Genomic DNA, 57,671 nt, shown 5'->3' with positions numbered 1-57,671 from the left:
GCCTCTGGAGCGTCCCCCGGAGAGGGTAGCTGGAGAAGGAGAATGAGTCACCGACGGTTGCTCTGCCTCTCCGCGTCTCATTCCTGCTTCTGTGGGGAGTGCTTCTCCTCTCTCATTCCTGAGCGGAGTACTTCTCCTCGGTGGCGGCCTTCGCGGGGCGCCACCAGTCCTCGTTGGCGCGGTACCAGTCGATGGTGGCGGCGAGTCCGGCGTCGAAGTCGGTGTAGCGGGGGCGCCAGTCGAGTTCGGTGCGCAGGCGGGTGGAGTCGATGGCGTAGCGGAGGTCGTGTCCGGCGCGGTCGGTGACGTGGTCGAAGGCGTCCTCGGGTTGTCCGAAGGCGGTGAGGATGCGGGTGACGACGTCGAGGTTGCTCTTCTCGCCGTCGGCGCCGATGAGGTAGGTCTCGCCGATCTCGCCGCGGTCGATGATGGCCCAGACGCCGGTGTTGTGGTCGTCGACGTGGATCCAGTCGCGGACGTTGGCGCCAGTGCCGTAGAGCTTGGGGCGGATGCCGTCGATGGCGTTGGTGATCTGGCGGGGGATGAACTTCTCGACGTGCTGGTAGGGGCCGTAGTTGTTGGAGCAGTTGGAGATCGTGGCGCGCACGCCGAAGGAGCGCACCCAGGCGCGCACGAGGAGGTCGCTGGCGGCTTTGGTCGAGGAGTAGGGGCTGGAGGGGTTGTAGGGGGTGTGCTCGGTGAAGCGCGCGGGGTCCTCGAGCTCGAGGTCGCCGTACACCTCGTCCGTCGAGATGTGGTGGTACCGCACGTCGTGCGCGCGCACCGCCTGCAGGAGCGCGAAGGTGCCGATGACGTTCGTCGCGAGGAAGGGCGTCGGGTCGTGCAGGGAGTTGTCGTTGTGCGACTCCGCGGCGAAATGAACCACCAGATCCGCGTCGGCGACCAGCCGGTCCACCAGCTCGGCGTCGGCGACGTCGCCCTCGACCAGCCGCACTCGGTCGGCGACGGGGGCGAGGGAGTCGCGGCTGCCCGCGTAGGTGAGCTTGTCGAGCACGGTGATCCGCGCGTCGGGACGCTCGCGCAGGGTGAGGTGGACGAAGTTGCTGCCGATGAAGCCGGCACCGCCGGTGACGAGGATCCGCACGGGTTCTCCTGGAGGTCGGGAAGGTCGGGGGAGGCCGGGCTCAGCGGCCCGCGTTCACGCCTTCGAGGCTGAGCAGGCGGTGGAGGTAGGCGCCGTATCCGCTCTTGACCAGCGGTGCGGCGAGCTCGGCGAGGCGGGTGTCGTCGATCCAGGAGTTGCGCCAGGCGATCTCCTCGATGCAGCCGATCTTGAACCCCTGCCTCTGCTCGATCACGCGCACGAACTCGGTCGCCTCGATCATGGAATCGAAGGTCCCGGTGTCGAGCCAGGCCGTTCCCCGGTCGAGGACCTGGACGTTCAGCCGCCCCGCCTCGAGGTAGCGCTCGTTGATCGTCGAGATCTCGAGCTCGCCGCGGGCCGAGGGCGTGATCGTCTTCGCGATCGCCACGACGTCGTTGTCGTAGAAGTAGAGGCCGGGAACGGCGTAGTTGCTCCGCGGCTGCTCGGGCTTCTCCTCGATGGAGACGGCTCGGAAGTGCTCGTCGAACTCGACGACTCCGTAGGCGCGCGGGTCGGCGACCTGGTAGGCGAAGATGACGGCGCCCTCGATCGTGGTGTTTGCCGCGAGGGCGGTGCCCAGGGCGGTGCCGTGGAAGATGTTGTCGCCCAGGACCAGGGCGACGGACTCGTCGCCGATGAACTCCTCGCCGATCAGGAACGCCTGCGCGAGCCCGTCGGGGGAGGGCTGCACGGCGTACTCGATCCGCATGCCCAGGCTCGACCCGTCGCCCAGCAGGGCGCGGAACTGGTCGTTGTACTCGGGGGTCGTGATCACGAGGACCTCGTCGATCCCGGCCATCATCAGCGTCGACAGCGGGTAGTAGATCATCGGCTTGTCGTAGATCGGCATCAGCTGCTTCGAGATGCCCTTGGTGATCGGCCACAACCGCGACCCCGAACCACCCGCGAGGACGATGCCCCTCATCGGAGCAGCCCCGGGTGAGGAGCGGCGGCGGGGGTCCGCTGCACCGCCGAGGGGAGCGTGAAGATCTGCGGGGAGAGGGTCACGGAGCCGACTCTATCGGCGGCGCCTCGGTGCCTCCGCATGCCGGTGCAGCGGGCGCGGAACCCGTGGCGGGGACTGACGGTCGAGCGACCGCTGCCGACGCGATCCGACTCCGTGAGCGGCGCGCACGCCGCCTCCGCGTCCGTATCGCGCCTCCCACTCGGAGGCCGCCGGGCACGGGGATAACTTCTCCGACGTCCGCGGCTCCGCCTGCCGCGACGGAGAGAGGTACCGCCCTGTGCACGAGGTCATCGACCAGCGGGACTCCGCGCTCCTTACGTCTCCCGGTCCCTGCCGCCGATTCCCCCTGACGGGGGGAGTCCGCCCGTGCTGACCATCGGGATCGTCGCCCTTGATGCCTGGCACGCGGCTCCGCTCGAGCGCGCCTGGCGCCGCCAGGGACACCGCGTGGTCGTGGTGACCGGTGACCCGGAGGGGTTCAGCGGGGCGGAGCTCCGCACCAGCGTGCTCGCCCGCTTCCTCGAGCCCGCCGGCCGGAGGGGCGCCGGGTCCGTCGGGCTCGCCGTCGTCACGCGCAGGGCCCGCCGACTGCTCGCCGCGGAGCGGCCCGACCTCGTGGTGGCTCTCCCGGGGACGGCCGTGGAGCTCGCCGGGCTCGCTCCGACGACCGTCCTCCTGGCCGACGACCTCCCGGCGCTCCCGCGCCTCCGGTTCGAGGAGGAGCGCCGCGGTGCTGTCGTCGTCACCCCGACGGAGCGGCTCGCGTCCGCCCTCGCGGGAACGGTCGTGCCCCTGGGCCTGCCGGACGCGTCGTTCCCGACACCGTCCGCCCCCGACGGGCCCCTCCGCTTCGCCGCCGTGGGAGCCTCCGGTCTCGACCGGGGCGCCGAGCGGCTCGATCTCCTCGCCCGGCTGGACGGCACCGAGTACGTCACCGTGATCGACGACGGCGGCGGCATCGCCGACGACCTCGCGTCGGGGCTGCGCTCCGTCGGCGAGCAGGACCGCGACGGCGTCGTCGAGGTGCTCCGCCACTCCCACGTGTACGCCCACCTGACGCCGTCGACGACCGGCGCGGCCGCCGGACTCGACGCGCTGGCGAGCGGGCTGCCGGTCCTCGCGATCGAGTCGAGCGTCCTGGCCGATCTCTGCGCGGCGGGGGCGGGCGTGGTCCTCTCCGACGACGCGACGCGCGAGGAGTACGAGGACGCCCTCCATCGGCTCCGGCGCGAGTGGACGGCTCTCTCCCGGGGAGCCGCCGAGCTCGCGCGGGAGCGCCCGTGGTCCGTCGCGGCCGAGGAGATCCTCGCCCTCGCGGAGGGACGCGTCCGTGTCGCCTGAACCGGTCCCGGCTGTCGGCGCCTCCGCCGACGCGATGCTGCCGAACGCCGTCGCCCTGCGCCTGGCCGCCGTGCTGGTGCAGTACACCCTGCGGACGCACGGCGTCCGCAGCCTCGTGGTGAAGGGCGAGGGTCTGCACCGCCAGGGGATCCGCGCGCCGATGACGTCGGCCGACGTCGACCTCTGGGTCGACCCCGAGCGCTTCGACGAGGCTCTCGGGCTGCTCGCCTCGATGGGCTGGCGCCGCCGCGCCGAGGCTCTCAGCTGGACGCTCTTCGTCGACCACTCGATCACGCTCGTCCACCCCTCGTGGCCGTGCGACGTCGACGTCCACCGCTCCTTCCCGGGTGCCTTCGAGGAGGAGCGGATCGTCTTCGACCGCCTCTGGGCGGCCGCCGAGGATCTGCCGCTGAGCGACGAGACCCTGCGGATCCCCGGACGCGCGCACCACCTCGTGCTGCACGCCCTGCACCAGCTGCGCAGCGCGCGCTCCGCTTCGGCGACCACGGCGCTGGCGGTTCTGAAGGCGCACGGCGCCGGCCTTCCGAGCGAGGAGCGCGAGGCGATCCGCGACGCGGCCGTCGAGCTCGGCGCGCAGACGCCGATGACGGAGCTCCTCACCTCCTGGGGAGTCCCCTCCGCGCCCGAGGAGCGCTACCGGCACGCCCAGACTCTCTGGGACGTGCGCCGCAGCTCCGACCGGCACACCTTCAACTGGCTGCACGCCGTGGCGTCCGCTCCCTGGCGCCTGAAGGGAGGCCTGCTGCTGAGAGCCGCCTTCCCCACCCGCGCGGATCTCGAGGCGAGCCATCCCGAGGCGACGACGGTCCGGCGTCGGCTCCGGCTCCGGGGGGAGCGGACCCTGCGGGCGCTCCGAGGCCTCCCCTCCGCCCTCACCGGTTTCGCCCGGGTGGCGCTGAGCGGCCGCAGCGAGGAGCAGGGCCCGGCGTCCTCGTTCGAGGCGATCGCGGTGGCCACGGCGCCGGTGAGCGACCTCCCGGCCTCGTCCGACCCCGCGGCGAGCGCCGTGCATCCGGTGGAGGCCTCCGCCGAGGCGCAGGGTGGCAGCGCGCCGCCGGCGCAGCGCTTCGCCGTCGAGCGCACGGACCGTCAGGTCTACGTGCTCGACCTGTCCCGCCCGTCGGTGCCCCCGATCGTGCTCTCGCTGAGCGCCGCCTCGGTCTTCGAGGCCGCGATCCGGCAGCGCCGGCCCCGGGACGAGGTCGTCGACCTCCTCGCCGATCACTACGACGTCGACCCCGGGACGATGGGCCGCGACGTCGACGCCGTCCTGGCCGAACTCGACGTCCGCTTCCCGGGCGCGGTTCCCGACGGGGCACTCTCATGAGGGCCGCCCGTTCCCGATCCCTGCGGATCCTGCACGTCCTCGACTCCTTCGAGGACGGGGGCGCGCAGCGTGTGGCCCTCTCCCTGGGTGCGTGGAGCCGCGAGCACGGCTGCGAGACCGCCTACTGGGGGCGTCCCGGGCCGCTCAGCGACCGCGCCGCGCAGGAGTCGCCCGTCTTCGTGGTGCCGAGACCCGGACAGGGCTTCGCGGCCGATCTGCGCGAGATCGCACTCGCCGTCCGCCGGTTCCGCCCGCACGTCCTGCACGCCCACCAGCGCCGCGAGGCTCTGCTGGCCCTCCTCGTCGGCGCCGCGCTCGGTGTCCCCGTGGTCGAGCACGCGCACACCGAGCTGCCCGGGATCGACCGTCGAGCGCTCTCCTTCCGCTCCCGGCGGGTGTTCGCCGTCTCCGCCTCCGTGGGGCGGATGGTCGTCGAGGGCTACGGCCGCCCGCAGGAGCGCGTCGTGGTCACCGGCAACGCCCCGGCGAACGTCACCGCGGAGCCCGCGCTCGCGCCGGAACTCGCCGAGCCGGTCGTCCGCGTCCTCGGCATCGGGCGGCTCGCGGAGCAGAAGGACCCGATCCGCTTCCTCGCGGCAGTCGAGGCCCTCGCCCGGGTCCGGCCCGTCACCGGCACCTGGCTCGGCGACGGTCCGATGCTGCCGGTGCTGCGCGAGCGAGCCCGGGGGGCCGGAGTGGTCGACTTCGCCGGTCCGTCGGCGGACGTGACCGGAGCGCTGGACGCGGCGCACCTCCTCCTGTCGACCTCGCGGTGGGAGGGGACTCCGCTCGTGATGCTGGAGGCGATGGCCCGCCGTCGCCCGGTCGTGGCGACCGACGTCGGCGGTGTGGGCGAGTTGCTCGCCGACGGTCGGGGCCTCCTGCTCCCCGCCGACGCCGACGGGGAGCGGATCGCCGAGCTCGTCGCCGCCGCTCTGGAGCGACCCGAGGGGCTCCTGATGCAGGCCGACCGCGCGAAGGCGTGGGTGGACGAGGCCGCCTCGCCCGACGCCGTCTTCGGACCCGTCGTCGCCGCCTACCGCGAGCTCGGGGGCCGACGGTGAGCGGGGGCGTGCACTCGGTGACCGTCGTGGCTCCCTGCTACAACGCGATCGCCCGGCTCGACGGCTTCCTCGCGCGGCTCGCACTCACTCTCGGACCGGGGATGCGGGTCGTCCTCGTCGACGACGCGTCCTCGGACGGCACGGCGGAGGTGCTCGAGAAGTGGGCCGAGGGACGCGAGGACGCCCGGGTCCTGCTCCTCGAGCAGAACGGCGGCGTCGCTGCCGCCCGGAACCGCGCCCTCGACGGCATCGACTCCGAGTTCGTCTGGTTCGTGGACGTCGACGACGAATGGGACACGGAGATCCTCCGGACCCTCACCGCCGAGGCCGAGCGGACGGCAGCCGACGTCGTCGCCTGCCGGGCGCTCTACCGCACCCGGCAGTCGACCTCCGGACGCGTGATCGACGGGCTCGACCGGCGCGAACTGGTCTCGTCCGAACTCGCTCTCGAGCGGATGGCGTCCGGGCGCCTGCACGGCTTCCTCTGGAACAAGCTCTTCCGCCGCACCGTCCTGCAGGAGGAGCTCTTCCCGCGCTTGAGCTCCCAGTCCGACTTCGTCGGTGTGCTGCGGGCGGTCCAGGCGTCGGAACGGGTGCTCTTCGTGCCGGAGATCCTCTATTCCTACGTCCACACGGCGTCCTCGATCACCCGTCGGCGCGACCCGGACCTCCGGAACCTCCTGGTCTGCGCCGAGGAGATGCGCTCGGCGCTCGCCCGTACGTTCGAGGAGGTGCCGCGCCCGCTGTCGGACTGGTTCACGACCTGGTTCTACGCCGTCCCCGTCGCGCTCACCCCGATCCGCCAGAACTCCGACCCAGTGCTCGTCGAGACCGGAGTCCGACTCGGATCGGAGGCGTTGCGGCACGTCCGTGTGCTCCGCTCCGCGCGGACGCCGCGGCTGCTCGTCCTGGGGCTGGTGCTCAAGCACGTCCCCGCCGCCTTCACGGCGCTCAGCCGGATCCTCTACGCCGTGCACGACACCCGCCGCCGGCTCTCCGATCGGAGGAGCACCCGATGGACGACGTGACCGTCCCCGTGCACGCCGCCGCGACCGGCCCCTTCCGCACCTCCGCTCCGTTCCCTCCCTCCCGCACCGACCCCCGAGGAGCACCGGCATGACCTCCTACATCACCGGCCGCATCGAGCGGATGCCGGCCAGCATCACCACGCTCGACGAGGCGGCGGAGGCCGTGCTCGAGCTGTCCCGGAGCGGCCGCGACGAGCTGGTTGTCACGCCGAACACCGACCACTTCGTGCGCTGGAAGCACTCCGGCGAGTTCCGGCGGTACTACGGCCGGGCGTCCCTCGTGGTGCTCGACGGGGCGCCTCTGGTCTGGCTGGCCCGCTCGTACGGCCACCGCACGGCGAGCCGCGTGACGGGCATCGACCTCTTCACCGAGGTCTGCCGCCGCGCGGCGCTCGAGGGTGCGCCGGTCGCTCTCATCGGCGGACGCCCCGGAGTCGGCGATCGCGCAGCCGCCGAGCTGCAGCAGCGCTTCGCCGGGCTCCAGGTTCCGGTCGTCGTCTCGCCGGAGCCGGCCGAGCTCGCGGACGACGCCTACCTCGCCCGCCTCTCCTCGACTCTGCGCACGGCCGACGTCCGCATCGTCGCGCTCTGCCTCGGCTCCCCCAAGCAGGAGGAGGTCCGCGAGCGCCTGCTCGCCGTCGGTGGCACGGGAGCGGTGTGCCTCGGCGTCGGCGCCGCCGTGGACTTCCTCGCCGGCGAGATCCCGCGGGCGCCGCTCGTGGTGCAGCGCCTCGGCCTCGAGTGGGCGCACCGGCTCAGCCGGGAGCCCGGCAGGCTCTGGCGGCGCTATCTGGGCGACGCCGTGCGGGTGCTGCCGAGCGTGGTCGCGGCCCTCCGCTACCGGGTGCGCCGTGCCGTCCGCTGAGCACGCGGGCGGCGTCGCCGGCGAGAGGCCGCTGGTCCTGGTCTGGAAGCGCGCGTGGCTGCAGGACTCCGAGACGTTCGTCCGCAATCAGATGCACGGACTCGAGCGCTGGCGCGCCCTCGGAGTGGGCCTCGAGCGCACCGGCTCGGGCGTCCTCCACGACCGCACGGACATCGTCCTGCACGATCCGATCACCCCTCGCGGGCGGCGGTCCCTCCTCCTGCGGTGGTTCGGAGTATCACGACGGCTCGACGCGATCGTCGATGAGCACCGGCCCGCCCTCATCCATGCGCACTTCCTCATCGACGCCGTCTCCATCGCCCGGTACGCACGGAGGAGGCGCCTCCCGCTCGTCGTGACGGGGCACGGCTACGACGTGACCAGCTGGCCGCTCGCGACCGGGGCTCCGCGCCTGCTCCGACCTCTCGCCCGCGCTCACCGCGCCCTCGAGGCCCGCGCCGTCTTCCGCACCGCGCACGCGGTGATCGGGGTCTCCCACTTCATCACCGACGGGCTCCTGCGCCTGGGGGCGGACCCGCGGCGCACCGGAGTGGGCTACATCGGCGTCCCGACCTCCCGCCCCGAGGCCGCACCGGCTGCGGAGCGCGCGGGAATCGTCTTCGTCGGACGCCTCACCGACAAGAAGGGCGTCCCGGATCTGCTCGAGGCGGTCGCCGCCCTCCCCGGACCGATCCGCGACGTCCTCCTGACCGTCGTCGGCGACGGCCACCTGCGGGAGGCGCTCGTCGAGCAGGCGGCGAGGCTGAGCCTGCGGGTGACCTTCACCGGCTCCCTGCCCCCCGCCGAGGTCGCCCGCATCCTCGCCGGCGCCGCGGTCTTCTGCGCACCGTCTCGCACCGCGGCGACGGGCGACTCCGAGGGCTTCGGCATGGTCTTCCTCGAGGCCGCGCTCGCAGGCGTCCCTGTCGTCTCGTACCGCCACGGCGGCGTCCCGGAGGCGGTCCAGGACGGCGTCACCGGGCTGCTCGTCCCGGAGGGGGACGTGCCCGGCCTCACCGGGGCGCTCGCCGCCCTGCTCCGGGACCCGGACCGCGCGGAGCGGATGGGCGCGGAGGGGCGGGAGCGCGTGCTCGCCTCGTTCGACCTCGCCGAGCGGATCCGCGACCTCGAGGACCTCTACGACCGGGCGGCCGGCCGATCGATGCCGACGACGACGGACGGAGATCGCGGATGAGCCGCGCCGAGCACCGCGCCGACGATCCGCGACCGGGCCTCCGTCCGGCCTCCGCCGGGCGGGAGAGGTGAGCCTGCGCCGGAGCACCGTCGACGCGACCGCCTGGACGGCGGTCTCGTTCGCCGTCGCGCTCGTCGTGCAGCTCGGGCAGTTCGCGCTCCTGGCGAGACTGCTGGACCCCTCCGAGATGGGGATCATCGCGATCGTCGCCCTGCTCAACGCGTTCGTCGACATCTTCCTCGGCATGGGGGTCGCCCAGGCGATCATCCAGCGCCGGCGGGCGACCAGCTTCGAGCTCTCGTCGGTCTTCTGGCTCAACCTCTCCGTCGGGCTCCTGGTCACCGTCGCCGTCCTCCTGGGTGCCGCACCGATCGCCTCCCTGCTCGGGTCCGCCGCCGCGGCGCCGGTCCTCACCGTCGCCTCGCTCGTGTTCGTGGGCAGCGCAGCCGGGCAGGTGCCGAGAGCGGTGCTCGAGAAGGGGATCCGGTTCCGAGCGGTCGCCGTGTCCGAGACGATCGCTCTCGTCGGCGGCTTCGCCTTGACGGTCTGCCTCGCGGTCTCGGGAGCAGGGGCGCTCTCCTACGCGTGGGGGCTCGTCGCGACCGCGGCTCTGCGGTCCGTGCTCGCCCTCGTGCAGGCTCGGCGCTGGTTCCGACTGCGATTCCGGTTCCGGATCCGCGAGACCGCCCGCTTCCTCTCCTTCGGCGTGTTCCAGACCCTCGACGGCATCGTCAACTACCTGGGCTCGAACGCCGGCTCGCTCGCGATCGGCCGCCTGCTCGGACCGGCCCAGCTGGGCGGATACACCCTGGGATACAACCTCGCCGTGAACCTCCCCGCGAGGGTCAACCCGATCGTGACGCGGGTGATGTTCCCGGTGTTCTCCTCGATCCAGCACGACCGCGAGCGCGTCGCGCGGAACCACCTCCGCGTCACCGCGGTGCTCAGCATGGCGAGCATCCCGCCGCTGATGCTGGTGGCGCTGCGCTCCGAGGAGATCGTGCGACTGTTCTACGGATCCGGCTGGGGCTGGATCGCGGGCATGACGAGCGCACTGACGGTGGTGGGCGCGGTGCGGGCGATCGGCAATCCGGTCGGCTTCATCCTGATGGCGATGGACCGGGTGCGGTTCGGGCTGGTCGTGAACATCGTGAAGACCGCGATCACGGTCCCGATGATCGTCGGCGGGGGAGTGCTGTTCGGACTCGACGGCTTGATCGGCGGGCTGCTGCTCTCGAGCGCTCTCGGCTTCGCCGTCACCTGCGCCGTGCTGCGGGTGGTGCTCGGAGTGCGCCTCGGCGCGTTCCTGCGCGCGTGCGCCGCGGGGCCGCTGCTCGCCGCACCGATGGCGATCGTGCTGCTCCTGCTCCGCCTGATCCCCGAGGGCGCGCCCCTGCGGCTGCTCCCGGTGGAGCTGGCGCTCGCGGGCCTCGTGCTGGGAGCGACCGCCCTCCTGGCGCCGGGGCGCGACATCGCCGAGGCGCGATCGCTCGTCCTGTCGCGACTGCCCGCCCGGCTCCGGCCCGGCTCCGCCGCCCCGGTCGAGGTCGCCGTGGTGCTGGCCGCCGAGGAGCGCTTCGATGGCAGCGGGGGAGCCGTGGCGACCTGGGTCCGCGAGACGGTGTCCCGGTCCTCGCTCCGGATCGCCGTGCACGCGCCGTGGTCGTCGGCGTCACCGGGCGTGGACGTCAGGCCCCATCGTCTGTACCGGCGGATCTACGCGGTCCAGCGGCGCGCGGCACTCCTCCTGGCGCATCGGCGCGACAGCGACCCGGGCGCCGAGCTGCGCCGGCTGTCCTTCGGCGGGCGCTTCTGGCTGCTGGTGCTCGCTCCGTCGCTGCGCCGTGTCCCGACGGTCTGGATCCACAACCGCCCCCGCTACGCCGTGCGCCTGCGCCACCTGGGCTACCGGGGGCGGATCGTCGCGCACCTGCACAACGACCTGCTCGATCACCTGCCGCCCGATCCCGCCGCGGCCCGGCGCTACCTCGACGCGGTCGACGAGTGGATCTTCTGCAGCGAGTTCCTGCGCGCCCGAGCGGTCGACCGGTACGGCCTGATCACCACAGCCGTCCTGTACAACGGGGTCGTCCCTCCGCCCGAGGTCCCGCCGGCGCCGCTCGGCGGGACTGCGGAGGCGGTCTTCGCCGGGCGACTGGTGGCCGAGAAGGGAGCCCGCGAGGCCGTCGAGATCGTGAGGCGGATGCGGACCGAGCACGGCGCCGATCTGCGACTGGTCATCGCCGGCGCATCGGGCCTCGGGGACGATGCGACGCCCACCCCGTACGTCCGAGCGCTCGACGAGGCGGTCGCCACCCTGCCCGGCGCCGTGCGCCGGCTCCCGTTCCTCCGGCACGAGGACCTGCTGGAGCTGTTCGGCTCCTCGGCGCTCCTGCTCTACCCCTGCCGCTGGGACGAGCCGTTCGGGATGGTGGTGGTGGAGGCGCTCTCGCGGGGGATCCCCGTCGTGACGGTCGAGCGCGGAGGCCTCCCCGAGATCCTGCGCACCTCCGACGGAGTGGTCGACGGATCCGTCCTCGTCCCGCCGGGCACGGAGGAGGAGGTCGCGGACGCCGTCCTCGCGGAGCTCCCCGCCCTCATCGCCTCGCTGCGCGATCCCCGGCGACGCGCGGAGGTCGCTGCGGCGTCGCGGCGCCGAGCGGCGGACTTCGGCTGGCCGGGCATCGCCCGCCGCGCGGACGAGTTGCTGGCAGACCCCCGTGGCTGAGGCGCGGGGCCGCCGCGCGCACGCGGATCGACGTTCCGCGCCAAGCCCGTCGAGGCTCGTGCCGCGCGATTAGTGTCGGCGCGACATGCCACCTGCATCCCCTCTCCCGCCCGCGTCCGCCGACGCCACCGCCTCTCCCGTGCTGCTCGATCCGCCTCCCGCTCCGGACCGGCGCCCGCGGACGACCCTCCCGCCGCGAGAGGTCGGCCCGTCGTCCCGGAATCGGCGCGCCGCTCCTCCGCTCCGCCAGACGGAGGCCGCCACCGGCACCTCCGCGGAACGGCTCTGACATGGGCCGCCACGCCGACGACGCCCTCCTCCGCCGCCCGACCGCCTCTCGTCCCTCCGTCATCGCCGCGACCCGCGTCACCGACGCTCCGGAGACCCGCGGGCGGCCGTCGCGCGTGCCGGCGGATCCCGCTCAGCGGCGGCACGAGCGGATCGTCCTCGTCTTCCTCGCGGTGCTCCTGGCGCTGAGCGTCGTGCAGCTCTACACCCTGGGCCCCGTCACCGCTCCGGTCGCCTGGAGCCTGCTCTTCCTCCCGTACTCCGTGGCGCGGCTGCGCGGCGGGCGGATCGACCGGTTCGTGGTCGTGGTCCTCCTCGTGATCGCCGGCACCCTCTTCGCGCTCACCTACTCCGGAGCACGCGCGGCCGCGCTGCGCGACGTGGTCTCCGTCGTCTCCTTCCTCACTCCGTACCTGGCCGTCCGCGGGCTCGGCGACGGCGCCTGGCGTGTCGTCGGCCGCGCCCTCAACTGGGCGGCGCCCGTGTTCCTCCTCCAGGTGACGCTCACGATCCTCTTCCAGCTCGATCCCGTGCAGGAGACCGCCTACCTCCGGTGGCCGGACGCGGTGCTGTTCTCCGACATCTACGTGCGGGACATCTTCACGACGTCCTTCAACAACGTCCTGCAGGAGAAGTCGGGAGGGTTCTTCCTCAACGGCAACATCGCCTCGATGTACATGGCCACGACCGGCGCGCTGGCCTTCGCCGTCTGGAGACGGCAGCGGGGGAGGCTCCTCCTGCTCGTCGCCGTCGCCGGGCTGGTCGGCGCCCTCTTCACGCTGTCCAAGACCGCGATCGTCCTCGCGATCGTCCTGCCCCTGCTGGTCGCCGCGATCCGCGGACTCAAGGGACGCAGCCTGGGTCCGGTCGCTTGGATGATCACCATCCCCTCCGGGATCACGGCCGTGTACGCCGTCGCTGTGTCCTTCCCTCAGCTGGCGGAGGCGGGCCTGCTCACGCTCGGGGCCCGCGGCGACTTCCTGCGCCTGGCTGCGAGTGCGTTCCCCGACAACTGGCTGCTGGGGCTGGGGTACGGCGGATGGCAGGAGCTGTGGCTGGCGCGCGGGTCGCAGTTCACCCAGCACAGCGAGCCGCGCCCGCCTCACAACCTCCTCGTCACCGCGTGGACCAACGGCGGGCTCCTGATCGCGCTCCCCGTCCTCGCGTTCCTCCTCCTCGCCACCGTCGCCGTCGTGCGCCTGCTCCTCCGGGTCGCCCGGAACGAGGCCGTCGCCGTCGGGGCGCTCGCCGTCGCCGTCCTCTGGACGTTCCTGCACGGGATGGCCGACAACACCGCCTGGTTCGGCGATCAGCACTCGCTCGCGACGCTCGCCGTCTCCGTGGCGCTCTTGGGCGTCCTGTCGGCGGAGGCGCCCGCCACGCCAGGCCGAGTGCCTCACGGAAGCGCTCCGGCGGCCTCGGCCGGCGCGGGTCGGGCGCCGCTGCGACGGCCGCCGAGCCCCGGCCTCGGGCGGCGCTGACGCGACCGCCGCGCCGCAGCCGGTCCGGACACGGACCGCGCCGGTATCATCGACCCGTTATGGCACGCATCTACGACTGCTCCGTCGACACGGACCTCCTGACCGGCACCCGTCTCGCGCGGACGGCCATCGGCCGCGGCGAGCTCGTGGTGATCCCCACCGACACCGTCTACGGCGTCGCGGCCAACGCGTTCGACGCCGCCGCGGTCCAGCGCCTGCTCGACGCGAAGGGACGGACGAGGCAGTCGCCGCCGCCCGTCCTGATCGGGGACGTGGCCGCCCTCGACGCCCTCGCCGAGAACGTGCCGGAGGCGGTGCGCGACCTCGCGCGCGAGTTCTGGCCCGGCGGGCTCACCATCGTCCTGCACGCCCAGCCCTCACTGGTCTGGGACCTGGGCGAGACGCGCGGGACCGTGGCGCTGCGCATGCCGGACAACCCGGTGACGATCGAGCTCCTCGCCGAGACCGGCCCGCTGGCGGTCTCCTCCGCCAATCGCACGGGGCGGCCCTCGGCCACGACCGCACAGGAGGCGTTCGACCAGCTCGGCGACTCCGTCGACGTCTATCTCGACGCCGGCGCCGCCGGATCGCGCTACAGCGACCGCCCCGCGGGCGCCAGCGAGTCCTCGACGATCGTCGACGCCACAGCGCTGAGCTTCGAGGGCGGCACCCTGCGCATCCTGCGCCAGGGCGTCGTGTCGGCCGAGCGGATCCGCGAGGTCGTCGGCGACCTGCTGCCGGATCCGGACGCGCCCCGTGCCGAGACGTCGGAGCGCGACGCCTCGACGGCCGGCGCGGCGCAGGCCGAGGACCAGCAGGAGCCCGACGGGACCGCGACCGGCAGCGATCCGTACGCCTTCGAGCGGACCCCGACAGCGCGCCCCGACTGGGCCTCCGGCGCCCGCCTGCAGGACGACTCCGCTCCCGGCGATTCTGCGCCCGTCGATTCCGCCGATGCGACGGACCCTGGCTCGTCGAGCACGAACGCGCCGACGACCGGCACCGGCGCCGCCCGCACCGACTCCGCTCCGGGTGAGTAACCGGTGATCACCTTCGCCCTCGTCTCGCTCGCGGTCGCGCTCGTGACCGGAGCGCTGTCGTGGGTCATCTGGAAGCTGAGCCTGAAGTACCGGCTCTACCCGAAGATCCGCGTCAGGGACATGCACACGCGGCCGACCCCCCGCCTGGGCGGCATCGCGATGTTCCTCGGGATCCTCGTCGGCTTCGGCATCGCCTCCCAGCTGCCCTACTTCCGGCTGGTGTTCGCCAATCCCGAGCCGATCCTCGCGATCCTCGGCGCGAGCCTGCTCATCGTCCTCATCGGCGTCGCCGACGACATCTGGGACCTGGACTGGACCACGAAGCTGGCCGGTCAGCTGATCGCCGCCGGCCTGATCGCCTGGAAGGGCGTGCAGATCGTCTCCCTGCCGATCGGCGGCCTGACCGTCGGCTCGCCGTGGATGTCGCTGATCATCACCGTGCTCGCGATCGTCCTGGTCACCAACGCTCTCAACTTCATCGACGGCCTCGACGGCCTCGTGGCGGGCGTCGCCCTGATCGCCAACGGGGTCTTCTTCCTCTACAGCTACCTGCTGGTGCAGCAGACCTCGCCCACCGACTACTTCAACCTGGCCTCGCTCATCGCGGTCCTGCTCGTCGGCGCCTGCGCCGGATTCCTCCCCATCAACTGGCGTCCGGCGCGGATGTTCATGGGCGACAGCGGCGCACTGCTGATCGGGATGCTGATGGCCACCTCCGCGATCGCGGTCACCGGCCAGATCGACCCGGCCCAGCTCGCGGCGAAGGAGCTCCTGCCCGCGTTCATCCCGATCATCCTGCCGTTCGCGATCCTCGTGGTGCCGCTGATGGACTTCGGCCTCGCTGTGATCAGGCGCCTGCGCGCGGGAAAGTCGCCGTTCAGCGCCGACCGGAAGCACCTGCACCACCGCCTGCTCGACATGGGGCACTCCCACCTGCACGCCGTGCTGATCTTCTACGCGTGGACCGCCGTCGTCGCCGTCAGCTGCCTGCTGATGTTCGTGGTCGACGTGCTGTGGGTCCCGCTCGTCTTCCTCGGAGTCGGTCTGCTGGTCTGCACCGTCGTCACGCTCGCCCCGCTCAGCCGCCGCAAGCGGCTCGAGGCGGCGGCGCAGTCCGCGGAGGCCTCACCCGTCCTCGACCCCCTCGACCGCGCGTCCTCGACGGAGCTGCTCCGTCCGCCGGCCGGACTCCCGATCGACCGGGACACGACAGCGCCGACCACGGCGCGGAAGGAAGCATCATGACCGGAGCCTCCCCGGCCACCCCCCGTCCGCAGCCCGCGTCCGTCCCAGTCCTGCGCCGCGCGCTGGTCGTGGGCGGCCTCTTCGTGCTCGCCCTGGCCGTTCTCGGCACCGTCGTCGGCGGGATCGCCGCCGGGGGAGAGGGCGCGATCGGAGCCCTCCTCGGCGCGATCGTCGGCGGCGTGATGGTGCTCCTCACCGCCGCGAGCATCCTCGTCGCCAACCGCCTCGACATCGGCGGGTTCTTCGCCGTCGTCCTCGGCACGTGGCTCGCCAAGTTCGTGCTGTTCGTGATCGCCGCCCTGGTCCTGCGCGATCAGCCGTGGCTGAACAGCACCGCGATGTTCGTCACGATCATCGTCGCCGTCCTGGGGTCCCTGGTGATCGACGTCCTCGTCGTCTCGCGCTCGCGCATGCCGAACGTCAGCGACATCGCTCGATGAGGACGAGCCGAACGGTTCCTGAGAGGACCACGATTCGGCTCTCAGGCCGTTCTGTTGCTACAGTAGGGACGAATCCCGCAGGCGAACGTGTCCTCAGATCGTCTCATCGTTGATGGCGGTCGTCGAGCACGATCGCCGTCCGAGCGGAAAACCCCACCTTTCGTCGTCGCGAGAGCGTTGCGTCCGAATGATTCGATTCGGTCGGCTGCAACGTGCCACGCCCCGAATTCCAGGAGCTAGCGCTGTTTGCTAACGCTGTGACCCTGTTGGTCTCGTCCTCGACCGGTGAGAGTGACTTCCACACCCCGTCGATCTCCGAGTTCTTCCCGCCCGGTTTCCTTTTCGAGGGAACCCCTTTCGAGATCAACCGCGTCATGCTGGTCCGCTTCATCGCGGTCATCGCACTGATGCTGTTCTTCTGGCTCGGGACGCGCAAGCTGCGCCTCGTCCCCGGCCGCTTCCAGAACGTCGTCGAGCTCGCGTTCGACTTCGTCCGCGTCACCATCGCCAAGGACATCCTCGGCGAGAAGGACGCGCGCCGGTTCCTCCCGATCCTCGTGACGATCTTCTTCGCGATCATCTCGATGAACCTGACCGGCATCGTCCCGTTCCTGAACATCGCGGGGACCTCCGTGGTGGGCATGCCGCTCTTCCTCGGCCTGGTCGCCTACGTGACGTTCATCTACGCGGGCATCAAGGACCGGGGGATGGGCTTCTTCAAGAACGCCCTGTTCCCGCCCGGAGCGCCGTTCCTGATCTACTTCATCCTCACGCCGATCGAGCTGCTGCAGACGTTCATCATCCGTCCGCTCTCGCTCGCACTGCGGCTCGTGATGAACATGATCGTCGGCCACCTCCTGCTGGTGCTGTGCTTCTCGGCCACGCAGTTCTTCCTCTTCAGCTCCCAGATCGACCCGGGCTTCAAGCTCTTCGGCGTCGTGACCTTCGCCTTCGGCGGTGCGTTCACGCTCTTCGAGCTCCTCGTCGCCGTGCTGCAGGCCTACATCTTCACCCTCCTCGCTGCGGTCTACATCCAGTTGGCCGTCGCCGAGGAGCACTGACCCCACTACTCACGGGCTCCCGCCCGTTCTCACGATCACCCCACTGAAAGGACCCACTCGTGGACTCAGTCACCGTTCTCGCCGAACTCACCGGCAACATCGCGACGGTCGGTTACGGCCTCGCAGCGATCGGCCCCGGCATCGGTGTCGGCATCGTCGCGGGCAAGACCGTCGAGGCCATGGCGCGCCAGCCCGAGATGGCCGGCCGCCTCCAGACCACGATGTTCCTCGGCATCGCGTTCACCGAGGTGCTCGCGCTCATCGGCCTCGCCACCTACTTCATCTTCGCGGCGTAGTCGTGTTCAGCACCGCTGTGAACATCGCTGCGGAAGAAGGTGACGTCCCCGCGGTCATTCTGATCCCGGAGTTCTACGACTTCTTCTGGTCGGGGGTGATCTTCCTCATCCTGCTGTTCTTCTTCTGGAGGCTGGTCCTGCCGCGCCTGCAGAAGATGCTCGACGCGCGCTCCGCCGCGATCGAGGGGAACATCGCGAAGGCCGACGAGGCCCAGCGACAGGCCGAGGCCGCCCTCGAGAAGTACACCGCCCAGCTGGCCGAGGCCCGCGCCGAGGCCGGAGTGATCCGCGAGAAGGCGAACGCCGACGGCAACGCGATCGTGGCGGCGAAGAAGGAGCAGGCGCAGGTCGAGGCCGAGCGCATCCTCCACAACGCGCACGCCCAGATCGAGGCGGACCGTCAGGCCGCCGTGGTCTCGCTCCGCTCCGAAGTCGGAACCCTCGCCATCGACCTCGCCTCCGGCGTGATCGGCGAGAGCCTCAACGACGACGCGAAGGCGTCCGCGATCGTGGACCGCTTCCTCGCCGACCTCGAGGCCTCGGAGAAGGCGAACAACTGATGGGCAGCGCGTCCAGGCAGGCACTCGCATCGGCGAAGGCGGAGCTCTCCGCCCTCGCCGGTCAGGCGTCCCTCGACACGGCCCAGCAGCTCTTCGAGGCCGCACGGGTCATCGACGGCCAGGCGCAGCTGCGCGCGGCCCTCGCCGACCCGAGCGCCGACTCGAGCAGCAAGCAGGCTCTCGTCGCCCGCGTGTTCGGTCCCTTCGGCGAGCCGGCCAAGCGCCTGCTCACCGTGATCGTCGGCCACCGCTGGTCGAGCCCGAGCGACATGGTCGCCGGGGTCGAGGAGGTCGGGGTCCGCGCGATCGCGTCCTCCGCTCCGGAGGGCGTCAACCTCGAGAAGGAGCTCCACTCCTTCGGCGAGGTCGTCGCCTCCGACGCCCAGCTCGAGCTCGCGCTCGGCAGCAAGCTCGCCGCCGCCGACTCGAAGGTCGCGCTCGTGCAGCGCCTCCTCGAGGGCAAGGCCGCGGCCGAGACGCTGGCGATCCTCCGACAGCTGATCGCGTACCCGCGCGGTCGACGCATCCCGGAGCTCGTCCGCTTCGCAGCCGGCGTGGTCGCCGACCAGGGCGGGTTCATCCTCGCCACGGTCTCGGTCGCCGCACCGATCGCTCCCGAGCAGCTCGACCGGCTCCGCTCGGCGCTCACGCGCCAGTACAGCCGACCGGTCTCCGTCAACGTCGTGGTCGATCCCTCCCTCCTGGGCGGGATGCGCCTGCACGTCGGCGACGAGGTCATCGACGGAACCGTCTCCGCACGGCTGTCCGACCTGAAGCTCCAGCTCGCGTCCTGACGGGCGCACGTATCCTCAGAGGGCACTGCCCTCGACCCCCGCACCATCCAGGTCAGGCCCCGACGACCTCTTCGGCTCGCACGGACCCAACGAATAGGAATTCCCATGGCAGATATCACCATCAGCCCGGATGAGATCCGCGACGCGCTGAAGGACTTCGTCTCGTCGTACGAGCCGGGCAAGGCCTCCACCACCGAGGTCGGCTACGTCATCGACGCCGCCGACGGCATCGCCCACGTCGAGGGCCTCCCCGGCGTCATGGCCAACGAGCTCATCCGCTTCTCCAACGGCGTCCTGGGCCTGGCCCAGAACCTCGACGAGAACGAGATCGGCGTCGTCGTCCTCGGCGAGTTCTCCGGCATCGAGGAGGGCATGGAGGTCACCCGCACCGGCGAGGTCCTCTCGGTCCCCGTCGGCGACGGCTACCTCGGCCGCGTCGTCGACCCGCTCGGCAACCCGATCGACGGACTCGGCGAGATCGCCTCCGAGGGCCGCCGCGCCCTCGAGCTCCAGGCTCCCGGCGTCATGTCGCGCAAGTCGGTCCACGAGCCGCTGCAGACCGGCATCAAGGCCATCGACGCGATGATCCCGGTCGGCCGTGGCCAGCGCCAGCTCATCATCGGGGACCGCCAGACCGGCAAGACGGCCATCGCGATCGACACGATCATCAACCAGAAGGCCAACTGGGAGTCGGGCGACACGAACAAGCAGGTCCGTTGCATCTACGTCGCCATCGGCCAGAAGGGCTCGACCATCGCCTCGGTGAAGGGCGCGCTCGAGGACGCCGGAGCGATGGAGTACACGACCATCGTCGCGTCCCCCGCCTCCGACCCCGCCGGCTTCAAGTACCTCGCCCCCTACACCGGCTCGGCCATCGGCCAGCACTGGATGTACGGCGGCAAGCACGTCCTGATCATCTTCGACGACCTGTCGAAGCAGGCCGAGGCCTACCGCGCCGTGTCGCTGCTCCTGCGCCGCCCGCCGGGACGCGAGGCGTACCCGGGTGACGTCTTCTACCTGCACTCCCGTCTGCTGGAGCGCTGCGCGAAGCTGTCCGACGAGCTCGGCGCCGGCTCGATGACCGGTCTCCCGATCATCGAGACCAAGGCGAACGACGTCTCGGCCTACATCCCGACCAACGTGATCTCGATCACCGACGGCCAGATCTTCCTCCAGTCCGACCTCTTCAACGCCAACCAGCGTCCCGCGGTCGACGTGGGCATCTCGGTCTCGCGGGTCGGCGGCGACGCGCAGGTCAAGTCGATCAAGAAGGTCTCCGGCACGCTGAAGCTCGAGCTGGCGCAGTACCGCTCGCTCGAGGCCTTCGCGATGTTCGCCTCCGACCTCGACGCCGCCTCGCGCCGTCAGCTCGCCCGCGGCGCCCGCCTGACCGAGCTGCTCAAGCAGCCGCAGTACTCGCCGTACCCCGTCGAGGAGCAGGTCGTCTCGATCTGGGCCGGAACGAACGGCAAGCTCGACGAGGTCCCGGTCTCCGACGTGCTGCGCTTCGAGCGCGAGCTCCTGGACTACCTGGGCCGCAACACCCAGGTGCTGAACACCCTCCGCGACACCAACGTGCTCTCCGACGACACCGTCGCCGAGCTCAACCGTGCCGTCGACGGCTTCAAGCTGGAGTTCCAGACCGGTGAGGGCAAGCCGCTCGCCTCGGTCGGGCGCGAGGAGCACCAGGCCATCGCGGCCGACGAGGTCGGCCAGGAGAAGATCGTCAAGGGCCGTCGCTGACCAGCGGCACCCCGACGATTCGCCACTTTTAGAACAACAGGAGACACATGGGAGCGCAACTCCGGGTCTACCGGTCGAAGATCCGCTCGGCCCAGACGACCAAGAAGATCACTCGGGCCATGGAGCTGATCTCGGCCTCGCGCATCCAGAAGGCGCAGAACCGCGTCGCTGCCGCGGCGCCGTACTCGAACGCGATCACGCGCGCCGTGTCCGCTGTCGCGACCTACTCGAACGTGGAGCACCCGCTCACGACCGAGCGCGAGAAGCTGGACACGGCCGCGATCGTGATCTTCACCTCCGACCGCGGCCTCGCCGGCGCGTTCTCCTCGAGCGTGCTCAAGGAGGCCGAGGAGCTGGCCGCGCTGCTGCGCAGCGAGGGCAAGGAGGTCGTCTTCTACCTGGTCGGCCGCAAGGCGAACGCGTACTTCTCGTTCCGGAAGCGGGCCAGCGTCCGCGTCTGGACGGGCGGCACCGACCAGCCCGTGTTCGAGACGGCGAAGGAGATCGCGGACGCGGTCGTCGAGTCGTACAACCTCGATGACGAGGAGGGCGGCGTGGACGAGATCCACCTCGTCTACAACCGCTTCGTCAGCATGGTCACCCAGCAGCCGACCGTCGTCCGGCTGCTGCCGCTCGAGGTCGTCGAGGGCGCCGAGGAGCAGAACAGCGAGCTGTACCCGCTCTACGAGTTCGAGCCCGACCCCGAGACGGTCCTCGACCGCCTCCTGCCCGTGTACGTCGAGAGCCGCATCTTCAACGCGATGCTGCAGTCGGCGGCCTCGGAGCACGCGGCACGCCAGAAGGCCATGAAGTCGGCGAGCGACAACGCGGACACGCTGATCAAGACCTACACGCGTCTCGCCAACAACGCCCGCCAGACCGAGATCACGCAGCAGATCGCCGAGATCGTCGGCGGCGCCGACGCCCTGTCCTCCTCCAAGTAAGAGGGCTCCGCTCCACACAGTTTCGACTCCGCCCTCCGGGAGCGGTGAGACCACAGAAGGAAGTAGCAATGACACTGACCGCACCTGAGGCGGCGACCGGGACGTCGGGCGGGGCCATCGGCCGCATCGCCCGCGTCACCGGCCCCGTCGTTGACATCGAGTTCCCCCACGACGCGATCCCCGAGGTCTACAACGCGCTCTACACGCACGTCGAGGTCGAGGGCGTCTCGAGCAAGCTGACCTTCGAGGTCGCGCAGCACCTGGGCGACGACCTCGTCCGGGCCATCTCCCTGAACCCCACCGACGGACTCGTCCGCGGCCAGGAGGTCCACGACACCGGCCTGCCGATCTCGGTCCCGGTCGGCGACGTGACCAAGGGCAAGGTCTTCAACGTGATTGGCGAGGTGCTCAACGCCGACGCCGACGGGAAGATCAACGGCGAGTCGTTCGAGATCACCGAGCGCTGGCCCATCCACCGCAAGCCCCCGCAGTTCGACCAGCTCGAGTCCAAGACCGAGCTGTTCGAGACCGGCATCAAGGTCATCGACCTGCTCACTCCGTACGTGCAGGGCGGCAAGATCGGCCTGTTCGGCGGCGCGGGCGTGGGCAAGACCGTCCTCATCCAGGAGATGATCCAGCGCGTCGCGCAGGACCACGGTGGAGTGTCGGTGTTCGCCGGCGTCGGCGAGCGCACCCGTGAGGGCAACGACCTCATCGCCGAGATGGAGGAGGCGGGCGTCTTCGACAAGACCGCGCTCGTCTTCGGCCAGATGGACGAGCCGCCGGGAACGCGTCTGCGCGTCGCCCTGTCGGCACTGACCATGGCGGAGTACTTCCGCGATGTGCAGAAGCAGGACGTGCTGCTCTTCATCGACAACATCTTCCGCTTCACGCAGGCCGGCTCGGAGGTGTCGACCCTCCTGGGCCGCATGCCCTCCGCGGTGGGCTACCAGCCGAACCTCGCCGACGAGATGGGTGTGCTCCAGGAGCGCATCACCTCGACGCGCGGACACTCGATCACCTCGCTGCAGGCGATCTACGTCCCCGCCGACGACTACACGGATCCGGCGCCGGCGACCACCTTCGCCCACCTCGACGCGACCACCGAGCTCTCCCGCGAGATCGCGTCGAAGGGCCTCTACCCGGCAGTCGACCCGCTCACGTCCACCTCGCGCATCCTCGACCCCCGGTACCTGGGCGCCGACCACTACCGCGTGGCGACGAACGTGAAGCAGATCCTGCAGAAGAACAAGGAGCTGCAGGAGATCATCGCGATCCTCGGTGTCGACGAGCTGTCGGAGGAGGACAAGATCACGGTGTCGCGTGCGCGCCGGATCCAGCAGTTCCTGTCGCAGAACACCTACATGGCGAAGAAGTTCACGGGTGTCGAGGGCTCGACCGTCCCGCTGAAGGACACGATCGAGTCGTTCGACGCGATCACCAAGGGCGAGTTCGACCACGTGGCCGAGCAGGCGTTCTTCAACGTCGGCTCGATCTCGGACGTCGAGGAGAAGTGGACCCAGATCCAGAAGGAGAACGGCTGATCATGGCCGGGACCCTGAAGGTCAGCGTCGTGTCCGCGAACGCCGAGGTGTGGTCCGGAGAGGCGAAGCAGCTCACGGCTCGCACCGTCGAGGGCGAGATCGGCATCCTCGCCGGCCACGAGCCGATGCTCGCGATCCTCGCCACCGGCGAGGTGCGCGTCACGGCCCTGGACGGAACGCGTCTCACCGCGCAGGCCGACGACGGCTTCCTGTCCGTCGAGAACGACGTGGTGACCGTGGTCGCCCGTCAGGCATCGCTGGTCTAGTACACCGCCGCTCACCGCGGCACGGAGGGGCCGGACGATCATCGCGATCGTCCGGCCCCTTCGTCGTGCCGCCCGTCCCTCTTCTCCGAAGGAGTCCTGTGCACGTCCTGCTGCCACCGTCCGAGACGAAGCGCGACGGCGGCGACGAGCCGTTCGTGCTCGAGTCGCTCGCCTTCCCCGAGCTCCACCCGAAGCGGCGCGAGCTGGCGGAGGCGCTGATCGCGCTGGCCGGGGACCGCGAGCTCTCGGCCCGGGCGCTGAAGCTCGGTCCGCGTCAGCTCGGCGAGATCGATCGCAACGCGGCGCTCGCGACCGCGGCAGGCCTCCCCGCGGTCGACCGCTTCGACGGGGTGCTCTTCGATGCGCTCGACGCGCGCAGCCTCGATCCCGGTGCACGGGAGGTGCTCGGTCGGACGGCGATCGTGCAGTCCGCGCTCTGGGGGCCGATCCGCGCCCTCGACCTGATCCCTGCCTACCGTCTGTCCCACGACTCCCGCGTCCCGGGGAGGCCGCTCAAGCGCTGGTGGGCAGCGGAGGCCGGGCGGGTGCTGAGCGCGCTCGACGGGCTCGTCCTCGATCTGCGGAGCGAGGCGTACGCGGCGCTCGGACCGGTTCCCGCGGGCGAGGGGCGGTTCTTCGTCCGCGTCCGCTCGCGCGGGGCCGACGGCGCCCTCCGGTCGCTGAACCACTTCAACAAGCAGGGCAAGGGGCGCTTCGTCAGGGCGCTGGCGGAGGACCGGGTGGCGACGGAGTCACTCGGCGAGCTCTCGGCGTGGGCGGCCGGGCGCGGGTTCCTGCTCGCCGAGAACCGGCACACGGGAGAGCTCGATCTCGTCGTGCCGGAGTCGTAGGCGTCAGCGTCGGCGCCAGCAGCCGGTGAGGTGATCGTCGACGACTCCGGCCGACTGCATCAGCGCGTACGCGGTGGTCGGTCCGACGAAGCGGAGCCCCGCGGCCTTCAGCGCTCGCGCGAGCGCCGTCGACCCGGGCGTCGTCGCAGGGACGTCGGCGGCTCGGACCACCCGGTCCTCGACGTCCGGATCGTGGAAGGACCACACGAGCTCGTCGAGCGCGCCCTCGCCTCTCTGCTCGAGGAGCGCGAGCACGGCCCGGGCGTTGTCGCGGGTGGCGATGATCTTCGCGCGGTTCCGGATGATGCCGCTGTCCTCCATCAGCCGCTCGACATCGGTGTCGTCGTAGCGGGCGACCCGGGCCGGATCGAAGCCGTCGAAGGCCTCGCGGAACCTCGGCCGCTTGCGGAGGATCGTGATCCAGGAGAGGCCGGACTGGAACGCCTCGAGGGAGATCTTCTCGAACAGCAGGCGATCTCCGTGCAGCGGGGTGCCCCATTCCTCGTCGTGGTAGCGGCGGTACTCCGGATCCGCGCCGCTCCAGGCGCAGCGGATCAGGCCGTCCTCTCCCTCGACGAGTCCGTCGGCCGTGCTCATCGGTGGGGGATCCCCTCGTGATCGAGAAGCCAGGCTTTCGTGGCGACGCCCTCGCCCGCGCTGAAGCCGGTGATCCGTCCGTCGCTCGCGAGGACGCGGTGGCAGCCCACGATGATCGGCACCGGGTTCGCACCGACCGCTCCGCCGATGGGCCGGCCCGCCCGGGGGCGACCGGCGGCCGTGCCCAGTGCGCCGTAGGAGGTGATCTCCCCGAAGCCCAGAGCCTGGAGCCGCTGCCAGATCTCGAGCTGGAAGGGCGTGCCGCGCAGAGCGACCGGCAGATCGAAAGAGCGGCGGGTCCCGTCGAAGTACTCGTCCAGCTGCTCGACGGCCCGCAGGAGCACCGGGAGGTCCGACTCCGGGAGGTGCTCGTGCGGGAGCAGACCGGCCTGCTCGATGGCGAGCGAGACGATCGCATCGCCGTCGCTGCCCACCTCGATGCGGCCGAGGGGGCTCGTCGTCCGTCGGACGTGAAGGGGAGTCGTTCTCATGCGTCGAGAGTATCCGCGGGACTCCCCACCGACCGGCGGGAATCGGACACCGGTGCAGAACTCGGCCGATCGGTCCCTGTGGAGGGATTCCTGGGGGCCGGAGGGCGCCATCCGTGCGCCGGCGATTCGGTGTCGATGGGACCTCTCCCTCCACAGGCGGCGATCTCGAGATCCTTCCGATGATCCCGAGGGCCGTCGCTCCCGGCGGGTGCGAGGGTCGGCAGGATCGCAGCATGACCTCCTCAGCGATCTTCCTCCACCCCGCTCCCGCCTCGCGTGTCCCGGCCTCACCCGACGACGCCGCCCTGTTCCACGCCGCTCACGGATCCCAGCGGGGTGCGGCCGAGGCGAGCCTCGTGCTCGTCCCGTTCCGGGCCGGAGCGCCGAGCGGCTCGCTCCGCTTCGAGCTGTCGGGGGCGGATCCGTCCCTGATCGCGCGGGCCAGCCTCGGTGCGCTCGGCCGGTTCGGGCGGGTGCAGCGAGCACTCGCGCTGGTGCATCCCGGCGAGGCGGGTCCGGAGTCGTGCGAGGGACTCGTCGCCGCCCTCGAGGAGCGTGCGCGCCGGCTCCCCGGCCTCGCCCTCCGCGTCGCCGTGCTCCCGTCGTCCGGCCGCGACGACGGGCTCGAGGCCGGCGACCGGGACGACCCGCGAGCGGCGGCCGCCGCGGTCGACCGTCTCCTCGACCGCCACCCGCGGGCCGAACTGCCCGACGTGCTGTTGCACGGTGTCGACGACCTCGTCCGGCGAGCTCTCGCCGGTCCCGATCCCGAGGTCCGGCCGGCGGGCCTGGCTGCGCTCGTCGTGGCCGTGCAGCGCAGCCGCGGTGCGGACCGCGTGCTGCGGTCGGCGCGGAGCGGTGACCCCGGCGCGTCGGGAGCGCTCGCCCCGCTGCTCCGCCGTGCCGCCGTCGTCGCACCCGCGAGTGAGCGAGCCGGAGTGCTCGTCCTCCTCGCCCGGATCCTGGCCGGTGAGGGCCGTGCCGACGAGGCCGGACGGCTCGCCGACGAGGCCGTCGCTCTCGATCCGCACCACGCAGGTGCGCGCCGAGTCGCGGCCGCACTCGCCGCCGATCGTCGGGAGCGCGCCGCGTGAGGGCGCTAGAGCCGCGACCAGGCCTCGGTGAGCACGCTCCGGAGGATCTGCTCGATCTCGTCGAACTCGCGCTGGCCGATGGTGAGCGGCGGCGCGAGCTGGACGACGGGATCGCCGCGGTCGTCCGCCCGGCAGTACAGCCCCGCGTCGAAGAGCCCCTTCGAGAGGAATCCGCGCAGCAGCCGCTCCGACTCGTCCTCGTCGAACGTCTCCTTCGTCGCCTTGTCCTTCACCAGCTCGATGCCGAAGAAGTAGCCGTCGCCCCGGACGTCGCCGACGATCGGCAGGTCGAGCAGCTTCTCGAGCGTGGACCGGAAGACGGGCGAGTTCTCTCGCACGCGCTCGTTCAAGCCCTCCTCCTCGAAGATGTCGAGGTTCTCGAGCGCGACCGCGGCCGAGACGGGGTGGCCGCCGAAGGTGTAGCCGTGCGGGAAGACGACCTGACCGTGGCGGAAGGGCTCGTAGATCCGATCGCTGACGATCGTCGCGCCGATGGGGGAGTAGCCGCTGGTCATCCCCTTCGCGCAGGTGATCATGTCCGGCACGTAGCCGTACTCGTCGCAGGCGAACATGTGCCCGATGCGGCCGAACGCGCAGATCACCTCATCGGACACCAGCAGCACGTCGTGCTTGTCGCAGATCTCGCGGACCCTCTGGAAGTACCCGGGAGGGGGCGGGAAGCAGCCGCCCGAGTTCTGCACGGGCTCCAGGAACACGGCGGCCACCGTGTCCGGCCCCTCGAACTCGATCATCTCCTCGATGCGGTTCGCCGCCCACAGGCCGAACGCCTCCAGGTCGTCGCCGTGCTCGGGAGCCCGGTAGAAGTTGGTGTTGGGGACACGGAAGCCGCCCGGCACCAGCGGTTCGAACATCGACTTCATCCCGGGGATGCCCGTGATCGCGAGCGCTCCCTGGGGAGTGCCGTGATACGCGACCGAGCGCGAGACGACCTTGTGCTTGCCCGGCTTGCCCTGCAGCTTCCAGTAGTGCTTGGCGAGCTTGAAAGCCGTCTCCACAGCCTCGCCGCCGCCGGTCGAGAAGAAGACCCGGTTCAGGTCGCCCGGCGCGTGGTCGGCGAGCCGGTCGGCCAGCTCGATCGCCGAGGGGGTCGCGTAGGACCAGAGCGGGAAGAAGGAGAGCTCGGACGCCTGCTTCGCCGCGGCCTCCGCCAGTCGGCGCCGCCCGTGTCCCGCATTGACGACGAAGAGGCCGGACAGGCCGTCGAAGTACTTGCGCCCGGTGCTGTCCCAGATGTGGTGTCCCTCGCCGCGAGTGATGATCGGCACGCCCGCGCCCGAGTCCATCGTCGACTGACGGGTGAAGTGCATCCAGAGGTGGTCCTTCGCCTTCTTCTGCAGGGAGGCGTCGTCGATCCCCCCTGGCGCGTCGGTCCCGCGGACGGGATCGCCCGACTCGAGGCCGGAGGTCGAGAAGGCTGTCTCGGTGGTCATCTTTTACCGCGTTCCCCAGTTGTAGAACTGCTTGTGGAGCTTCAGATAGACGAAGGTCTCGGTCGAGAGCACGCCGGGAAGCGACCGGATCTCCTGGTTGAGCAGGGCGATCAGATCGTCGTCGTTCTCGCACACGACCTCGGCGAGGATGTCGAAGGAGCCGGCTGTCAGCACGACGTAGTCGACGGCGGGGATGGAGGCGAGCCGGTCCGCGACGTCGCGGGTGTCGCCGGTGACGCGCACACCGATCATCGCCTGGCGGTAGAAGCCGAGCTGCATCGGATCCGTCACCGCGACGATCTGCATGACGCCCGACTCCGTGAGCTTCTGCACCCGCTGCCGGACGGCCGCCTCGCTCAGGCCCACGGCCTTGCCGATCTCGGCGTACGAGCGCCGACCGTCCGCCTGCAGCTGCTCGATGATCGCCTTCGACACCTCGTCGAGCTGGACAGGACGCTGAGAGGGTGGGCGAGACGGGGCCATGCGGCGATTCTGGCAGTCCACGGGGGCCCGGGCAAGTGGATCCGCACGTCGGAGCTCGCTCCGGCATCGGATCCGGTGGTCTAAGCGTGGTCCCGTCTGCGCGACGGACATCGGGCGACAGCGATGGCGGCCGGCTCGGCGGAGGGCCGTCAGCGACTACCATCGGGAGGCGGCCGGGCACCCCTGGAGCCGGCGGTCACGGGCCGTCGGACCGGACGGGCGCGGGCCACGGGGATGCGAGGAGCAGCGATGACGCAGATCGGCCGCAGCCGCGCGTCCGTCACCGTCCCCGTCTCCGCCTGGAGCTCCGACGCGCCCTCGGCCGAAGTGACCCTCGGCTGGGCCGCGCGCACCGAGACCGGCCACGTGCGCAGCGCGAACGAGGACAGCTACCTCGCCAAGAGCCCGCTCTTCGCTGTCGCCGACGGGATGGGCGGGCACGCGGCAGGAGAGGTCGCCAGCGACGCGGTCGTGTCGCGCCTGTCCACCGCGGCGCTCGGCGCGACCGTCGGAGCGGAGGAGATCGACCGGGCGCTTCGGGAGGCGGTCGGGGACATCGCCCGGCAGTCGCACACGGCCGACGTCGGCACCGGGACCACGGTCACCGGGATCGCGCTCACGGTGGTCGGGGGAGAGCCCTACTGGTCCGTCTTCAACATCGGCGACTCGCGCGTGTACCTGAGCGTCGCCGGGACCCTCGTGCAGCTCACCGTGGACCACTCCATCGTCCAGGAGCTGGTCGACGCGGGCCTGATCTCCCGCGACGAGGCCGACGTGCATCCGCACAGCAACGTGATCACCCGCGCGGTCGGCTTCCACGAGGCGCCCGTCCCCGACTACCGGCTCGTGCCCGTCCTCGCCGGATCGCGTCTGCTGATCTGCTCGGACGGACTCACGAAGGAGCTGACCGATGCCGGCGTCGGCCACCTGCTCAGCGGCACCGGCTCCGCTCAGGAGGCGGCCGACGCCCTGGTCGACGCCGCGCTGGACAACGGCGGGCGCGACAACGTCACCGTGATCGTCGTCGACGTCCTCGCGGTCACCGGCGACGAGGAGGCCGGCGCACCGGTCTGACGAGCAGCGCTCCGGCATGGGACGGCCGCGGTGGCGGTGCCGCCGGACCGCCCGCACGCGCCGAACGGCCGTACGACGGTCCTGCGCCTGCCGGTTCGCGTCGGGTTCGGCCGGCTCGGGGCTCCCCGCGCCGGCGCTGGGTACGATGGTGAGCGGAAGGGCGTTCTCGGTGATCTGCAGCACGTGTGGCTCCAACCTCGCTCCCGGGGCGATCCTCTGCGGCGAGTGCGGTTCGTCGGTGGCGGCGCATGCCACGACGGGTGCGTCCCGCCCCTCGTCCTCCGGCGACACGACGGTCCTCGATCCGTCCCGCCGTGCCTGGCTGCCGGGCCTGGCCCCTGGCCGGCACCGGCGTCCCGCCCCCGGCGCTCCGATGGCGCCGCCCTCGCAGGGGCTCGTGCGCCTCAGCTTCGCGACCGGGCAGCACGCGATCGTGACCGGCAACGGCCTGATCGGACGCCAGCCGCTCCCGGACCCCAACGAGACGTTCCGGCACATCCTCGCGATCCCGGATCCGTCGCGATCCCTCTCCAAGACCCACCTCGAGTTCGGCTTCGACGAGGGCGGGCTCTGGGTCAGGGACCGCTGGTCGGCCAACGGGTCCGTGCTGGTCGCACCGACCCAGGCGCCGCTCCCGCTCGAGGCCGGCCGCCGCTACCGCGCGAAGCTCGGCAGCCGGATCCTGCTCTCCTCGGTCGAGATGGCGGTCGAGCGCGTCGACGGGTCCGCCGGCGGCTCGGGACGCCCGCCCCTCACCCGCTGACGGCACGGCCTCCGGGGACCGAATCGGCGGTCGACACGGCCTCCGGGTGCGGAATTCGTGACGATCATGTTTCCGGATGAGCGTTCTCCTCCGTTCGCCGTGACAGGCGGATGAGCGCTGTGCCAGTATTTCCCCACGTTCGGCCCCCGAGGCACGAGCCCCGACGCAGTCAGGAGCCCCCGCCATGACCCGTCCCCTCCCGAGGGATCCCGTCCTCCGCCGGGCCGTCGCCGCGGCACGCTCCCACGAGCGCGAGCGCCGGGCGGTCCTCTCGCGTCGGGCGGTCCTCGGCGGGATCGGCCTCGGAGCGGGTGCCCTCGCCCTGGCCGCCTGCGCCCCGCAGACCCGTGCCGCTCCGACCGCCGCCGCCGACGGATCGGCCGGCGACCCGCGCCTGGTGTGGGACAACTGGCCCGCCTACATGGACGAGGACGACGACGGGAACCACCCCACGCTCCAGGGCTTCGAGGAGCAGACGGGCATCGCGGTGACCTACAACGTCGCCGTCGACGACAACAACTCCTACTACGGCAAGGTGAAGGACCAGCTCGCGCTCGGGCAGTACATCGGCGCCGACACGGTCTGCCTGACGGAGTGGATGGTCTCGCGCCTGGTCCGCCGCGGCTACGTGCAGGAGCTCGACCACGCGAACATCCCGAACATCGCCAACCTCACGCCCTCGCTGGCGAACCCCGACTTCGATCCGGGCCGCCGGCTCTCCCTCCCGTACCAGGCGGGGTTCTCGGGCATCTGCTGGAACAGGGAGAAGCTGCCGAAGGGCCTCTCGAGCATCGAGGAGCTGTGGGATCCGTCGCTCCGCGGCCGCGTCGGCGTGCTGAGCGAGATGCGCGACACGATCGGGCTCATCATGCTCGCTCAGGGGACGGACATCGCCGGCTCCTGGGGCGACGACGAGTACATGAACGCGATCGACGTCTTCCGCGAGCAGGTCGACGCCGGACAGATCCGCAACATCAAGGGGAACGCGTACCTCAACGACCTGCAGAACGAGGACACCCTCGCGGCGATCTGCTGGTCCGGCGACATCACCCTGATCAACGCCGAGGCCGGCGACAAGTGGGAGTTCGCCTTCCCCGACTCGGGCGGCGCGCTCTGGAACGACACCTTCGTGGTCCCGATGGGCTCCGAGCGCAAGGCCAACGCCGAGGCCCTGATGAACTACTACTACGAGCCCGAGGTCGCCGCCGAGGTGGCCGCCTGGGTCAACTACATCACCCCCGTGGATGGAGCGAAGGACGTCATGGAGAGCATCGATCCGGAGCTGGCCGAGAACCAGCTGATCTTCCCCGACGAGGACACGCTCGCGCAGGCGCACGTGTTCCGGACCCTGACCGCCGCGGAGGAGAAGGAGTACCAGGCCGAGTTCCAGAAGGTGCTCCTGGGCATCTGATGGCGATCGGGACCTTCGCCGAGAGCGGCGCCGACCTCCAGCTGGTCGGGATCAGCAAGCAGTACCCGGGCTTCACGGCCATCGACTCCCTGGACCTCACCATCCCCGCGGGCTCCTTCTTCGCCCTGCTGGGCCCCTCGGGCTGCGGCAAGACGACGACGTTGCGCCTGGTCGCCGGGCTCGAGGAGCCCTCCGCCGGCCGGATCCTCATCGGCGGGCGGGACGTCACCGAGACGAAGACGTACCAGCGGCCCGTCAACACCGTGTTCCAGTCGTACGCGCTGTTCCCGCACATGTCGATCCTCGAGAACGTCGCCTTCGGCCTGAAGCGGCGGAGGATCGCCGACCCCGTCGGCAAGGCGCACGAGGCGCTCCGTCTGGTCGAGCTCGACCACCTCGCCCAGCGCCGCCCCGCGCAGCTCTCCGGTGGTCAGCAGCAGCGGGTCGCCCTCGCGCGCGCCCTCGTCAACCGGCCCGCCCTGCTCCTGCTCGACGAGCCGCTCGGCGCCCTCGACCTCAAGCTCCGCCGGCAGATGCAGCTGGAGCTCAAGTCGATCCAGGAGGAGGTGGGCCTCACCTTCCTCCACGTCACGCACGACCAGGAGGAGGCCATGACGATGGCCGACACCGTCGCGGTGATGAACAAGGGCAGGATCGAGCAGATGGGCGCGCCGGAGGAGCTCTACGAGCTCCCGCGCACCGCGTTCGTCGCGAACTTCCTCGGCCAGTCCAACCTCTTCACGGGTGAGGTGGTCGGCAGCACCGACCGCGCACTCACCGTCGACGCGGGCGGGCACCGGATCGTCGTGCCCGTCGCCCGCTGCGCCCGCACGAGCGGGGAGATCACGGTCGGCGTCCGCCCCGAGAAGCTCCTGCTGCTGACGCAGGAGCCGCCGGCGGACTCCGGCCGGAACGTGCTCGGGCCCGGTCGCGTGGTCGACGTCTCCTTCAGCGGGGTCAGCACCCAGTACACGATCCGGATGCCGGGCCTGGGCCCGGTGGTCGTCTTCGCGCAGAACATGGTCTTCGGGCCGGTCGTCGGCGAGGGAGCGGAGGTGTGGGTCGGCTTCAGCACCGAGCACGGCTTCGGACTCGCGGACGAACCGGGCTCGGTCCCGCGCTTCGAGGCGGACGACTCCACCAGCGCCATCGCCGTGCAGCGCCGGGGGCTCCTGGCCGGTCGCAGCGGGGGAGCGTAGGCATGGCCTTCGCCGCCTTCGCCACGGGGCAGGCGGATCCTCAGGACGCTCCGGTCCGCCGGCGGTCGACGATCGCGCTCGTCCTGCTGCTGCCGGGCATCGCCTACATGCTGCTGTTCTTCCTGGCGCCGCTCATCTCGCTCGTGCTCACGTCCTTCCAGGCCGAGGTGCCGGACGGGGACATCGGCGAGTACGCCCCCGGGTTCGCCTGGCAGAACTACCTCGTGGTGATGGGCGACTACTGGCCGCACGTGCTCCGCTCCTTCGGCTACGCGCTGATCGCGACGGTGCTCGCGCTGGTGATCAGCTACCCGCTGGCCTACTTCATCGGAGTGAAGGCGCGGCCCTGGCCGCTGCTGCAGAACCTGCTCCTCACGCTGGTGATCGCGCCCTTCTTCATCAGCTTCCTGCTCCGGACGCTGGCGTGGAAGCAGATCCTCGCGGACGAGAGCCCGCTCGTGCAGGCGCTCAAGGCCGTGGCGGTCCTGCCGAGCGACGGCCACCTCACGGGGACGCCGATCGCCGTGATCTTCGGCATCACCTACAACTTCATCCCGTTCATGACGCTGCCGCTGTACACGACGCTCGAGCGCCTCGACGTGCGCTTCCTGGAGGCAGGGTCGGATCTCTACGCGCACCCCGCCTCCGTGTTCTGGAGCGTGACCGTCCCCCTGTCGATGCCGGGCATCGTCTCGGGCACGCTGCTGACGTTCATCCCCGCGGCTGGCGACTACATCAACGCGAGCCGGGACTTCCTCGGCTCGTCGCAGACCTCGATGGTGGGCAACGCGATCGAGGCGAACTTCCTCACGCTCGAGAACTACCCGGCGGCCGCCGCGCTCTCGATCGTGCTGATGGCCGTGATCCTGGTCATCGTCGGCTTCTACGTGAAGCGCAGTGGAACGGAGGACCTCCTGTGACCGCGACGGCCGACCGTCCGCTCGCGAGCGCCCAGGAGGCGCTCGGCGCGCCGCCCCCCGCCCCGATCCGGGGCCGCCGCCGCTTCCGGGGCCTCGGGCTCGGCGTCTACACGGCGCTGGCGCTGCTCTTCCTGCTCATCCCTATCGGGTACACCTTCGTCTTCTCCTTCAACGACTCGGGGAAGAGCAACCTCGCCTGGCGCGGGTTCACCCTCGACAAGTGGGTGTCGGCCTGGACCAGCGAGGAGGTGATGACCGCCTTCGGGAACAGCCTGCTGGTCGGTGTGATCGCCACCGTGCTGGCCACTGCGCTCGGCACCATGATCGCCATCGCGCTCGTGCGGTTCCGCTTCCGGTTCCGGTCGGCGATCAGCCTGCTGCTGTTCCTCCCCATGGCGACTCCGGAGGTGGTGCTCGGAGCCGGCCTCGCCGCGCAGTTCCTCAGCGTGGGCGCCGAGAAGGGGCTGGTCACGATCGTGCTGGCGCACACGATGTTCTGCATCAGCTTCGTCGTGGTCACCGTGAAGGCGCGGGTGGCGAGCCTGGACCCGAAGCTGGAGGAGGCGGGACGCGACCTCTACGCGTCGCCGAACCAGGTCTTCTGGCGGATCACCTTCCCGCTGCTGCTGCCCGGCATCCTCGCCGCGGCGCTGCTCTCGTTCGCGCTGAGCTTCGACGACTTCATCATCACGAACTTCAACTCCGGATCGGTCACCACGTTCCCGAAGTACATCTACATCGCGGCGGCGCGCGGCATCCCGGCGGAGGCGAACGTCATCGCGTCGGCGGTGTTCGTCCTGGCGATCCTCGTGGTGGTGATCACGCAGGTCTCCGCGGCGGCCCGGGCGAAGCGCCTCACGCGCGAGCAGTAGCTCAGGGTGTGCCGGGAGGTGCGGTCAGACGTAGGAGGCACGGATCGCGCCGACCGGGCGCCCGCCGCCCGACACGACCGGGTTCAGCCGCACCAGCACGTCGTTCGCCGCGGTCCGGTCCACCGCGTCCGCCTCGACCAGGAGCTTCAGCGCGACCACGGTCGCGGCGCGCAGGCTCCCGTCGAGGATCTTCAGGGCGACGGTGGTGCCGTCGGGCGAGGCCATCACGAGCACGCCCTCGGCGCCGAGCTTGGCGACCAGGCCCAGGCGCTCGATCACGACGGTGTTGTCCCGGCCCGGGCCGTCGATCGCCCACGCGTTCTCGAGGATCGCGGCCGTGAGGACGCCGGCCTGGCGGTAGAGGCCGAACGGTGAGGCGGGGGAGGAGGACACGATCCGCGAGACGCCCTTCGCCAGCGCGGTCAGAGGAAGGGCGTGCACGGGAGCTCCGCAGCCGTCGATCCCCGAGGCCACGACGCGCTCGCCGGTGAGGCGCTCGATCGTGTCGACGATGTGCTGCTGCAGCGGGTGCGTCCGCTCGAGGTAGTCCTCGGTGCTCCAGCCGTTCTGCACGCAGGCCAGCAGCATCGCCGCGTGCTTGCCCGAGCAGTTCATGTAGAGCGGGTCCGGAGTCGCGCCCGCCCGCAGCAGCTGAGCGCGGGTCCCGGAGTCGCCGGGCCAGTCGGCCGGGCACTGCAGGGCGGTGTGGTCCAGGCCGGCGCGGAAGAGCAGGTTCTGCACCAGCGCCACGTGCTGGGGGATGCCGGCGTGGCTCGCGGTGGCGATGACCGCCTCCGCGCCGTTCAGCTCGACTCCGGCGGTCATCACCGCGAGGGCCTGGAACGGCTTGAGGCAGGAGCGGGGGAAGACGGGAGCCGTCGGGGTGCCGAGGCTGCGGGCGACGCGGCCCTCGGAGTCGAGGAGGACGGCGGAGCCGGCGTGGCGCGACTCGACGAACCCGGATCGCTCGACGACGGCCAGCTCGACGGACTCGGCGACGGTGAAGGTTCCTGCTGGCATCCCCCCATCCTGCCCGATGCGCCGACCGGTCCCGCGCTCCCGGAGACGCCGAAGGCCACCGGGGAGCGCCTCGGCGCCCGCGGTGGCCTTCGGAGGATCGCGCCTAGAGGGTGGCGAACGCGTCGGCGATGACCGACACGGCGTCGTCGAGCAGCTCGTCGGTGAGGGCGAGGCTCGGCAGGAAGCGGACCACGTTGCCGTAGGTGCCGGCGCTCAGCACGAGGACCCCGTGCTGGGCGGCGTAGTCGATGATCGCCTGGACCGCGACGGCGTTCGGCTCCTTCGTGGTGCCGGCGGTGCCGGGCTGCACGAGCTCCATCGCCATCATCGCGCCGATGCCGCGGACGTCGCCGATGATGTCGTAGCGCTCCTGCAGGCCTCGCAGCGCCGCGCCCAGGCGGGCGCCGATCCGGTCGGCCTCGGCGAGGAGGCCCTCGCGCTCGATGCGCTCGAAGACCGCGACGGCGGCGGCGGCGGCGACGGGGTTCCCGCCGAAGGTGCCGCCCAGTCCGCCGGCCTGCGCCGAGTCCATGATCTCGGCGCGGCCCGTCACACCCGCGAGCGGCAGGCCGCCGGCGATGCCCTTGGCCGAGAGGACGAGGTCGGGGACGAGGCCGAGGTGCTCGCTGGCGAACCAGGCGCCGGTGCGGGCCATGCCCGACTGGATCTCGTCGGCGACGAAGACGATGCCGTTGGCCGTGCACCACTCCTGCAGTGCCGGGAGGAAGCCGTCGGCGGGGACCATGAAGCCGCCCTCGCCCTGGATGGGCTCGGCGACGAGGCAGGCCAGGGCGGACGCGCCGACGGTCTTCTCGAGGTACGAGATCGCGCGCTGGGCGGCCTCGGCTCCCGACAGGCCGTCGTGGTACGGGTACGAGCTCGGCGCACGGTGGACGTCGCTGGCGAAGGGTCCGAAGCCCAGGCCGTAGGGCAGCGCCTTGAAGTTCATGGCCATCGTGAGGTTCGTGCGTCCGTGGTACGCGTGGTCGAGCACCGCGACGCCGGGGCGGCCGGTGTGCTTGCGCGCGATCTTGACGGCGTTCTCGACCGCCTCGGCACCGGAGTTGACCAGGACGGTCTTCTTGGCGAAGTCGCCGGGGGTGTGCTGGGCCAGCAGCTCCGCGACGCGGATGTAGGGCTCGTACGGAGTGACGGTGAAGAGGGTGTGCGTGAGGCGCGCGAGCTGCTCCGCGGCGGCCGCGACGACGGAGTCGTCGGTGTGCCCGATCGTCGTCACGCCGATGCCGGCGCCGAGGTCGATGAAGCTGTTGCCGTCGACGTCGACCAGGATCGCGCCGTGCGCGCGGTCGATGTAGACGGGGAGCGCGGTGCTGACGCCGGTGGGCACGACGGCGAGGCGGCGCTCGTGCAGGGCCCGGGATCGCGGCCCGGGGATCTCGGTCGCGACGCGCCGCTCCTGGGGGACTGCGGACGTGGGAACCTGGGGGGCGAGCGTGTCTGTCATGGTCCTCGGAGTCTACCCGCGGGGGTTCCGCGTCCAGAGGTCCAGACCGGCGCGACCGGCCTGATCCACCGCCGTCGAGGAGGAGCCCGATGAAGTCCGAGCACGAGTACGCGGTGTCCGTCGTCTGGGAGGGCGATCGGGGCACCGGCACGAGCGGCTACCGCGAGTACGGGCGCCAGCTGACCGTCACGGCGGAGGGCCCGGCGCCCATCCTCGCCTCGGCCGACACGCCCTTCCGGGGCGACGCCGACCGCTGGAACCCGGAGCAGCTGCTCCTCGCGGCGCTCGCGCAGTGCCACCTCCTCTCCTACCTGCACGTGGCGGTCAAGAACGGAGTCGTCGTCACCGGCTACACGGACGACGCGGTGGGCTCGATGCTGCAGGAGGGGGAGAGCGGCCGCTTCACCTCGGTGACCCTCCGGCCCCGCGTCACTGTCGCCGAGGAGTCGATGGTGGCGATCGCCCAGACGCTGCACGCCGAGGCCTCCCGGCTCTGCTTCATCGCGAACTCGGTGAACTTCCCCGTCGCCCACGAGCCGGAGGCGTCCGCGCGCTGAGGCTCAGCGGCGCTCGTGCGGGAGCGCCCGGCGGATGCGCTCGACCGTGGTCGTCGGCGGCGACTCGTTGTACGCACCGGCGAGCTCCTGCCCGGAGAGCGCGTGGACGGCCGCCATCACCTCGTCGGTGGCGTGGCGTCGGGCGCGGCCGGAGTCGGCGGAGCCGTGCCGCGAGAGGTCCAGCGGAGCCCCGAAGCGGACCGTGATCCGGTGCAGGCGCGGCACCCTCGTGCCCACCGGCTGGAGCTCCTGCGTGCCGATCATGCCGACGGGGACCACCGGCGCGCCCGTGGTGAGGGCGAGCCACGCCACTCCGGTGCGGCCTTTGTAGAGGCGCCCGTCGCGGGAGCGGGTGCCCTCGGGGTAGACGGCGAACGCCTCGTCCCGCTCGAGGATCGCCCGGCCGAGGTCCAGCGCCTCCTGAGCGGCCTGGCCGGCGCCGCGCTCGACCGCGACGGCTCCGACGCTCGTGAAGAAGGCGCGCGAGAGGGCGCCCCGCACGCCGGTCCCCGTGAAGTAGTCCGACTTGGCCAGGAACTGCACCGGCCGCGGGGCGAGCAGCGTCAGCACCGGGGAGTCGATGAACGAGAGGTGGTTGGCCGCCAGGATCACGCGTCCCTCGGCCGGGACGTTGTCGCGCCCCTCCACGATCGGCCGGTAGACCAGCCGGCCGACGCCGCCGATGGACAGGCGCGCCAGACGCGCGGAGAGGCCGATCCCCGGGGGAGTCGGCCTCTCGTGGTCGTCGTCGATCCGCATTCCGACGAAGCTACCGGGGCGTCCATGCCGCTCCGGTCATGCGGCGGATCAGCCGAACTGGGCGAGCGCCTCCTCGATGACCGTCGCGGCGTCGTCGATGAGCTCCTCGCTGATGACCACGCTCGGCATGATCCGCAGCACGCTGTCCCAGCTGCCCGCGTCGAGGACGATCACGCCGTTCGTGGTGGCGTGCTTCAGGATCGCGGTGAGCGCCTCCGGGTACTGCTTCTTCGTGCCCGGGTGGACGAGCTCGACGCCCCACATCGCGCCCTTGCCGCGGACCTCGCCCACGACCGCGAAGCGCTCGGCCCAGTCGCCGATCCGCGCCTGCAGTAGGCGCTCGACCCGCTGCGCCTCCTCCAGCAGGCCCTCGGACTCGATCGCCTCGAACGTCGCGAGCGCCGCGGCGGTGGAGACGGGGTTGCCGCCGAACGTGCCGCCGATGCCGCCTGGCTGCACGGCGTCCATGATCTCGGCGCGGCCGGTGACGGCGGCGAGCGGGAAGCCGCCGGCGATGCCCTTGGCCGTCGTGATGAGGTCCGGGACCACGCCGTGGTGCTCGATGGAGTACCAGGTGCCGGTGCGGGCGATGCCGGCCTGGATCTCGTCCGCGACGAAGACGATGCCGTTCTCGGTGCAGAACTCGGACAGGCGGCGGAAGTAGCCCGGCGCCGGGATGATGATGCCGCCGTCGCCCTGGATCGGCTCGACGAAGAGCGCGGCCAGCTCCTGCGCGCCGATGTGGGTGGTGATGTAGTCGATGGTGCGCTCGGCCGCCTCCTCGCCCGTCATGCCCTCGGGGTCGCGGAACGGGTAGCTGATCGGGAGGCTGTAGATCTCTCCCGGGAAGGGGCCCATGCCCGCGCGCTCCGGCCAGGGGCGGTAGGTCATCGCCATCGTGAGGTTGGTGCGGCCGTGGAAGGCGTGGTCGAGCGTCGCGATGGCGCGGCGGCCGGTGAACTTCCGCGCGATCTTGACGGCGTTCTCGACCGCCTCCGCGCCGGAGTTGACCAGGATCGAGTGCTTCTCGAAGTCCCCGGGGGTGATCTCGGCGAGCTTCTCGGCGACCCGGACGTAGTTCTCGTACGGAGTGACGGTGAAGAGGGTGTGCGTCAGCTTCTCGGCCTGCGCGGCGGCCGCCGCGGCGACCGCGGGGTGCGCGTGGCCGATGGTGGTCACTCCGATGCCGCAGCCGAGGTCGATCAGGCGGTTGCCGTCGACGTCGACCAGGACCGCGCCCGACGCGTGGTCCATGTAGATGTTCGCGAGCGTCCCGGCGCCGCGGGAGACGCTGGCGACGCGGCGCTCCTGGAGGGCGACGGAGCGCGGGCCGGGGAGCTCGGTGACGAGCTCTCGGGACTGGGGGACCGAGAATTCACGCATTCCCCGATGGTAGGCCTGGGACCGTTCGAGGACCCGCACCCAGCGCGTTGCGAGGCGCGCCGTGCAGGATGGAGGCGATCCCCGAACGTCCACCGGCCGCCGCCGGTCACGAAAGGTGCCCCTGTGCGCAGAACCATCGCGATCCTCGCCGTCCTCGGCGCCTCCCTGAGCCTGGCGGCCTGCACCCCCGGGGAGCCGGATGCAGCGCCGTCCGCCTCCGCCACCCCGCTCGGCTGCGCGACCGAGGGCGAGGCGACCGCCGCGGTGCAGACCAGCGGCGACTTCGCCACCAAGCCGGTCACCGTGTTCCCCAGCCCGGTCAGCGTGGACGCCACCGAGCGCTCCGTCGCGATCGAGGGCACCGGCGAGGAGGTCGCCGAGGGCGACACCGTGCTGGTCGACTACACGCTCTACAACGGGACGAGCGGTGCCGAGTTCTCGGCGAGCAGCTACGCGTCCGGTGGCCGCGCGGCCTTCGAGGTCGACACCGACCAGTACCTCGCCGGCCTCGTGAAGGCCGTCAACTGCGCGACCGTCGGCTCGCGCGTCGTCGCAGTCGTTCCCCCGGCCGACGCGTTCGGCGACGCCGGGCAGAGCCAGTTCGGCATCGCCGCGACCGACTCGATCGTCATGGTGATCGACGTCGAGCAGATCGTGCCGACCGCCGCCGACGGCGAGCCGCAGCCCCCGGTCGACGGCCTGCCGACGGTGGCGCTCGCCGAGGACGGGGCGCCCACCGTCACCATCCCCTCGACCGACCCGCCCGCCGACCTGCAGCTCGCCGTCCTCAAGAAGGGGAGCGGCGCGACCGTGGCCGACGGCGACCAGCTGATCGTGCAGTACCAGGGCGTGGTCTGGGGCACCGGCGAGGTGTTCGACCAGAGCTGGGGGAAGCCGGCTCCCGCCGCCTTCGGCACCGGCGACGTGATCGAGGGCTTCAAGGAGGCCGTGGTCGGCCAGACCGTCGGCTCGCAGGTGCTCGTCACCATCCCGCCGTCGAAGGGCTACGGCGACCAGGGCAACCAGAACGCGGGGATCAGCGGGACCGACACCCTCGTCTTCGTGGTCGACATCCTCGCCATCAGCTGACCGGGAGGCGCTGGGCGCTCCGTGCCAGGATGGGCGGATGCGCAGGGTCATCATCCTCGGCTCGACCGGGTCCATCGGCACGCAGGCTCTCGACGTCATCGGCGCGAACCGCGAGCGGTTCGAGGTCGTCGGCCTCGCCGCCGGCTCGAACCGGGCGGTGGTCGCCGAGCAGGCGTCCGCGTTCGGCGTCGAGCACACGGCGTTCGGCGCGGAGGAGGCCGAGCAGCTGATCCGCTCGGTCGACGCGGACGTCGTGCTGAACGGGATCACCGGCTCGGTGGGGCTCGGCCCGACGCTCGCGGCGCTCGAGGAGGGCAGGACGCTCGCCCTCGCCAACAAGGAGTCGCTGATCGTCGGCGGCGAGCTCGTCACCTCGCTCGCCGGTCCCGGCCAGATCGTGCCGGTCGACTCCGAGCACTCCGCGATCGCCCAGGCCCTCCTCGCGGGCGAGCACCGCGAGGTCCGCCGCCTCGTGCTGACCGCGTCCGGCGGGCCGTTCCGGGGACGCGACCGCGCCTCCCTCCGCGACGTCACCCCGGCGCAGGCGCTCGCGCACCCGACCTGGGACATGGGCCTGGTCGTCACGACCAACTCCTCCACTCTGGTCAACAAGGGGCTCGAGGTGATCGAGGCGCACCTGCTCTTCGACGTCCCCTACGACCGGATCGACGTCACCGTGCACCCGCAGTCGGTGATCCACTCGATGGTCGAGTACGTCGACGGCTCGACGATCGCCCAGGCCTCGCCGCCGGACATGCGGCTCCCGATCTCGCTCGGCCTCGACTGGCCGCACCGCGTCGCCGGGGTCGGCGTCCCGCTCGACTGGACCCGCTCCCACTCCTGGACGTTCGAGCCGCTGGACGAGGAGGCGTTCCCCTCGGTCCGGCTCGCGAAGCGCGTCGGGGAGGCGGGCGCCTCCTACCCGGCCGTGTTCAACGCGGCGAACGAGCAGGCCGTGCAGGCGTTCCACGCGGGGCGGATCGGCTACCTCGACATCCTCGAGACGGTGGAGGCGGTGGTCGATGCGCACAGCGTCGACGGCTCGCTGACCCGCGAGTCGCTGGCCGCGGCGGAGGAGTGGGCGCGCCGCACGGCGGACGAGCGGATCGCCGGAGTCTGACCAGGGGTCATCCGGACGGGCTCCGTCTCCGCGGATCCGTGTCGGCGGACGTCGCGCCGCTGATCCTCTCGGCCGCGGAGTTCATCGGATCCGTGCAGGCGCACCCCAGCGTGGACGGGCGGGCCCGGCCTACAGTGTGTCGGTGGAATCCGTGCTGCTCTTCGTCCTCGGCGTCGTCATCATCGCCGTCGGCGTCGCCCTCTCCATCGCCCTGCACGAGGTCGGGCACCTGCTCCCCGCCAAGCTGTTCGGGGTCAAGGTCACGCAGTACATGATCGGGTTCGGGCCGACCCTCTTCTCCCGGCGACGCGGCGAGACGGAGTACGGCGTCAAGGCGATCCCGCTCGGCGGCTACATCGCCATGATCGGCATGTACCCGCCGAAGCACCCGGGGGACCGGCCCACGGAGTCGAGCACAGGCTTCTTCAACGGCCTGGCGTCCTCCGAGGCCCAGCTCGAGGAGCCCCGGCGCGGCGCCTACGCCACGATGATCGACGAGGCCCGTGCCGCCAGCGCCGAGACGATCGGCGACGGCGAGGACCATCGCGCGTTCTACCGGCTCCCCGTGTGGAAGCGCGTGCTCGTCATGGCCGGCGGCCCCTTCATGAACCTCGTGATCGCCACGGTCCTCTTCACCGTCCTCCTCTGCGGCATCGGGATCCCGCAGAGCACCAGCACCCTCGCCGCGGTCTCGCAGTGCGTGGTCCCGGAGTCGCAGCGCGCGACCGCGACCTGCACCGCCGACGACCCGCTGGCACCCGGAGCCGCGGCCGGCCTGCTGCCGGGCGACACGATCACGGCGATCGACGGCACTCCGGTGAGCACCTGGAACGACCTGACCCCGATCATCCAGCGCTCCGCGGGCGTCCCGCTCAGCGTGTCCGTCCAGCGCGACGGCGCGCCGCTGACCCTCACGATCACCCCCGCCGAGAACGAGGTCGCGGTGACCGACGCGAACGGCGCCCCCGTCACCGACGCCTCCGGTGCGATCGAGACGCAGACGGTCGGCTTCATCGGCATCTCGCCCACATCGGCCCTCGCGCAGCAGCCGATCACCGCGGTGCCCGAGACGGTCTGGTCGAACATCACCAGCGTCGCCCACGTCATCCTCAACCTGCCGCAGCGCCTCATCGACGTCGCCCAGGCGGCGTTCGGCTCGGAGGCGCGCGACGCCAACGGCCCGATCAGCGTCGTCGGAGTGGGCCGGATCGCGGGCGAGATCGCCGCCTCCGACCAGCTCCCCGTCGTGTCGAAGGTGCAGACGATGGTCGGCGTCCTCGCCTCGCTCAACGTCGCCCTCCTCGTCTTCAACCTGGTGCCGCTGCTCCCCATGGACGGCGGCCACATCGCCGGCGCCCTCTGGGAGGGCCTGCGCCGCCGGATCGCCAGGCTCTTCGGACGCCGCGACCCCGGCCCCGTCGACATCGCCCGCCTGCTCCCGCTCACCTACGTCGTCGTCCTCGTCCTCGGCGGCATGAGCGCCCTCCTCATCTACGCCGACATCGTCAAGCCGATCACGCTGTTCTGAGTTGGATTCCACGCCGGGCCTCGCCCGGCGTGGCGCGGTCGGCTTCTCGGGGTGGGGCGTGGGTGGAGCGGGCCGCAGGCGGCTAGGGCGAATCGCTGGGACGCGATTCACCCGTTCGCCTCGCGGGTGGGAGCACGGGCCTCGCCCGGCGTGGCGCGGTCGGCTTCTCGGGGTGGGGGCGTGGGTGGAGCGGGGTGCGGACGGCTGGGGCGAATCGCTGGGACGCGATTCACCCGTTCGCCTCGGGGGTGGCAGGGCGGTCGCTGACCGGCGTGGCGCGGTCCGCTCTGTGAAGGGAGCGGGCTGGCAGCGTCTGCGGTGAATCGCTCGGACGGGATCGGCGGTTCGGCTCGGGGCGAGGCGACCGCGGATCGTCGTGCGGTCTCGGGCTGAGAGCAGGTGCGGTGGACGGGTTCCGAGGCGCGCAGGAGGGGCGGCGGCTGGGAAGGTGCGGCGAGCGGACGAGGGGTCCCGCGGCGCGCGTACGATGGGGCGCGTGCCAGCAGTGAATCTGGGTCTTCCCAAGGTCCCCATGACCCTCGCCCCCCGCCGCAAGTCCCGCCAGATCAAGGTGGGCAAGGTGCTCGTGGGCGGTGACGCGCAGGTCAGCGTCCAGTCGATGTGCACCACACCGACGACGAACATCAACGCGACCCTCCAGCAGATCGCCGAGCTCACCGCGTCCGGCTGCGACATCGTCCGCGTCGCGGTGCCGAGCCGCGACGACGCGGAGGCGCTGCCGATCATCGCCAAGAAGAGCCAGATCCCGGTCATCGCCGACATCCACTTCCAGCCCAACTACGTCTACGCCGCGATCGACGCCGGCTGCGCCGCGGTCCGCGTGAACCCCGGCAACATCCGCAAGTTCGACGACCAGGTCGGCAAGATCGCCGCCGCCGCGAAGGCCGCCGGCGTCTCGATCCGCATCGGCGTCAACGCCGGCTCGCTCGAGCCGAGCATCCTGCAGAAGTACGGCAAGCCCACCCCCGAGGCCCTCGTCGAGAGCGCCGTCTGGGAGGCCAGCCTCTTCGAGGAGCACGACTTCCACGACTTCAAGATCTCGGTCAAGCACAACGACCCCGTCGTCATGGTGAAGGCCTACCGCCAGCTCGCCGAGCGCGGCGACTGGCCCCTCCACCTCGGCGTCACCGAGGCCGGCCCCGAGTTCCAGGGGACGATCAAGTCCGCCACCGCCTTCGGCATCCTCCTCGGCGAGGGCATCGGCGACACCATCCGCGTGTCCCTCTCGGCCCCGCCCGCGCAGGAGGTCAAGGTCGGCCTGCAGATCCTCCAGTCGCTGAACCTCCGCGAGCGCAAGCTCGAGATCGTCTCCTGCCCCAGCTGCGGCCGCGCGCAGGTCGACGTCTACACGCTCGCCAACGACGTCACCGCCGGCCTCGAGGGCATGAGCGTCCCGCTGCGCGTCGCCGTCATGGGCTGCGTCGTCAACGGACCCGGCGAGGCCCGCGAGGCCGACCTGGGCGTCGCCTCCGGCAACGGCAAGGGCCAGATCTTCGTCAAGGGCGAGGTCATCAAGACCGTCCCCGAGGCCGAGATCGTCCAGACCCTCATCGAGGAGGCCAACCGCCTGGCCGCCGAGATGCCGGCCGACGACACCTCGACCGGAGCCCCGGTCGTCACCGTCGGCGCGAACTGACGGCGCGGGGCGGATCGACGTGGTCCGCCCCGCACTGCGCCTCGCGCTCGTGGTCGTCGCCGCCGCGCTCCTCGCCTCCGGTGTCGCCGCGCTCCGCAGCGGCCCGTCCTCCGAGGCCGGCGAGTGCATCGACAGCCGCACCCCGCAGGACCCCTTCGGCTGCGACCGCTGGGTGCTGACCGCGGCAGAGGGGGAGACCCCGTACACGGCCTGGGTCGAGGACGCCCGCGTCCGCCTCCGCTCGGAGAGCGTCGGGGGTGCGCCGACCCTGGTCGTCGGCACGGGCTGCCTCGTGGTCAGCGCCGCCTACCGGATCGACGACGGCGTGCTGGTCCCCGGCGATGAGGTGACCGGATCCGACAGCTGCTCCGACACGCCGAGCCCCGAGGCCATCCGGCTCCGGGCGCTCCTCTCCGGCCCGATGACGATCGGCGGCACCCCCGACGACGTGCTGCTGGACGGCACGGGCGGAGCGGTCGTCTTCTCGCGGATCCCCGACTGAGGCTCCCGGCGCCCTCGCGAGCCGGGGGAGCGCAGCGGATAGGATCGTCCCTCGTGGTCACCCGTCTCTCGCATCTGTTCGTCCGCACGCTCCGGGAGGATCCCGCCGACGCCGAGGTCGCGGGCCACCGCCTCCTCGTCCGCGCGGGCTACATCCGCCGTCAGGCGCCCGGCGTCTTCGCCTGGCTGCCGCTGGGCCTGCGCGTCAAGCGCCGCATAGAGCGGATCATCCACGAGGAGATGGAGGCGGCCGGCGCCCAGGAGGTGCACTTCCCCGCGCTCCTGCCCCGCGAGCCCTACGAGCTCTCGGGCCGCTGGACCGAGTACGGCGACGGCGTGTTCCGCCTGAAGGACCGCAAGGACGCCGACTACATGCTGGCTCCCACGCACGAGGAGTTCTTCACGCTGCTCGTGAAGGACCTCTACTCCTCCTACAAGGACCTGCCCCTGTCGATCTACCAGATCCAGGACAAGTACCGGGACGAGGCGCGGCCCCGCGCGGGCCTCCTGCGCGGCCGCGAGTTCACGATGAAGGACGCGTACTCCTTCGACTACACCGACGCCGGCCTCGACGCGAGCTACCAGCGCCAGCGCGACGCCTACGAGCGGATCTTCGCCCGCCTGGGCCTGGAGTACGTGATCGTGCAGGCCGACGCCGGAGCGATGGGCGGCTCCCGGAGCGAGGAGTTCCTGCACCCCACCCCCGTCGGCGAGGACACCTTCGTCCGGTCGGCGGGAGGGTACGCGGCGAACGTCGAGGCGTACCGCACGCCCGTCCCCGCGGCGCTGCCCGTCGAGGGCCTGCCCGAGGCGCGCGTCTTCGACTCGCCCGACACCCCGACCATCCAGACCCTGGTCGACCTGGCGAACGCGACGCAGCCCCGCCCCGACGGCCGCGCCTGGACCGCCGCCGACACCCTGAAGAACGTCGTCCTCGCGCTCACCGCGCTCGACGGCACCCGCGAGCTCGTGATCGTCGGCCTGCCCGGCGACCGCGACGTCGACCTCAAGCGCGCCGAAGTGGCCTTCGCCCCGGCCGAGGTCGAGGCCGCCACCGCGGAGGACTTCGCGAAGCACCCCGGACTGGTCAAGGGCTACATCGGACCCTGGTCGGCCGAGGGAGCCGTCCTGGGCGAGGAGTCGGCGACCGGCGTCCGCTACCTGCTCGACCCGCGCGTGGTCGACGGCACCGCCTGGATCACCGGGGCCAACGTCTCCGGGCAGCACGTCCTCGATCTGGTCGCCGGCCGCGACTTCCACGGCGACGCCACCGTCGAGGTCGCGGACGTCCGCACCGGTGACGAGGCGCCCGACGGCTCGGGCCCGATCGAGACCGCCCGCGGCATGGAGATCGGCCACGTCTTCCAGCTCGGCCGCAAGTACGCCGACGTCCTCGGGCTGAAGGTGCTCGACGAGAACGGGAAGCTCGTCACCGTCACGATGGGCTCCTACGGCATCGGCGTGACCCGCATCCTCGCCATCATCGCCGAGGCCACCCACGACGACCGAGGACTGCTCTGGCCCGCGAACGTCGCGCCGTTCGACGTGCACGTCATCGCGACCGGCAAGGACGCGGCGGCTCTCGAGCTCGCCGAGTCGGTCGGCGCCTCCCTCGAGGCCGCCGGCCGCGACGTGCTGATCGACGACCGCCCGAAGGTCTCGCCCGGCGTCAAGTTCGGCGACGCCGAGCTGATCGGGGTGCCCGTGATCGTCATCGCGGGCCGAGGAGCGGCCGACGGGATCGTCGAGCTGTGGGACCGCCGGTCCGGCGAGCGCGAGCAGCTCCCGGTCGCCGAGGCGCTCGCCCGGCTGGGCGCCTAGACCCGACACGCCGAGGGCCCCGCCACCGCTTCCCGTGGCAGGCGGGGCCCTCCGTGCGTCGGCAGGATCCGCGGGTGGAACCCCGGGCCGCGTCGGGTACCCTTGAGGGCTGATCCGGGTGAGAGCCCGGCAGGCGAACGACCGCGGTCACCACCGCGGCATCCAAGTGAATAGAGAGAAAGGCCCGCCCGTGGACATCGACCTGAGCGTTCTGCGACTCATGGAGCGCGAGCGCGAGATCCCCTTCGAGGAACTCGTGCAGATCATCGAGCAGGCGATCCTGACCGCCTACCTCAAGCACATCGGCCAGGCCGACGACGCCGACAAGGCCACCGCCGTCGACGCGCGAGTGCACCTCGACCGCAAGACCGGTCACGTCTCGGTCTTCGTGCCCGAGCTCGACGAAGAGGGCGCCGTCGTGGGCGAGGCCGAGGACTCCCCGCGCGACTTCGGCCGCATCGCCGCCTTCGCCGCGAAGCAGGTCATCAACCAGCGCCTGCGCGACATCGCCGACGAGCACGTGCTCGGCGAGTTCAAGGGCCGCGAGGGCGACATCGTCGCCGGCGTCATCCAGCAGGGCCCCAACCCGCGGATGATCCACGTCGACCTCGGCTCCATCGAGGCGATCCTCTCGCCCGAGGAGCAGGTGCCCGGCGAGGACTACAGCCACGGACGCCGCATCCGCGTCTACGTCACGAGCGTCGGCCGCGGACCCAAGGGCCCGTCGGTCCAGGTGTCCCGCACCCACCCGTCGCTGGTGCGCAAGCTGTTCGCCCTCGAGGTCCCCGAGATCGCGTCCGGCGTGGTGGAGATCGTCTCCCTCGCCCGCGAGGCGGGCCACCGCACCAAGATCGCGGTGCGCGCGAACGAGCCCGGCGTGAACGCCAAGGGCGCCTGCATCGGCGAGCTCGGCCAGCGCGTGCGCGCGGTGACCGCCGAGCTCAACAACGAGAAGATCGACATCGTCGACTACTCCTCCGACCTGCCGACCTTCGTCGCCAGCGCGCTCTCGCCCGCCAAGGTGACCAGCGCGTTCGTGATCGACCAGAGCCTCAAGGCCGTCCGGGCGCTCGTCCCCGACTACCAGCTCTCGCTCGCCATCGGCAAGGAGGGCCAGAACGCCCGCCTCGCCGCCAAGCTGACCGGCGCGAAGATCGACATCCAGCCCGATTCGGTGATGGACGGGGAGTGATCCCCGAGCATCGGCCGTGCGGGGGAGCGGTCCCGGAGGGGAGGGAGTAGAGTGGAAGCCGTCAGAACGTGCGTCGGCTGCCGTCTGCGCGCCCCCCGGGCCTCTCTTCTGAGGCTGGTCCTCCACTCGAACGTCCTCGCGGTAGACCCGCGTGCCGTCCGTCCTGGTCGGGGAGCGTGGCTCCACGACACAGCCGACTGCTACGAGCTCGCGGTCAAGCGCCGCGCGTTCGGAAGAGCGTTCCGGACACGCGAGAGCGTGGACGCGAGCGAGCTGGAGCAGTACATCGCACGATCAGACCGGCTCGGCCCCTCGACCGGAGGGGCCGGAGCAGCGCACGATCACACCATAGAGAACAGGCAGAACGGCCCGTGAACTGATCATGAGCGAAGACTGATGAGCGGCTCGAAATGAGACCCGTCCGTTCGTGACGCCTGCCCCCGTCTTGGGTGCAGGCCCAAGACAGGAGAGAAGTGGCAAAACCACGCGTACACGAGATCGCATCCGAACTGGGTGTCGATAGCAAGGTCGCACTTGCGAAGTTGAAGGAGCTCGGCGAGTTCGTCAAGGGCCCGTCCTCGAGCATCGAACCCCCGGTGGCGCGCAAGCTCCGCCAGGCCCTCCAGGGCCAGGGCGGTTCCTCCGCGGGAGCGTCGGTGACCCCGGCCGCCCCCGCCGCCGGTGCCCGTCCCGGGGCCCCGCGCCCCTCCGGCGCCCGTCCGTCCGCGCCCACGCCCGGCCCGGCCAAGCCGCCCGCTCCGGCGCCCGCACCGCCGATGTCTGTCGCCGAGCGCCAGGCCCAGGCTCAGGCAGCCCAGGAGGCCGCGGCCGCTCAGCGCGCCCAGGCAGCCAAGGACGCGCCCGCCGAGGCCGCCGCTCCGGCTCCGACCGAGGCCCCCGCGGCTCCGGCCGCCGCCGAGAAGCCGGCGTCCGGCGCGACCCCCGGCGGACCCAAGCCCGTGACCCCGCGTCCGGCTCCCGCCGCGAACACCCCGCGCCCCGGCGGCGCCTCGGGCGGCTCCAACCGCCCCGGCGGCACCCCGCGCCCGGGCAACAACCCGTTCGCCAGCAACCAGGGCATGGGACAGCGTCCCGCCGCCCCGCGCCCCGGCAACAACCCCTTCGCCAGCTCGCAGGGCATGGGATCGCGTCCGACCCCGGGCAACATCCCCCGCCCGGCTGCTCCGCGCCCCGGCGCGCCCCGACCCGGCGGACCCGGCATGGGCCAGCGCCCCGCCGGCTTCGGCCAGCGTCCCGGCGGACCCGGCGGCGGAGCAGGACGTCCCGGCGGTGCCGGTCGTCCGGCCGGCGGCGGCTTCCAGCGCCCCGGCGGCGCTCCCGGTGCCGGTGGCGGCTTCGCCCCGCGTCCCGGTGGCGGCGGCGGTCGCGGTCGCGGCCCCGGCGGTGGAACCGCAGGAGCCTTCGGTCGCGGCGGCGGCAAGAGCAAGGCCCGGAAGTCCAAGCGCACGAAGCGTCAGGAGTTCGAGCTCAGGGAGGCCCCGTCGCTCGGCGGCGTCAGCGTCCCCCGCGGCGACGGCAGGACGGTCATCCGTCTGCGCCGCGGCGCGTCGATCTCGGACTTCGCCGACAAGATCGAGGCCATGACCGGCGTGCCGGTGCCCCCCGGCAACCTGGTCACCGTCCTCTTCGCCCTCGGCGAGATGGCGACGGCGACCGAGTCGCTCGACGAGGCCACCTTCGAGGTGCTCGGCTCCGAGCTCGGCTTCAAGATCCAGGTCGTCTCGCCCGAGGACGAGGACAAGGAGCTCCTCGAGGGCTTCGGTCTCGACCTCGAGCAGGAGCTCGACGACGAGACGGACGAGGACCTCGAGATCCGTCCGCCGGTCGTCACCGTCATGGGTCACGTCGACCACGGAAAGACGCGCCTGCTCGACGCGATCCGCAACGCCAACGTCGTCGCCGGCGAGGCGGGCGGCATCACGCAGCACATCGGTGCGTACCAGGTCGTCGCGGAGCACGAGGGCATCGAGCGCCCGATCACCTTCATCGACACCCCGGGTCACGAGGCGTTCACCGCCATGCGAGCCCGCGGTGCCCAGGTCACGGACATCGCGATCCTCGTGGTCGCGGCGGACGACGGCATCATGCCGCAGACCATCGAGGCGCTGAACCACGCCCAGGCGGCCAACGTGCCGATCGTGGTCGCGGTGAACAAGGTGGACAAGCCCGACGCCAACCCGGCCAAGGTGCGCCAGCAGCTCACCGAGTTCGGGCTCGTCGCCGAGGAGTACGGCGGAGACGTCATGTTCGTCGACGTGTCGGCTCGCGCGGGCACCGGCATCCAGGACCTCCTGGACGCCGTGCTGCTCACCGCGGACGCCGGTCTCGACCTGCGCGCCAACCCCAACAAGGAGGCGCGCGGAGTCGCGATCGAGGCGAAGCTCGACAAGGGACGCGGTGCGGTCGCGACCGTGCTCATCCAGTCGGGAACGCTGCGCGTCGGAGACGCGATCGTCGCCGGAACGGCCTACGGCCGCGTCCGTGCGATGGCGGACGAGAACGGCAACGCCGTCCTCGAAGCCGTGCCGTCGCGTCCGGTGCAGGTGCAGGGACTCTCGTCCGTGCCCCGCGCCGGCGACACCTTCCTCGTCACCGAGGAGGACCGCACGGCCCGTCAGATCGCCGAGAAGCGCGAAGCCGCTCAGCGCAACGCCCTGCTGGCCAAGGCCCGCAAGCGCATCTCGCTCGAGGACTTCACCCGTGCTCTCGAGGAGGGCAAGGTCGAGTCGCTCAACCTCATCATCAAGGGCGACGTGTCCGGTGCCGTCGAGGCGCTGGAGGAGTCGCTCGTCAAGATCGAGGTCGACGACTCGGTGCAGCTGCGCATCATCCACCGCGGTGTCGGTGCGATCACGGAGTCGGACGTCAACCTCGCGACGATCGACAACGCGATCATCGTGGGCTTCAACGTCCGCCCCGACCCGAAGGCCCGCGAGCGCGCTGCTCGAGAAGGAGTGGACATCCGCTTCTACTCGGTCATCTACAACGCGATCGAAGAGGTCGAGAACTCGCTCACGGGCATGCTCAAGCCCGAGTTCGAGGAGGTCCAGTCCGGTGTCGCCGAGATCCGCGAGGTGTTCCGCTCCTCCAAGTTCGGCAACATCGCGGGTGTCATCGTCCGCTCCGGCACGATCACCCGCAACTCGAAGGCGCGCGTCATCCGTGACGGCGTCGTGGTCGGGGACAACCTGGCCATCGAGTCGCTGCGTCGCTTCAAGGACGACGTCACGGAGGTCCGTACGGACTACGAGGCCGGTATCGGACTCGGAAAGTACAACGACATCCAGATCGGCGACGAGATCGAGACGATCGAGATGAAGGAGAAGCCGCGAGGCTGATCCGCTCCACTGGAAGGCCCGGGTCCGCCCGGGCCTTCCGGCGTCTCACGGCGCTGTTCGTGCGGGATCGGGAGGGGACTCTCGTCCTCTCGCGCCCTGCGGGAGGAATCGGGGGCCGCCCGTGTCCCGGAGGTGCGCACCCTCCAGCGGGCGCTTCCGCACCCCCGGGTGCGGGAGACCGACCCCGATCAGGCGCTCCTGTCTCGGCGGGTGCGCCCGCTGAACGAGCAGCTCGCGAGCAGCGCGCCTGCGGGCGACGTCCGGCTCCCGATCCAGCACCTGAGCCTTCCCTCCCCATCCGGTCCCCGAGGATCAGGGAGCCGCGAGAAGGCACCCCACCCGCGCCGTCGCAGACGCGCGGTCGAGGGGCATCACGCCCCAGAAGCAAGGCCCCCTCGGACGCGACCGGTCGTCCGGGCGGAGAGTGGTTGAATGGCGAGCTGAACGGTTCGCCGAGAGAGATGTGAGGACCAGCCATGGCAGATCCGGCCCGGGCGAGGAAGCTCGCCGAACGTATCCAGGTGATCGTCGCGAAGCGGCTCGAGCGCGGTCTCCGCGACCCGCGCCTCGGCTTCGTCACCATCACCGATGTCCAGGTGACCGGCGACCTGCAGCACGCCTCGGTGTTCTACACGGTCTACGGCACCGATGAGGAGCGCGCCGATTCGGCCGCGGCCCTCAAGGCCGCCACCGGAATGCTCCGCACCGAGGTGGGCAGGAACATCACGTCGCGGCTCACGCCGTCGCTCGAGTTCATCCTCGACGCGGTGCCCGAGAACGCGAAGCACATCGAGGACCTGCTCGCCGCCGCGCGCAGCCAGGACTCGCAGGTGCAGTCGCTCGCCGCTCAGGCGGACTACGCCGGCGAGGCCGACCCTTATGTGAAGCCCCGCGAGGACGACGAGGACTAGGCGCCGAGCCCGAACACCGCGGAGCCCGTGGCGACGTCGACCGATTCCAGGACGACGACGACACGGGCTCCCGGCGTGAGCGGGGCCGGGACGTCGACGGTGATCTCCGGGTCGAGCAGCTGGACCGAGGAGCGGGTGCGCGCCGAGGAGACGACGATCCCGCTGAAGGAGGCTCCTTCGCGGCCTCGGAGGACGGCGGCCTCGACGATCGCGGTCGCCGCACGGGAGGCGGCTCCGGCCCGACGGTCGCTCGCGGCGAGGAGCGGCGGGAGCAGGGGCAGCGCCTCGCGCAGCTGCGACGGGATCGTTCCGCCGCGGGACACCGCGAGGCAGACGGCGAGGCCGAACCGGTCGACCAGGCGCCGCAGCGGCGCGGTGACGTGCGCGTACGGCGCGGCGAGAGCCGCCTGCTCGGGATGCTCCGGCGGGGCGCCGTCGAAGGCGGTGTAGCCGGCGCCGCGGAACAGGCTCGCCGCGGCGTACATGATGGCGAGCTGGGCGGGGTCGGCGGTGTCGAGGCGGCGCAGGTAGGCGCCGTAGGCCTCCTCCTCGGGCCACGGGACGCCGAGCGCCGCGGCTCGGGAGCGGAAGGCCGCGACGGTGGCGGGGTCGGCCTCGGGCATGGTCCGGAGGATGCCCACCCCCGCGTCGAGCATCATCGTCGCCGCCGCCATACCGGTCAGCAGCGAGACCTGGGCGTTCCAGCCCTCGACGGCCAGGGGAGCGCGGCGCTCGACCCGGTAGCCGCCGTCGGCGGCGACGATCTCCTCCTCGGGCAGCGTCAGGCTCGCTCCTCCGCGCTCGGCCTCGCGCGCCAGGCGCTCGCGTCCGAACCAGGGGAGGAGGGCGAGGGAGGGGTGCGGATCGCCCGCGTCGACGCTGCGCTGCACGCCCTCGTAGTCGAGCCGGGCCACGCTGCGCACGAGCGCCCGCTCGAGGTGCACCGAGCGCGGCTCCGCCCGCTCGTCGAGGGTCAGCGTCCAGACCAGCGCTCGGCGCGTCTCGTCCGGCAGGAGCGACGCGGTCCCCTCGGAGAGGACCGCGGGGTGCAGCGGGACGCGGCCGTCCGGGAGGTAGTAGGTCTGGCCGCGGCGGCGCGTCTCGGCGTCGAGCGCTCCGCCGGTGCGGACGACCGCGGGCACGTCCGCGATGGCGTAGCGGAGGACGACGCCCTCCGACGTGCGCTCCAGGTGGAGGGCCTGGTCCAGGTCGAGCGAGCCGGGCGGGTCGATCGTCACGAAGGGGAGGTCCGTCCGGTCGACGCGGTCCTCGTCGTCCGCTCCGGCGTCCGCGTGCTCGGCCTCGGCCAGCGCGGCCGGCGGGAACGGGCCGGGCAGGTCGTTCTCGACGCGGACCGCGGCGAGGGCGCGCTGGACGTCCTGGGCGAGGTCGACGTCGAGGGTGCGCTCGACGGCGGCGTCGGGGCGGGGGAGGCGGAGGCGGCGACCGGTCACGGCGCCGACCCTACCCGCCTCCTCCGACGCGGACGGCGGTCGACGGGCCCTCAGGAGCCGGGGAGGAGGTAGCCGTCCTCCGGGCCGCCCGTCGCCAGGCCGTCGGCGAGGAGCCCGGCCAGGGCGCGACCGCGCTGGTCGGCGTCCGGCCAGAGAGACTCCACCTCGGCCGCGGTGACCGGGCCGTGCGCGGCGCGCAGCTCGGCGAGGATGAGGCCGCGGACCTGGCGGTCCGAGCCCTCGAACCGCTTCTGCTTCGCCTTCACGGGCCCGGTGTGCTCGGGGTACCCCTCCGCCCGCCAGCGGCAGAGGTCGCGGATCGGGCACTCGTCGCAGCGCGGAGCGCGGGCGGTGCAGACGATCGCCCCCAGCTCCATCGCGCCCGCGTTGAAGGCCGCCGCCTCGGAGAGCGACTCGGGCAGCAGCGCCGACATCGCGGCGAGGTCGGCCCTCGCGCGGGGCGGGCCGGGCTCCGCCGCTCCGTCGACCGCGCGCGCGAGGACCCGGCGGACGTTGGTGTCGACCACGGGGTGCCGCCTCCCGTAGGCGAACACGGCGATGGCGCGGGCGGTGTAGTCGCCGATGCCGGGCAGCGCGAGGAGGGTCTCGACGTCGTCGGGGACCACGTCGCCGTGCTCCTCGGCGATCGCCACGGCGCAGGCGTGCAGTCGCAGGGCCCGCCGCGGGTAGCCCAGGGACTGCCAGGCGCGCACCGCCTCGCCGGGCGGGACGGCGGCGAGTGCGGAGGGTGTCGGCCAGCGCTCCAGCCACTCCGCCAGACGCGGGACGACGCGGACCACCGGGGTCTGCTGCAGCATGAACTCGCTGACGAGCGTGCCCCAGGCGGGGAAGTTCTCGCGGCGCCACGGCAGGTCGCGGGCGCTCGTGCGGAACCAGGCGGTGATCGCGTCGGCGAGAGGGTCGGAGGGCATCAGCCCACACTAGGCGGCGGCGCGTATCGTGGGCGGATGACCAGGTGGGCTCCGCAGAAGGCCGATGTGCTCGACGCTCTCGCGGCGGAGGTGCTGCACAACTACGGGCGCGGACGGGTCAAGGTCGGGATCGACGGCGACGACCCCGCGGTGAGCGCGGCGTTCGCGCTCGACCTCGCGGAGGCGCTCCGCCGGGCCGGCAAGGACGCGATCGTCGCGCACCTCGCCGACTTCCGACGTCCCCGCGCCGATCGGGACGACCCCGCCGTGCCCGACGAGCAGCGCTCCTACGCGGCCGGGTACGACTACGAGCTCCTGCGCCGCGTGCTGCTCGATCCGTTCACCCTCGGCGGCAGCACCGGGTTCGTGCTCGCGGGCTTCGACGCGGTGCGCGACGAGGCGCGGCAGGCGCGCTGGCGGACCGCCGGCCGCGACGCGGTGCTGCTCGTCGACGGCGAGTTCGCCCTCCGGCCGGAGCTGCGCGGAGCGTGGAGCACCAGCATCCGCCTCGACACGCAGGAGCCGCCGGTGGACGCGGCGTACCGCGCCACGACGGACCCGCGCCGGCTGGCGGGGATCCTCGTCGACGTCCGCGATCCGGAGCAGCCCCGGCGCCTCTTCGCCGACTCCTGCTGAGCCTCGGGACGGAGGCCGCCGCCGCGGGCGGCGTCCGTCCGACAGGGCCGCGGGCTCAGACCAGGGCGGCGCGGCGCACGACCTCCGCCGGCGGCACGAAGGCGCCCGCCCGCTCGACCTCGTGCACCAGGTCGACCAGCAGCTGGTTGACCGGTGCCTCGCGCCCGCCGCGGTGAGCGGTGCGGACCACGGCCCCGGCCAGGTGGTCGATCTCGCTCGGCACTCCGCGGCGGACGCTCTGCAGCGTCGACCCGGGGTTCGGCACCTCGCCCATCCGCGCGGCCATCCGGCGGGGGAGCAGCTCGACCAGGGGCAGGGGAGCGGCGGCCAGGGCGCGGACGGACGTGTTCGAGAGTCCCTGCAGCGAGCCGAAGCGGACGCCAGACGCGAAGCCCGTCCGGGCGGCCTCGCGCATCGACCGGGCGAGGACGCGCCGCAGCCCCGGATCGTCGATCGTCTCCTGGACCGAGAGCCCGGTGATCGCGGGCAGGGCGTTGACCTCGTTGATCAGCAGCTTCGTCCACTGCGCTCCGGTGAAGTCGTCGGTGACGGCGGTGGGGACCGCCTCGCCGAGCACGGCGGCGGCCCGTCGCACGTCGTCGTCGGCCGGGCGGCCGGGGACGCCGAGCGTGGTCGTGGCAGGAGCCGTGACGGTGACGCGGCCGGGTTCGAGGTGGCTCGCGGCGAAGAGGGCGAGAGCACCCACGAGCCGGGCGTCGCGCACCTGCCGGGCCGCCGCGGTGAGCCCGTCCAGTCCGTTCTGGACGACGACGACGAGGGTGCCGTCGACCGTGCGGCGGTTGGTGCGCAGCGCGTCCTCGGCGTCCTGCGCTTTCGTGCAGACGAAGGCGAGATCGGGCACCAGGTCGAGGGACTCGCCGCAGCGGACCCAGGCGGTGTGCTCGCCCCACGCCCCGTCGAGCCGGATCCCCGACCGGCGGATCGCGGTGAGGTGGTCGCCTCGGGCGGTGACCTCGACGTCGTGCCCGGCGCGGTCGAGAAGGGCGGCGATGGTGCCGCCGACGGCGCCTGCTCCGAGTACTGCGATCCTCATCCGGACAGCCTAGGACGGGCGGGCGAGGGCTCCGGCTCCACCCCGGGGGTACTCCCGATCCGTCCGTGTATCCTCGCACCCGTGCTCGAGACCCCCGCCCCGGCTCCGAACGGGATCCTCCTGCTGGACAAGCCCGGCGGCATCACCAGCCACGACCTCGTCTCGCGGACCCGCCGCCGCGCGGGGACCCGCAAGGTCGGCCACGCGGGGACGCTCGATCCGATGGCGACCGGGCTGATGATCCTCGGTCTCGGCCCCTCGACGCGCCTGCTCACCTACCTCGTCGGCCTCGACAAGCAGTACGAGGCGACGATCCGGCTGGGCTCCTCCACCACCACCGACGACCAGGAGGGCGAGGTGCTCGCCTCGGCGGAGCCCGCCCTCGTCGCGGCCCTCGCCCCGGAGTCGGTGTCCGACGCGATCGCGGCCCTCACCGGAGCGATCGAGCAGGTCCCGAGCACGGTCAGCGCGATCAAGGTGGACGGCCGCCGCGCCTACGCCCGCGCCCGCGACGGCGAGGAGGTCGTGCTCGCCTCCCGCCCCGTGACCGTCTCGGAGTTCGCCGTCCTGGCGAGCCGCCCGGTCGAGGGGTTCCTCGACCTGGACGTGCGCGTCACCTGCTCCTCCGGCACCTACATCCGCGCGCTCGCCCGCGACCTGGGCGCGTCCCTCGGAGTCGGCGGC

52 protein-coding genes and 1 pseudogene are annotated in these 57,671 nt (G+C 71.8%); 40 read left to right on the top strand and 13 right to left on the bottom strand.

Annotated features, from left to right (window positions below; all coding sequences use genetic code 11):
• Positions 1–112 precede the first annotated feature (112 nt).
• A complete protein-coding gene (gene rfbB, locus C5D04_RS06130; RefSeq protein WP_104232714.1) occupies positions 113–1,105 on the bottom strand; it encodes a dTDP-glucose 4,6-dehydratase in 993 nt (330 codons plus the stop codon).
• A 40-nt stretch (positions 1,106–1,145) separates the two neighbouring features.
• A complete protein-coding gene (rfbA, locus tag C5D04_RS06125; RefSeq protein WP_104232713.1) occupies positions 1,146–2,030 on the bottom strand; it encodes a glucose-1-phosphate thymidylyltransferase RfbA in 885 nt (294 codons plus the stop codon).
• Between the two features lie 408 nt (positions 2,031–2,438).
• On the opposite strand from rfbA, the gene C5D04_RS06120 reads away from it, so the two are divergent.
• The 20 genes and pseudogenes from C5D04_RS06120 (at position 2,439) to C5D04_RS06025 (ending at position 24,194) form a co-directional block, all read left to right on the top strand.
• Positions 2,439–3,413, top strand: a complete 975-nt coding sequence (locus tag C5D04_RS06120) for a hypothetical protein (protein WP_104232712.1) — start codon at positions 2,439–2,441, stop codon at positions 3,411–3,413.
• Positions 3,403–4,761, top strand: a complete 1,359-nt coding sequence (locus tag C5D04_RS06115) for a PqqD family peptide modification chaperone (protein WP_104232711.1) — start codon at positions 3,403–3,405, stop codon at positions 4,759–4,761. The genes C5D04_RS06120 and C5D04_RS06115 overlap by 11 nt, the downstream gene beginning before the upstream one ends.
• A complete protein-coding gene (locus C5D04_RS06110; protein WP_104232710.1) occupies positions 4,758–5,825 on the top strand; it encodes a glycosyltransferase family 4 protein in 1,068 nt (355 codons plus the stop codon). The genes C5D04_RS06115 and C5D04_RS06110 overlap by 4 nt, the downstream gene beginning before the upstream one ends.
• Positions 5,826–5,833: 8 nt before the next feature.
• Positions 5,834–6,853, top strand: coding sequence for a glycosyltransferase family 2 protein (locus tag C5D04_RS06105; RefSeq protein WP_181137676.1), 1,020 nt, complete (start codon positions 5,834–5,836; stop codon positions 6,851–6,853).
• Between the two features lie 88 nt (positions 6,854–6,941).
• Positions 6,942–7,718 carry a WecB/TagA/CpsF family glycosyltransferase gene (locus C5D04_RS06100; protein ID WP_104223015.1) on the top strand — a complete coding sequence of 259 codons (777 nt, stop codon included), beginning with the start codon at positions 6,942–6,944 and terminating at the stop codon, positions 7,716–7,718.
• Entirely contained in the window at positions 7,705–8,913 is a 1,209-nt protein-coding gene (locus C5D04_RS06095; RefSeq protein WP_104347400.1) for a glycosyltransferase, read from the top strand. Before C5D04_RS06100 ends, C5D04_RS06095 begins: the two co-directional genes overlap by 14 nt.
• Before the next feature lie 67 nt (positions 8,914–8,980).
• On the top strand, positions 8,981–11,641 hold the full coding sequence (locus tag C5D04_RS06090; RefSeq protein ID WP_104347399.1) for an MOP flippase family protein: 2,661 nt from the start codon (positions 8,981–8,983) through the stop codon (positions 11,639–11,641).
• 290 nt (positions 11,642–11,931) lie between these two features.
• Positions 11,932–13,410 (top strand): O-antigen ligase, encoded by a 1,479-nt coding sequence (locus C5D04_RS06085; RefSeq protein WP_104347398.1) that lies wholly within the window; start codon positions 11,932–11,934, stop codon positions 13,408–13,410.
• A gap of 59 nt (positions 13,411–13,469) precedes the next feature.
• Positions 13,470–14,150, top strand: a pseudogene (locus C5D04_RS06080) (L-threonylcarbamoyladenylate synthase); the annotation flags it as partial.
• Between the two features lie 303 nt (positions 14,151–14,453).
• Positions 14,454–15,695 carry an MraY family glycosyltransferase gene (locus C5D04_RS06075; RefSeq protein ID WP_181065442.1) on the top strand — a complete coding sequence of 414 codons (1,242 nt, stop codon included), beginning with the start codon at positions 14,454–14,456 and terminating at the stop codon, positions 15,693–15,695.
• Complete coding sequence (locus C5D04_RS06070) at positions 15,692–16,135, top strand: hypothetical protein (protein ID WP_104223021.1); 444 nt, start codon at positions 15,692–15,694, stop codon at positions 16,133–16,135. Before C5D04_RS06075 ends, C5D04_RS06070 begins: the two co-directional genes overlap by 4 nt.
• Positions 16,136–16,392: 257 nt before the next feature.
• Positions 16,393–17,196 (top strand): F0F1 ATP synthase subunit A, encoded by an 804-nt coding sequence (atpB, locus tag C5D04_RS06065; protein WP_068254016.1) that lies wholly within the window; start codon positions 16,393–16,395, stop codon positions 17,194–17,196.
• A gap of 59 nt (positions 17,197–17,255) precedes the next feature.
• Positions 17,256–17,492 carry an ATP synthase F0 subunit C gene (locus tag C5D04_RS06060; RefSeq protein WP_055794702.1) on the top strand — a complete coding sequence of 79 codons (237 nt, stop codon included), beginning with the start codon at positions 17,256–17,258 and terminating at the stop codon, positions 17,490–17,492.
• Positions 17,493–17,494: 2 nt separating this feature from the next.
• Positions 17,495–18,052 (top strand): F0F1 ATP synthase subunit B, encoded by a 558-nt coding sequence (locus C5D04_RS06055; protein ID WP_244229449.1) that lies wholly within the window; start codon positions 17,495–17,497, stop codon positions 18,050–18,052.
• Positions 18,052–18,846, top strand: a complete 795-nt coding sequence (locus tag C5D04_RS06050) for a F0F1 ATP synthase subunit delta (RefSeq protein WP_104347396.1) — start codon at positions 18,052–18,054, stop codon at positions 18,844–18,846. The genes C5D04_RS06055 and C5D04_RS06050 overlap by 1 nt, the downstream gene beginning before the upstream one ends.
• A 105-nt stretch (positions 18,847–18,951) precedes the next feature.
• The gene (gene atpA / locus C5D04_RS06045; protein ID WP_104232702.1) at positions 18,952–20,589 is read left to right on the top strand and encodes a F0F1 ATP synthase subunit alpha; all 1,638 of its coding nucleotides are present in this window, start codon (positions 18,952–18,954) and stop codon (positions 20,587–20,589) included.
• 47 nt (positions 20,590–20,636) lie between these two features.
• Complete coding sequence (locus C5D04_RS06040; protein WP_104223024.1) at positions 20,637–21,533, top strand: F0F1 ATP synthase subunit gamma; 897 nt, start codon at positions 20,637–20,639, stop codon at positions 21,531–21,533.
• A 68-nt stretch (positions 21,534–21,601) separates the two neighbouring features.
• On the top strand, positions 21,602–23,077 hold the full coding sequence (atpD, locus tag C5D04_RS06035; protein WP_104223025.1) for a F0F1 ATP synthase subunit beta: 1,476 nt from the start codon (positions 21,602–21,604) through the stop codon (positions 23,075–23,077).
• Between the two features lie 2 nt (positions 23,078–23,079).
• A complete protein-coding gene (locus C5D04_RS06030; protein WP_104223026.1) occupies positions 23,080–23,343 on the top strand; it encodes a F0F1 ATP synthase subunit epsilon in 264 nt (87 codons plus the stop codon).
• 98 nt (positions 23,344–23,441) lie between these two features.
• Positions 23,442–24,194 (top strand): YaaA family protein, encoded by a 753-nt coding sequence (locus C5D04_RS06025; protein WP_104232700.1) that lies wholly within the window; start codon positions 23,442–23,444, stop codon positions 24,192–24,194.
• A gap of 3 nt (positions 24,195–24,197) precedes the next feature.
• Here C5D04_RS06025 and C5D04_RS06020 read toward each other — a convergent pair whose 3' ends face one another.
• Together C5D04_RS06020 and C5D04_RS06015 are read right to left on the bottom strand one after the other, a co-directional pair.
• Complete coding sequence (locus tag C5D04_RS06020) at positions 24,198–24,791, bottom strand: DNA-3-methyladenine glycosylase I (RefSeq protein ID WP_104325317.1); 594 nt, start codon at positions 24,789–24,791, stop codon at positions 24,198–24,200.
• On the bottom strand, positions 24,788–25,282 hold the full coding sequence (locus tag C5D04_RS06015; protein ID WP_104223029.1) for a methylated-DNA--[protein]-cysteine S-methyltransferase: 495 nt from the start codon (positions 25,280–25,282) through the stop codon (positions 24,788–24,790). Before C5D04_RS06015 ends, C5D04_RS06020 begins: the two co-directional genes overlap by 4 nt.
• Before the next feature lie 233 nt (positions 25,283–25,515).
• Here C5D04_RS06015 and C5D04_RS06010 point away from each other — a divergent pair, with 233 nt between their 5' ends.
• On the top strand, positions 25,516–26,376 hold the full coding sequence (locus tag C5D04_RS06010; RefSeq protein WP_104291517.1) for a hypothetical protein: 861 nt from the start codon (positions 25,516–25,518) through the stop codon (positions 26,374–26,376).
• Positions 26,377–26,381: 5 nt separating this feature from the next.
• Here C5D04_RS06010 and C5D04_RS06005 read toward each other — a convergent pair whose 3' ends face one another.
• Complete coding sequence (locus C5D04_RS06005; protein WP_104347395.1) at positions 26,382–27,827, bottom strand: aspartate aminotransferase family protein; 1,446 nt, start codon at positions 27,825–27,827, stop codon at positions 26,382–26,384.
• Positions 27,828–27,830: 3 nt separating this feature from the next.
• Positions 27,831–28,310: an Lrp/AsnC family transcriptional regulator gene (locus tag C5D04_RS06000; RefSeq protein ID WP_104223032.1), complete on the bottom strand. Its 480-nt coding sequence runs from the start codon at positions 28,308–28,310 to the stop codon at positions 27,831–27,833.
• Between the two features lie 249 nt (positions 28,311–28,559).
• Between C5D04_RS06000 and C5D04_RS05995 the strand changes: the two genes are divergently transcribed.
• The 6 genes from C5D04_RS05995 (at position 28,560) to C5D04_RS05970 (ending at position 34,549) form a co-directional block, all read left to right on the top strand.
• Positions 28,560–29,384, top strand: a complete 825-nt coding sequence (locus C5D04_RS05995) for a PP2C family serine/threonine-protein phosphatase (RefSeq protein WP_104225583.1) — start codon at positions 28,560–28,562, stop codon at positions 29,382–29,384.
• Positions 29,385–29,622: 238 nt separating this feature from the next.
• Complete coding sequence (locus C5D04_RS05990) at positions 29,623–30,147, top strand: hypothetical protein (RefSeq protein WP_104223034.1); 525 nt, start codon at positions 29,623–29,625, stop codon at positions 30,145–30,147.
• 184 nt (positions 30,148–30,331) lie between these two features.
• Positions 30,332–31,558: a PotD/PotF family extracellular solute-binding protein gene (locus C5D04_RS05985; protein WP_104249589.1), complete on the top strand. Its 1,227-nt coding sequence runs from the start codon at positions 30,332–30,334 to the stop codon at positions 31,556–31,558.
• Positions 31,558–32,757: an ABC transporter ATP-binding protein gene (locus tag C5D04_RS05980; protein WP_104223036.1), complete on the top strand. Its 1,200-nt coding sequence runs from the start codon at positions 31,558–31,560 to the stop codon at positions 32,755–32,757. The genes C5D04_RS05985 and C5D04_RS05980 overlap by 1 nt, the downstream gene beginning before the upstream one ends.
• A gap of 2 nt (positions 32,758–32,759) precedes the next feature.
• Entirely contained in the window at positions 32,760–33,677 is a 918-nt protein-coding gene (locus C5D04_RS05975) for an ABC transporter permease (RefSeq protein WP_104223037.1), read from the top strand.
• Positions 33,678–33,742: 65 nt separating this feature from the next.
• On the top strand, positions 33,743–34,549 hold the full coding sequence (locus C5D04_RS05970; protein ID WP_181067749.1) for an ABC transporter permease: 807 nt from the start codon (positions 33,743–33,745) through the stop codon (positions 34,547–34,549).
• A gap of 24 nt (positions 34,550–34,573) precedes the next feature.
• Here the strand turns inward: C5D04_RS05970 and C5D04_RS05965 are convergent, their stop codons facing one another.
• Entirely contained in the window at positions 34,574–35,569 is a 996-nt protein-coding gene (locus tag C5D04_RS05965) for an asparaginase (protein ID WP_104223039.1), read from the bottom strand.
• Between the two features lie 103 nt (positions 35,570–35,672).
• Complete coding sequence (gabT, locus tag C5D04_RS05960; RefSeq protein WP_104347394.1) at positions 35,673–37,034, bottom strand: 4-aminobutyrate--2-oxoglutarate transaminase; 1,362 nt, start codon at positions 37,032–37,034, stop codon at positions 35,673–35,675.
• An 89-nt stretch (positions 37,035–37,123) separates the two neighbouring features.
• On the opposite strand from gabT, the gene C5D04_RS05955 reads away from it, so the two are divergent.
• Complete coding sequence (locus C5D04_RS05955; RefSeq protein ID WP_104223041.1) at positions 37,124–37,591, top strand: OsmC family protein; 468 nt, start codon at positions 37,124–37,126, stop codon at positions 37,589–37,591.
• A gap of 3 nt (positions 37,592–37,594) precedes the next feature.
• Here C5D04_RS05955 and C5D04_RS05950 read toward each other — a convergent pair whose 3' ends face one another.
• Together C5D04_RS05950 and C5D04_RS05945 are read right to left on the bottom strand one after the other, a co-directional pair.
• On the bottom strand, positions 37,595–38,350 hold the full coding sequence (locus C5D04_RS05950) for a 1-acyl-sn-glycerol-3-phosphate acyltransferase (RefSeq protein ID WP_104223042.1): 756 nt from the start codon (positions 38,348–38,350) through the stop codon (positions 37,595–37,597).
• A gap of 48 nt (positions 38,351–38,398) precedes the next feature.
• A complete protein-coding gene (locus C5D04_RS05945; protein WP_104223043.1) occupies positions 38,399–39,733 on the bottom strand; it encodes an aminotransferase class III-fold pyridoxal phosphate-dependent enzyme in 1,335 nt (444 codons plus the stop codon).
• A gap of 123 nt (positions 39,734–39,856) precedes the next feature.
• Here C5D04_RS05945 and C5D04_RS05940 point away from each other — a divergent pair, with 123 nt between their 5' ends.
• From C5D04_RS05940 to rbfA, 10 genes are all read left to right on the top strand, one after another.
• Positions 39,857–40,822, top strand: coding sequence for an FKBP-type peptidyl-prolyl cis-trans isomerase (locus tag C5D04_RS05940; protein WP_181068285.1), 966 nt, complete (start codon positions 39,857–39,859; stop codon positions 40,820–40,822).
• 37 nt (positions 40,823–40,859) lie between these two features.
• A complete protein-coding gene (gene dxr / locus C5D04_RS05935) occupies positions 40,860–41,942 on the top strand; it encodes a 1-deoxy-D-xylulose-5-phosphate reductoisomerase (protein ID WP_104325315.1) in 1,083 nt (360 codons plus the stop codon).
• 142 nt (positions 41,943–42,084) lie between these two features.
• Positions 42,085–43,470: an RIP metalloprotease gene (locus tag C5D04_RS05930; RefSeq protein WP_258065358.1), complete on the top strand. Its 1,386-nt coding sequence runs from the start codon at positions 42,085–42,087 to the stop codon at positions 43,468–43,470.
• A gap of 496 nt (positions 43,471–43,966) precedes the next feature.
• Positions 43,967–45,127: a flavodoxin-dependent (E)-4-hydroxy-3-methylbut-2-enyl-diphosphate synthase gene (gene ispG / locus C5D04_RS05925; protein WP_173244694.1), complete on the top strand. Its 1,161-nt coding sequence runs from the start codon at positions 43,967–43,969 to the stop codon at positions 45,125–45,127.
• Between the two features lie 19 nt (positions 45,128–45,146).
• Positions 45,147–45,629, top strand: a complete 483-nt coding sequence (locus C5D04_RS05920) for a hypothetical protein (RefSeq protein ID WP_104246574.1) — start codon at positions 45,147–45,149, stop codon at positions 45,627–45,629.
• Positions 45,630–45,682: 53 nt separating this feature from the next.
• The gene (locus C5D04_RS05915) at positions 45,683–47,449 is read left to right on the top strand and encodes a proline--tRNA ligase (protein WP_104225179.1); all 1,767 of its coding nucleotides are present in this window, start codon (positions 45,683–45,685) and stop codon (positions 47,447–47,449) included.
• A 190-nt stretch (positions 47,450–47,639) separates the two neighbouring features.
• Entirely contained in the window at positions 47,640–48,641 is a 1,002-nt protein-coding gene (gene nusA / locus C5D04_RS05910; protein WP_104347393.1) for a transcription termination factor NusA, read from the top strand.
• 51 nt (positions 48,642–48,692) lie between these two features.
• Entirely contained in the window at positions 48,693–49,016 is a 324-nt protein-coding gene (locus C5D04_RS05905) for a YlxR family protein (protein ID WP_104225593.1), read from the top strand.
• 98 nt (positions 49,017–49,114) lie between these two features.
• The gene (infB, locus tag C5D04_RS05900) at positions 49,115–52,000 is read left to right on the top strand and encodes a translation initiation factor IF-2 (protein ID WP_104325313.1); all 2,886 of its coding nucleotides are present in this window, start codon (positions 49,115–49,117) and stop codon (positions 51,998–52,000) included.
• Between the two features lie 476 nt (positions 52,001–52,476).
• Entirely contained in the window at positions 52,477–52,911 is a 435-nt protein-coding gene (gene rbfA / locus C5D04_RS05895; RefSeq protein WP_104223052.1) for a 30S ribosome-binding factor RbfA, read from the top strand.
• Here rbfA and C5D04_RS05890 read toward each other — a convergent pair.
• Both C5D04_RS05890 and C5D04_RS05885 read right to left on the bottom strand, forming a co-directional pair.
• Positions 52,908–54,365: a ribonuclease catalytic domain-containing protein gene (locus C5D04_RS05890; protein ID WP_104291508.1), complete on the bottom strand. Its 1,458-nt coding sequence runs from the start codon at positions 54,363–54,365 to the stop codon at positions 52,908–52,910. The two genes, rbfA and C5D04_RS05890, sit on opposite strands and share 4 nt — an antisense overlap.
• A gap of 50 nt (positions 54,366–54,415) precedes the next feature.
• Positions 54,416–55,297, bottom strand: coding sequence for an A/G-specific adenine glycosylase (locus C5D04_RS05885; protein WP_104223054.1), 882 nt, complete (start codon positions 55,295–55,297; stop codon positions 54,416–54,418).
• 36 nt (positions 55,298–55,333) lie between these two features.
• On the opposite strand from C5D04_RS05885, the gene C5D04_RS05880 reads away from it, so the two are divergent.
• Positions 55,334–55,933: a hypothetical protein gene (locus C5D04_RS05880; protein WP_146078397.1), complete on the top strand. Its 600-nt coding sequence runs from the start codon at positions 55,334–55,336 to the stop codon at positions 55,931–55,933.
• 55 nt (positions 55,934–55,988) lie between these two features.
• Here C5D04_RS05880 and C5D04_RS05875 read toward each other — a convergent pair whose 3' ends face one another.
• Positions 55,989–56,987, bottom strand: coding sequence for a ketopantoate reductase family protein (locus C5D04_RS05875; RefSeq protein WP_104225598.1), 999 nt, complete (start codon positions 56,985–56,987; stop codon positions 55,989–55,991).
• Positions 56,988–57,068: 81 nt separating this feature from the next.
• Here C5D04_RS05875 and truB point away from each other — a divergent pair.
• Positions 57,069–57,671 (top strand): tRNA pseudouridine(55) synthase TruB (truB, locus tag C5D04_RS05870; RefSeq protein ID WP_104260223.1); only part of this gene is annotated, 603 nt, incomplete at its 3' end.

This window comes from Rathayibacter sp. AY1D2 (genome assembly GCF_002932695.1).
Lineage (GTDB): Bacteria > Actinomycetota > Actinomycetes > Actinomycetales > Microbacteriaceae > Rathayibacter.
This window is presented reverse-complemented; position numbering and strand designations above follow the sequence as displayed.

Bases quoted from the DNA above. Each gene is read 5' to 3' on its own strand.
- atpD (WP_104223025.1), top strand. From the start codon at position 21,602: ATGACACTGACCGCACCTGAGGCGGCGACCGGGACGTCGGGCGGGGCC.
- rfbA (WP_104232713.1), bottom strand. From the start codon at position 2,030: ATGAGGGGCATCGTCCTCGCGGGTGGTTCGGGGTCGCGGTTGTGGCCG.
- C5D04_RS05880 (WP_146078397.1), top strand. From the start codon at position 55,334: ATGACCAGGTGGGCTCCGCAGAAGGCCGATGTGCTCGACGCTCTCGCG.
- C5D04_RS05875 (WP_104225598.1), bottom strand. From the start codon at position 56,987: ATGAGGATCGCAGTACTCGGAGCAGGCGCCGTCGGCGGCACCATCGCC.
- rbfA (WP_104223052.1), top strand. From the start codon at position 52,477: ATGGCAGATCCGGCCCGGGCGAGGAAGCTCGCCGAACGTATCCAGGTG.
- C5D04_RS06015 (WP_104223029.1), bottom strand. From the start codon at position 25,282: ATGAGAACGACTCCCCTTCACGTCCGACGGACGACGAGCCCCCTCGGC.
- C5D04_RS06050 (WP_104347396.1), top strand. From the start codon at position 18,052: ATGGGCAGCGCGTCCAGGCAGGCACTCGCATCGGCGAAGGCGGAGCTC.
- C5D04_RS06005 (WP_104347395.1), bottom strand. From the start codon at position 27,827: ATGACCACCGAGACAGCCTTCTCGACCTCCGGCCTCGAGTCGGGCGAT.
- C5D04_RS06085 (WP_104347398.1), top strand. From the start codon at position 11,932: ATGGGCCGCCACGCCGACGACGCCCTCCTCCGCCGCCCGACCGCCTCT.
- C5D04_RS05955 (WP_104223041.1), top strand. From the start codon at position 37,124: ATGAAGTCCGAGCACGAGTACGCGGTGTCCGTCGTCTGGGAGGGCGAT.
- C5D04_RS06030 (WP_104223026.1), top strand. From the start codon at position 23,080: ATGGCCGGGACCCTGAAGGTCAGCGTCGTGTCCGCGAACGCCGAGGTG.
- C5D04_RS06000 (WP_104223032.1), bottom strand. From the start codon at position 28,310: ATGGCCCCGTCTCGCCCACCCTCTCAGCGTCCTGTCCAGCTCGACGAG.
- C5D04_RS06020 (WP_104325317.1), bottom strand. From the start codon at position 24,791: ATGAGCACGGCCGACGGACTCGTCGAGGGAGAGGACGGCCTGATCCGC.
- C5D04_RS05965 (WP_104223039.1), bottom strand. From the start codon at position 35,569: ATGCCAGCAGGAACCTTCACCGTCGCCGAGTCCGTCGAGCTGGCCGTC.
- gabT (WP_104347394.1), bottom strand. From the start codon at position 37,034: ATGACAGACACGCTCGCCCCCCAGGTTCCCACGTCCGCAGTCCCCCAG.
- dxr (WP_104325315.1), top strand. From the start codon at position 40,860: ATGCGCAGGGTCATCATCCTCGGCTCGACCGGGTCCATCGGCACGCAG.
- C5D04_RS05945 (WP_104223043.1), bottom strand. From the start codon at position 39,733: ATGCGTGAATTCTCGGTCCCCCAGTCCCGAGAGCTCGTCACCGAGCTC.
- C5D04_RS05975 (WP_104223037.1), top strand. From the start codon at position 32,760: ATGGCCTTCGCCGCCTTCGCCACGGGGCAGGCGGATCCTCAGGACGCT.
- C5D04_RS06040 (WP_104223024.1), top strand. From the start codon at position 20,637: ATGGGAGCGCAACTCCGGGTCTACCGGTCGAAGATCCGCTCGGCCCAG.
- C5D04_RS06070 (WP_104223021.1), top strand. From the start codon at position 15,692: ATGACCGGAGCCTCCCCGGCCACCCCCCGTCCGCAGCCCGCGTCCGTC.
- C5D04_RS06100 (WP_104223015.1), top strand. From the start codon at position 6,942: ATGACCTCCTACATCACCGGCCGCATCGAGCGGATGCCGGCCAGCATC.
- C5D04_RS05885 (WP_104223054.1), bottom strand. From the start codon at position 55,297: ATGCCCTCCGACCCTCTCGCCGACGCGATCACCGCCTGGTTCCGCACG.
- C5D04_RS05985 (WP_104249589.1), top strand. From the start codon at position 30,332: ATGACCCGTCCCCTCCCGAGGGATCCCGTCCTCCGCCGGGCCGTCGCC.
- C5D04_RS06110 (WP_104232710.1), top strand. From the start codon at position 4,758: ATGAGGGCCGCCCGTTCCCGATCCCTGCGGATCCTGCACGTCCTCGAC.
- C5D04_RS05980 (WP_104223036.1), top strand. From the start codon at position 31,558: ATGGCGATCGGGACCTTCGCCGAGAGCGGCGCCGACCTCCAGCTGGTC.
- C5D04_RS05950 (WP_104223042.1), bottom strand. From the start codon at position 38,350: ATGCGGATCGACGACGACCACGAGAGGCCGACTCCCCCGGGGATCGGC.
- C5D04_RS05995 (WP_104225583.1), top strand. From the start codon at position 28,560: ATGACGCAGATCGGCCGCAGCCGCGCGTCCGTCACCGTCCCCGTCTCC.
- C5D04_RS06010 (WP_104291517.1), top strand. From the start codon at position 25,516: ATGACCTCCTCAGCGATCTTCCTCCACCCCGCTCCCGCCTCGCGTGTC.
- atpA (WP_104232702.1), top strand. From the start codon at position 18,952: ATGGCAGATATCACCATCAGCCCGGATGAGATCCGCGACGCGCTGAAG.